The sequence below is a fragment of the Actinomadura rugatobispora genome, from assembly GCF_042656285.1.
GTDB classification, from domain to species: Bacteria; Actinomycetota; Actinomycetes; order Streptosporangiales; family Streptosporangiaceae; genus Spirillospora; species Spirillospora rugatobispora.
This window is the reverse complement of record NZ_JBHSON010000026.1, coordinates 1-56,610: the sequence shown is the minus strand read 5'-3', so window position 1 is coordinate 56,610 and position 56,610 is coordinate 1. Positions and strand designations below refer to the sequence as shown.

The 56,610-nt window shown below is 72.4% G+C and carries 49 protein-coding genes (1 of these 49 only partly in view); 14 read left to right on the top strand and 35 right to left on the bottom strand.

What is annotated here, in order from left to right; genetic code table 11:
* Positions 1–2,211: the 3' portion of an ABC transporter permease subunit gene (locus tag ACFPZN_RS19905; RefSeq protein ID WP_378283527.1), read on the top strand. It extends 507 nt beyond the left edge of the window; only the last 2,211 of its 2,718 coding nucleotides appear in the window; its start codon lies beyond the left edge, outside the window; its stop codon occupies positions 2,209–2,211.
* A complete protein-coding gene (locus ACFPZN_RS19900; RefSeq protein ID WP_378283526.1) occupies positions 2,208–2,960 on the top strand; it encodes an ABC transporter ATP-binding protein in 753 nt (250 codons plus the stop codon). The genes ACFPZN_RS19905 and ACFPZN_RS19900 overlap by 4 nt, the downstream gene beginning before the upstream one ends.
* Before the next feature lie 77 nt (positions 2,961–3,037).
* On the opposite strand, the gene ACFPZN_RS19895 is transcribed toward ACFPZN_RS19900, so the two are convergent.
* Genes ACFPZN_RS19895 through ACFPZN_RS19870 form a run of 6 tightly spaced genes read right to left on the bottom strand, consistent with a single transcriptional unit; the run spans position 3,038 to position 9,469 of the window.
* Entirely contained in the window at positions 3,038–4,501 is a 1,464-nt protein-coding gene (locus ACFPZN_RS19895) for a class I adenylate-forming enzyme family protein (protein ID WP_378283525.1), read from the bottom strand.
* A 33-nt stretch (positions 4,502–4,534) separates the two neighbouring features.
* Positions 4,535–5,389, bottom strand: coding sequence for an acyl-CoA thioesterase (locus tag ACFPZN_RS19890; protein ID WP_378283524.1), 855 nt, complete (start codon positions 5,387–5,389; stop codon positions 4,535–4,537).
* Positions 5,390–5,415: 26 nt separating this feature from the next.
* A complete protein-coding gene (locus ACFPZN_RS19885) occupies positions 5,416–6,273 on the bottom strand; it encodes an enoyl-CoA hydratase-related protein (protein WP_378283523.1) in 858 nt (285 codons plus the stop codon).
* Between the two features lie 19 nt (positions 6,274–6,292).
* Entirely contained in the window at positions 6,293–6,778 is a 486-nt protein-coding gene (locus ACFPZN_RS19880; RefSeq protein WP_378283522.1) for a PaaI family thioesterase, read from the bottom strand.
* Positions 6,779–6,809: 31 nt separating this feature from the next.
* Complete coding sequence (locus ACFPZN_RS19875) at positions 6,810–8,018, bottom strand: acetyl-CoA acetyltransferase (protein WP_378283521.1); 1,209 nt, start codon at positions 8,016–8,018, stop codon at positions 6,810–6,812.
* Between the two features lie 11 nt (positions 8,019–8,029).
* Positions 8,030–9,469 carry an OB-fold domain-containing protein gene (locus tag ACFPZN_RS19870; RefSeq protein WP_378283520.1) on the bottom strand — a complete coding sequence of 480 codons (1,440 nt, stop codon included), beginning with the start codon at positions 9,467–9,469 and terminating at the stop codon, positions 8,030–8,032.
* A 152-nt stretch (positions 9,470–9,621) separates the two neighbouring features.
* Between ACFPZN_RS19870 and ACFPZN_RS19865 the strand changes: the two genes are divergently transcribed.
* A complete protein-coding gene (locus ACFPZN_RS19865) occupies positions 9,622–10,701 on the top strand; it encodes an amidohydrolase family protein (protein ID WP_378283519.1) in 1,080 nt (359 codons plus the stop codon).
* A 74-nt stretch (positions 10,702–10,775) separates the two neighbouring features.
* Here ACFPZN_RS19865 and ACFPZN_RS19860 read toward each other — a convergent pair whose 3' ends face one another.
* Complete coding sequence (locus ACFPZN_RS19860; protein ID WP_378283518.1) at positions 10,776–11,525, bottom strand: SDR family NAD(P)-dependent oxidoreductase; 750 nt, start codon at positions 11,523–11,525, stop codon at positions 10,776–10,778.
* Positions 11,526–11,541: 16 nt separating this feature from the next.
* Entirely contained in the window at positions 11,542–12,318 is a 777-nt protein-coding gene (locus ACFPZN_RS19855) for an SDR family NAD(P)-dependent oxidoreductase (protein WP_378283516.1), read from the bottom strand.
* 171 nt (positions 12,319–12,489) lie between these two features.
* Between ACFPZN_RS19855 and ACFPZN_RS19850 the strand changes: the two genes are divergently transcribed.
* On the top strand, positions 12,490–13,023 hold the full coding sequence (locus ACFPZN_RS19850) for a PaaI family thioesterase (RefSeq protein WP_378283515.1): 534 nt from the start codon (positions 12,490–12,492) through the stop codon (positions 13,021–13,023).
* Positions 13,024–13,054: 31 nt separating this feature from the next.
* Here the strand turns inward: ACFPZN_RS19850 and ACFPZN_RS19845 are convergent, their stop codons facing one another.
* The 4 genes from ACFPZN_RS19845 to ACFPZN_RS19830 all read right to left on the bottom strand — a co-directional run bounded on the left by ACFPZN_RS19845 (position 13,055) and on the right by ACFPZN_RS19830 (position 17,947).
* Positions 13,055–14,455, bottom strand: coding sequence for a family 1 glycosylhydrolase (locus ACFPZN_RS19845; protein WP_378283514.1), 1,401 nt, complete (start codon positions 14,453–14,455; stop codon positions 13,055–13,057).
* A gap of 187 nt (positions 14,456–14,642) precedes the next feature.
* Complete coding sequence (locus ACFPZN_RS19840; protein ID WP_378283513.1) at positions 14,643–16,136, bottom strand: aldehyde dehydrogenase family protein; 1,494 nt, start codon at positions 16,134–16,136, stop codon at positions 14,643–14,645.
* A gap of 42 nt (positions 16,137–16,178) precedes the next feature.
* Positions 16,179–16,973, bottom strand: a complete 795-nt coding sequence (locus tag ACFPZN_RS19835) for an SDR family NAD(P)-dependent oxidoreductase (RefSeq protein WP_378283512.1) — start codon at positions 16,971–16,973, stop codon at positions 16,179–16,181.
* Positions 16,970–17,947, bottom strand: coding sequence for an LLM class flavin-dependent oxidoreductase (locus tag ACFPZN_RS19830; RefSeq protein WP_378283511.1), 978 nt, complete (start codon positions 17,945–17,947; stop codon positions 16,970–16,972). The genes ACFPZN_RS19835 and ACFPZN_RS19830 overlap by 4 nt, the downstream gene beginning before the upstream one ends.
* 135 nt (positions 17,948–18,082) lie before the next feature.
* Here ACFPZN_RS19830 and ACFPZN_RS19825 point away from each other — a divergent pair, with 135 nt between their 5' ends.
* Complete coding sequence (locus ACFPZN_RS19825; RefSeq protein WP_378283510.1) at positions 18,083–19,000, top strand: SDR family NAD(P)-dependent oxidoreductase; 918 nt, start codon at positions 18,083–18,085, stop codon at positions 18,998–19,000.
* A gap of 518 nt (positions 19,001–19,518) precedes the next feature.
* On the opposite strand, the gene ACFPZN_RS19820 is transcribed toward ACFPZN_RS19825, so the two are convergent.
* The 7 genes from ACFPZN_RS19820 to ACFPZN_RS19790 are packed head-to-tail and all read right to left on the bottom strand — an operon-like array spanning position 19,519 to position 27,621.
* A complete protein-coding gene (locus ACFPZN_RS19820; RefSeq protein WP_378283509.1) occupies positions 19,519–19,791 on the bottom strand; it encodes a hypothetical protein in 273 nt (90 codons plus the stop codon).
* Positions 19,788–21,158 carry an MmgE/PrpD family protein gene (locus tag ACFPZN_RS19815; RefSeq protein ID WP_378283508.1) on the bottom strand — a complete coding sequence of 457 codons (1,371 nt, stop codon included), beginning with the start codon at positions 21,156–21,158 and terminating at the stop codon, positions 19,788–19,790. Before ACFPZN_RS19815 ends, ACFPZN_RS19820 begins: the two co-directional genes overlap by 4 nt.
* A 4-nt stretch (positions 21,159–21,162) precedes the next feature.
* The gene (locus ACFPZN_RS19810; protein ID WP_378283507.1) at positions 21,163–23,241 is read right to left on the bottom strand and encodes an acetate--CoA ligase family protein; all 2,079 of its coding nucleotides are present in this window, start codon (positions 23,239–23,241) and stop codon (positions 21,163–21,165) included.
* Entirely contained in the window at positions 23,238–24,395 is a 1,158-nt protein-coding gene (locus tag ACFPZN_RS19805) for an acyl-CoA dehydrogenase family protein (RefSeq protein ID WP_378283506.1), read from the bottom strand. The genes ACFPZN_RS19810 and ACFPZN_RS19805 overlap by 4 nt, the downstream gene beginning before the upstream one ends.
* A gap of 16 nt (positions 24,396–24,411) precedes the next feature.
* Positions 24,412–25,248 carry an N-acyl homoserine lactonase family protein gene (locus ACFPZN_RS19800; protein WP_378283505.1) on the bottom strand — a complete coding sequence of 279 codons (837 nt, stop codon included), beginning with the start codon at positions 25,246–25,248 and terminating at the stop codon, positions 24,412–24,414.
* Positions 25,241–26,146: an NAD(P)-dependent oxidoreductase gene (locus tag ACFPZN_RS19795; RefSeq protein WP_378283503.1), complete on the bottom strand. Its 906-nt coding sequence runs from the start codon at positions 26,144–26,146 to the stop codon at positions 25,241–25,243. The genes ACFPZN_RS19800 and ACFPZN_RS19795 overlap by 8 nt, the downstream gene beginning before the upstream one ends.
* Positions 26,143–27,621, bottom strand: coding sequence for an aldehyde dehydrogenase family protein (locus ACFPZN_RS19790; protein WP_378283502.1), 1,479 nt, complete (start codon positions 27,619–27,621; stop codon positions 26,143–26,145). The genes ACFPZN_RS19795 and ACFPZN_RS19790 overlap by 4 nt, the downstream gene beginning before the upstream one ends.
* A 182-nt stretch (positions 27,622–27,803) precedes the next feature.
* Between ACFPZN_RS19790 and ACFPZN_RS19785 the strand changes: the two genes are divergently transcribed.
* Positions 27,804–29,417: an MFS transporter gene (locus ACFPZN_RS19785; protein ID WP_378283501.1), complete on the top strand. Its 1,614-nt coding sequence runs from the start codon at positions 27,804–27,806 to the stop codon at positions 29,415–29,417.
* Positions 29,418–29,461: 44 nt separating this feature from the next.
* The gene (locus ACFPZN_RS19780; protein ID WP_378283500.1) at positions 29,462–30,637 is read left to right on the top strand and encodes a CaiB/BaiF CoA transferase family protein; all 1,176 of its coding nucleotides are present in this window, start codon (positions 29,462–29,464) and stop codon (positions 30,635–30,637) included.
* A 239-nt stretch (positions 30,638–30,876) separates the two neighbouring features.
* On the opposite strand, the gene ACFPZN_RS19775 is transcribed toward ACFPZN_RS19780, so the two are convergent.
* From ACFPZN_RS19775 to ACFPZN_RS19730, 10 genes are all read right to left on the bottom strand, one after another.
* On the bottom strand, positions 30,877–31,605 hold the full coding sequence (locus ACFPZN_RS19775) for a GntR family transcriptional regulator (RefSeq protein ID WP_378283499.1): 729 nt from the start codon (positions 31,603–31,605) through the stop codon (positions 30,877–30,879).
* Entirely contained in the window at positions 31,602–32,699 is a 1,098-nt protein-coding gene (locus ACFPZN_RS19770) for a hypothetical protein (protein ID WP_378283498.1), read from the bottom strand. Before ACFPZN_RS19770 ends, ACFPZN_RS19775 begins: the two co-directional genes overlap by 4 nt.
* The gene (locus ACFPZN_RS19765) at positions 32,696–33,508 is read right to left on the bottom strand and encodes a UGSC family (seleno)protein (protein WP_378283497.1); all 813 of its coding nucleotides are present in this window, start codon (positions 33,506–33,508) and stop codon (positions 32,696–32,698) included. The genes ACFPZN_RS19770 and ACFPZN_RS19765 overlap by 4 nt, the downstream gene beginning before the upstream one ends.
* A 52-nt stretch (positions 33,509–33,560) precedes the next feature.
* On the bottom strand, positions 33,561–34,739 hold the full coding sequence (locus ACFPZN_RS19760; protein ID WP_378283496.1) for a CaiB/BaiF CoA transferase family protein: 1,179 nt from the start codon (positions 34,737–34,739) through the stop codon (positions 33,561–33,563).
* 80 nt (positions 34,740–34,819) lie between these two features.
* A complete protein-coding gene (locus ACFPZN_RS19755; protein WP_378283494.1) occupies positions 34,820–35,686 on the bottom strand; it encodes a sugar phosphate isomerase/epimerase family protein in 867 nt (288 codons plus the stop codon).
* A gap of 106 nt (positions 35,687–35,792) precedes the next feature.
* The gene (locus ACFPZN_RS19750; protein WP_378283493.1) at positions 35,793–38,201 is read right to left on the bottom strand and encodes a xanthine dehydrogenase family protein molybdopterin-binding subunit; all 2,409 of its coding nucleotides are present in this window, start codon (positions 38,199–38,201) and stop codon (positions 35,793–35,795) included.
* On the bottom strand, positions 38,198–38,707 hold the full coding sequence (locus ACFPZN_RS19745) for a (2Fe-2S)-binding protein (protein WP_464042556.1): 510 nt from the start codon (positions 38,705–38,707) through the stop codon (positions 38,198–38,200). The genes ACFPZN_RS19750 and ACFPZN_RS19745 overlap by 4 nt, the downstream gene beginning before the upstream one ends.
* Entirely contained in the window at positions 38,700–39,569 is an 870-nt protein-coding gene (locus ACFPZN_RS19740) for an FAD binding domain-containing protein (protein ID WP_378283492.1), read from the bottom strand. The genes ACFPZN_RS19745 and ACFPZN_RS19740 overlap by 8 nt, the downstream gene beginning before the upstream one ends.
* 22 nt (positions 39,570–39,591) lie before the next feature.
* Complete coding sequence (locus tag ACFPZN_RS19735; protein ID WP_378283491.1) at positions 39,592–40,251, bottom strand: SRPBCC family protein; 660 nt, start codon at positions 40,249–40,251, stop codon at positions 39,592–39,594.
* 22 nt (positions 40,252–40,273) lie between these two features.
* The gene (locus ACFPZN_RS19730; protein ID WP_378283490.1) at positions 40,274–40,762 is read right to left on the bottom strand and encodes a MaoC family dehydratase; all 489 of its coding nucleotides are present in this window, start codon (positions 40,760–40,762) and stop codon (positions 40,274–40,276) included.
* Positions 40,763–40,891: 129 nt separating this feature from the next.
* On the opposite strand from ACFPZN_RS19730, the gene ACFPZN_RS19725 reads away from it, so the two are divergent.
* Positions 40,892–42,112 (top strand): CaiB/BaiF CoA transferase family protein, encoded by a 1,221-nt coding sequence (locus ACFPZN_RS19725; protein ID WP_378283489.1) that lies wholly within the window; start codon positions 40,892–40,894, stop codon positions 42,110–42,112.
* 55 nt (positions 42,113–42,167) lie between these two features.
* On the opposite strand, the gene ACFPZN_RS19720 is transcribed toward ACFPZN_RS19725, so the two are convergent.
* Positions 42,168–43,343: an acetyl-CoA C-acyltransferase gene (locus ACFPZN_RS19720; RefSeq protein WP_378283487.1), complete on the bottom strand. Its 1,176-nt coding sequence runs from the start codon at positions 43,341–43,343 to the stop codon at positions 42,168–42,170.
* A 65-nt stretch (positions 43,344–43,408) separates the two neighbouring features.
* Here ACFPZN_RS19720 and ACFPZN_RS19715 point away from each other — a divergent pair, with 65 nt between their 5' ends.
* Positions 43,409–44,437: an LLM class F420-dependent oxidoreductase gene (locus ACFPZN_RS19715; RefSeq protein ID WP_378283486.1), complete on the top strand. Its 1,029-nt coding sequence runs from the start codon at positions 43,409–43,411 to the stop codon at positions 44,435–44,437.
* Between the two features lie 20 nt (positions 44,438–44,457).
* Here ACFPZN_RS19715 and ACFPZN_RS19710 read toward each other — a convergent pair whose 3' ends face one another.
* Positions 44,458–46,149, bottom strand: coding sequence for an AMP-binding protein (locus ACFPZN_RS19710; protein ID WP_378283485.1), 1,692 nt, complete (start codon positions 46,147–46,149; stop codon positions 44,458–44,460).
* A gap of 52 nt (positions 46,150–46,201) precedes the next feature.
* Between ACFPZN_RS19710 and ACFPZN_RS19705 the strand changes: the two genes are divergently transcribed.
* Positions 46,202–47,008, top strand: a complete 807-nt coding sequence (locus tag ACFPZN_RS19705) for an enoyl-CoA hydratase-related protein (protein ID WP_378283484.1) — start codon at positions 46,202–46,204, stop codon at positions 47,006–47,008.
* Between the two features lie 105 nt (positions 47,009–47,113).
* On the opposite strand, the gene ACFPZN_RS19700 is transcribed toward ACFPZN_RS19705, so the two are convergent.
* The 3 genes from ACFPZN_RS19700 to ACFPZN_RS19690 are packed head-to-tail and all read right to left on the bottom strand — an operon-like array spanning position 47,114 to position 50,726.
* A complete protein-coding gene (locus tag ACFPZN_RS19700) occupies positions 47,114–47,971 on the bottom strand; it encodes an oxidoreductase (RefSeq protein ID WP_378283483.1) in 858 nt (285 codons plus the stop codon).
* Entirely contained in the window at positions 47,968–49,386 is a 1,419-nt protein-coding gene (locus ACFPZN_RS19695; protein WP_378283482.1) for an acyl-CoA reductase, read from the bottom strand. The genes ACFPZN_RS19700 and ACFPZN_RS19695 overlap by 4 nt, the downstream gene beginning before the upstream one ends.
* A complete protein-coding gene (locus ACFPZN_RS19690) occupies positions 49,383–50,726 on the bottom strand; it encodes a hypothetical protein (RefSeq protein WP_378283481.1) in 1,344 nt (447 codons plus the stop codon). Before ACFPZN_RS19690 ends, ACFPZN_RS19695 begins: the two co-directional genes overlap by 4 nt.
* 266 nt (positions 50,727–50,992) lie before the next feature.
* Here ACFPZN_RS19690 and ACFPZN_RS19685 point away from each other — a divergent pair, with 266 nt between their 5' ends.
* The 3 genes from ACFPZN_RS19685 to ACFPZN_RS19675 all read left to right on the top strand — a co-directional run bounded on the left by ACFPZN_RS19685 (position 50,993) and on the right by ACFPZN_RS19675 (position 53,641).
* Positions 50,993–51,808 carry a crotonase/enoyl-CoA hydratase family protein gene (locus tag ACFPZN_RS19685; RefSeq protein WP_378283480.1) on the top strand — a complete coding sequence of 272 codons (816 nt, stop codon included), beginning with the start codon at positions 50,993–50,995 and terminating at the stop codon, positions 51,806–51,808.
* Positions 51,805–52,590 carry a 3-oxoacyl-ACP reductase FabG gene (fabG, locus tag ACFPZN_RS19680; protein ID WP_378283479.1) on the top strand — a complete coding sequence of 262 codons (786 nt, stop codon included), beginning with the start codon at positions 51,805–51,807 and terminating at the stop codon, positions 52,588–52,590. Before ACFPZN_RS19685 ends, fabG begins: the two co-directional genes overlap by 4 nt.
* 115 nt (positions 52,591–52,705) lie before the next feature.
* Entirely contained in the window at positions 52,706–53,641 is a 936-nt protein-coding gene (locus ACFPZN_RS19675) for an LLM class flavin-dependent oxidoreductase (protein WP_378283478.1), read from the top strand.
* 311 nt (positions 53,642–53,952) lie between these two features.
* Here ACFPZN_RS19675 and ACFPZN_RS19670 read toward each other — a convergent pair whose 3' ends face one another.
* Entirely contained in the window at positions 53,953–54,738 is a 786-nt protein-coding gene (locus ACFPZN_RS19670) for a FadR/GntR family transcriptional regulator (protein ID WP_378283477.1), read from the bottom strand.
* 397 nt (positions 54,739–55,135) lie between these two features.
* On the opposite strand from ACFPZN_RS19670, the gene ACFPZN_RS19665 reads away from it, so the two are divergent.
* Positions 55,136–56,290 carry an acyl-CoA dehydrogenase family protein gene (locus tag ACFPZN_RS19665; RefSeq protein WP_378283475.1) on the top strand — a complete coding sequence of 385 codons (1,155 nt, stop codon included), beginning with the start codon at positions 55,136–55,138 and terminating at the stop codon, positions 56,288–56,290.
* The last annotated feature ends 320 nt before the right edge of the window (positions 56,291–56,610 follow it).

Here is a 56,610-nt window from a genome sequence, read left to right as displayed (position 1 = left end):
ATGCGCGCCGTGGTGGACGACCCCGACCTCCTGGACGTCAAGGGCATCGACCCGGTGCGGGTCCGGCGGATCGCCTGGCTCATCGGCTCGACCTTCGCCGCGCTGTCGGGCGTGCTGCTGCTGCCCCTGGTGGGGCTGGAGCCGATCGCCCTGACGTTCCTGGTGGTCACCGCGTTCGGCGCCGCCGCCATCGGCGCGTTCACCAACATCCCGCTGACGCTGCTGGGCGGGCTCGCGCTCGGCGTGGCCAGTGACATCACCAAGAACTACCTGCTCGACGTGACCTGGCTGTCGGGCGTCCCCTCCAGCCTGCCCTTCCTCATCCTGGTCGCGGTGCTGCTGCTCACCCCCAAGCGCAGGCTCAGGCCGCCGTCCATCGTCGAGCACCGCCCGCCGCCGCAGTGGCAGGCGCCCGGCCGGGTGCGGCTGGCCACGGCGGTCGTGGTGGTGGCCCTGCTGGCGACGGTCCCCCTCTTCGCCGGCACGAAGCTGACCTTCTACATCGTCGGGCTCACCCAGGTCGTGATGTTCCTGTCGCTCGGCCTGCTGGTGCGCACCTCGGGCCAGGTCTCGCTGTGCCACGCGGCCTTCGGCGCGATCGGCGCGGTCGCCTTCTCCCAGTTGGCCGTGGACCACGGCCTGCCATGGCTGGTGGCACTGCTGCTGGGCGCGCTGATCGTGGTCCCGGTCGGGGCGCTCGTCGCGCTGCCCGCGATCCGGCTGTCGGGCCTGTTCCTGGCGCTGGCGACGCTGGGGTTCGGGATCATGGTGGAGCGGCTGTTCTACCCGCTGAACTGGATGTTCACCCCGCTGAGCAACGGCCGGGAGATGCCCCGGCCGTCGTTCGCCGAGGACGACCGGGCGTTCTACTACTTCGTCCTCGCGCTGGTGGTGGTGATCGCCGCCGCCGCCGTCGCCGTGGAGCGCGCTCGGCTGGGCCGCATGCTGCGCGGCATGGCCGAGGCACCGGTGGCGGTGTCCACGGCGGGCCTGAGCACCAACGTCACCAAGCTGCTCGTCTTCTGCCTCTCCGCCTTCGTCGCGGGGATCTCCGGCATCCTCTACGGGGCGACGCTGCACTCGGCGGGGACGACCGACGTGCACTACACCTCGTTCCACTCGATCATCCTGCTGGCGATGCTGGCGCTGGCGCCGTTCGGCGGGCCGTGGTACGCGATCTTCGTCGGGATGACCGCGATCCTCCCCGGCTACTTCCCCGGCGCGGACACCGGCTACTGGCTCAACGCCGCGTTCGGGCTGTTCGCCGTCCAGGTCGCGATGGCGGGCGGCACACCGCCCGCCCCCGAGCGGCTTCGCGACGCCCTGGAACGCCTGGGCGGGAGACGTCGCACCGCCGCCGAGGCCCCCGGCGACGGCGCCCCCGTCCGGGAGACCGCGCCGGCCGCCGCCCGGCCGGGCGAGGGGTTCCGGGTCCGCGGGCTGACGGTGCGCTTCGGCGGCGTCACCGCGGTCGACGGGGTCGGCCTGCACGCGCCCACCGGGCGGATCACCGGCCTGATCGGCCCGAACGGCGCGGGCAAGACCACCCTGTTCAACGCCGGCACCGGCCTCATCAGACCGGACTCGGGGAAGATCACCATGCACGGCCGGGACGTCACCCGGATGCCGCCGGCCGCCCGCGGGCGCGCCGGGATCGGCCGCACCTTCCAGATCATGAACCTGTGCGACTCGCTCACCGTCGCCGACAACGTCGCGCTCGGCCACGAGAGCGCCCTGGCCGGCGCCCGCCCGTGGTCGCAGCTGGCGGCGCCGCGCGCCCAGCGGCGGCGGACCCGCGCCGCCGCCGGCGAGGCGATGCGGCTGTGCGGCATCGCCCGCCTGGCCGACCGCCAGGCCGGGGAGCTGTCCACCGGCGAGCGCCGCCTCGTCGAACTCGCGCGCTGCCTGGCGGGCCGGTTCGACGTGCTGCTGCTGGACGAGCCGTCCTCCGGCCTCGACCAGGAGGAGACGGCCCGTTTCGCCGAGGTGCTCCAGAAGGTCGTCCGCGAACGCGGTGTCGGGATCCTCCTGGTCGAACATGACATGTCCCTCGTGATGCGCGTGTGCTCCCACATCCATGTCCTGGACTTCGGACAGATGCTGTTCGAAGGCGACCCGGACGCGGTCCGGTCCTCGGAGCTGGTGCGCTCGGCGTACCTGGGCGAGGGCGAGATCGGGAGCGTCGACAACGTTCAGGAGGCCCAGCGATGAGCGGCACCGCGACCGGCGGCACGACCGGCGACGCCACGGGCGGCGCGACCGCGCCCGCGGCGCTCTCGCTGCACGACGTGCGCGCGGGCTACGAGGAGACCATGGTGCTGCACGGAGTCTCGCTGACCGTGCCGAAAGGGGCGGTGGTCGCCCTGCTCGGAGCCAACGGCGCCGGCAAGTCGACCCTGCTGCGGACCGCCGCCGGGCTGAACCGCGTCCAGGCGGGCGGGATCGAGCTGCTCGGCGAGGACATCAGCAGGCTGCCCGCCCACCGGCGCACCGAACGGGGGCTGTGCTTCGTCCCCGAAGGGCGCGGCATCTTCCGCAGCCTCACGGTGCGGGAGAACCTCGCGCTCCAGGCCGCGCCCCGCGACAGGGCCACCGCGATCGAGCGGGCGGTCGAGGCGTTCCCCGCGCTGTCGGGCCGCCTCGACCAGACCGCGGGAACCCTCAGCGGAGGCCAGCAGCAGATGCTGGCCATGTCCCAGGCGCTCCTGCGCGACCCCGCGGTGGTGCTGGTGGACGAGGCGTCGCTCGGCCTGGCCCCCGTGATCGTCGACGAGGTGTTCGCGTTCCTGGAGGGCCTCGCGGCACGGGGGGTGGCCCTGCTGATCGTGGACCAGTTCGCCCAGCGGGTGCTGCACATCGCGACACACGCCTACGTGCTGCGGCGCGGCCGGATCGGCTACGACGGCGAGCCCGGCGAGCTCCTCCAGGGCGACATCTTCGCCAGCTACATCGGCGCCTAGAACCACGGCGGGGCCGTGCCCGGGACACCCGGGCACGGCCCCGCCTCATGCCCTCGAAGGACCTCGGCGACCGCGTCCTAGGGGACGGTGTCGCGCAGGACGCGGCGGAGGACCTTGCCGTTGGCGTTGCGCGGCAGGTCGGTGACGACGTGCCAGTACGCGGGCACCTTGAACCCGGACAGTTCGGCGCGGACGAAGGTCCTCAGCCGCTCGGGGTCCGGCGGCGCGCCCGGATCGGCCGGCACGACGAAGGCGGCGACCGTCTGGCCGAGCCGCGGGTCCGGCACGCCGACGACCGCGACGTCGGCGACCTCCGGGTGCGCCGCGAGTACGGTCTCCACCTCCAGCGGATGCACGTTCTCACCGCCTCGGATGATCATGTCGCTGCGCCGGCCGGAGAGGTACAGGTAGCCGTCCGGGGCGACCCGGCCCAGGTCCCCGCTGTGCAGCCAGCCCTCGCCGTCCAGCACGAACAGGTGGTCGCCCCGCGCGTGCACCTCGCCGATGCCGTCGGCCCCGGGCCTGTCGATGCGCAGTTCGACGCCGGGAGCGGCCCGGCCGACCGACAGCAGCAGTTCCTCGCGCCCCGCCACCGCCGCACGATGGTCGTCGGGCGTCAGCACCGACATCGGCGAGCCCTCGGTCTGCCCGAACATGTTGAGCATGCGGACCCCGGGCACCGCGGCGTACGTCGCCCTCAGCGTGTCCGGGCGGATGGGGGCGCCGCCGTACTGCAGGACCCGCCAGCGCGCGGGGCCGAGCTCCCCGGCGGCCAGGAGCATCTCCAGCATGGAGGGCACCATGCTGGTGTGCGTGGCGCCTCTCTCGCACAGGAGGCGCCAGCCCTCGACGGTGAACCGCGGAATCCCGGTCATGCGGGCCCCCGCGCCCAGCGCGACCACGACGTTCCCCAGTCCGGAGAGATGGTGGAAGGGCGCGCTCCCCCCGTAGAGGCTGTCGGGGCCCAGTTCGCACAGCGCCCCGTTCACCCTCGCGCGGGCCGCCAGGCGCCATTGGGGCATGGGCACGGCCTTGGGCGCGCCCGTGGTGCCGGAGGTGTGCAGGACGATCGCGATGTCCTCCGGCCGGGCGGCCAGCGGGCGCTCCCCCGGTTCGAACGGCGGCAGCGGCACGAGGCGGCGCCCGGTCCGTTCCGCCACCTCGCGTCCCAGCTCCGCGTACTCCGGCTGGGCGAGCACCACCGGTGCGTCGAGGCCCGCGACCACGGTCGCGACCTCGCTCGCCGTCATCCGCGTCCCCAGGGGGGCGATCGGGTGGCCGGCGCCCGCGCCCGCGATGACCAGGGCGAGGGCCTCGGGCGAGGACGCGACGAGCGCGGGCACCGGGGCGCCCTCCGGCAGGTCGAGCGAGTCCAGCCAGCCGGCCGCCCCGGCGGCGCGGTCCAGAAGCTCGCGGCCGCTCCAGGTCGCGTCGCCGTACACGGCGGCGGGCCGGCCGTGGTCGTAGGCCGCGGCCACCATCTCCGACCAGGTGACCTCGCGCGGTCTGGCCGCGGCCGCCGCGCGCTCAGCATCGATCAACGCTTCCTCCATGTCGCCGTCGCGGGGGACGGATCAGTGGGCACGGCGGTGGAGCCCCTCCTGGAGCACCGTCGCGACGAGGCGTCCGGCCCGGTCGCTGATGCGGGCGTGGGCGAGGGAACGGCCGCCGCTGCTGCTCAGCGGGTCGCACTCCATCAGCAGCCACTCCTCCACCCGCGCCGGCCTGTGAAACCAGACCGTGTGGTCGAGGCTGATGCCGATGACGTCGTGGGGCAGCGACGAACCGGGCGGGCGGGCGTCCATGACGACCCCGAGATCGGAGATGTAGGCCAGCGCGGCGATCTGCCACAGCGGGTCGTCCGGGACGGCGGCGCGGTGGCGCAGCCAGAGGGGATGCAGCGGGACGAACCCGTCCGCCCGGGGAGCGGCGAAATGCCGGATCTCGAAGGGGTGCCCCACATCGCTCAAACGCTGTGTCGGCAGAGTCCGGACCACCGCGCCGGGATCGGCGGCCGGCACCTCCGCGTGCCAGTCGTCCCCCGCCTCGGGGGTGTGCAGGGAGGCGGTCATGACGAAGAGGGTCCGTCCTCCCTGGGCCACCTCCACCTCACGGACGGCGAAGGCGCGACCGTCGCGTACGCGGCGCACACTGATGTCCAGAAAGGGGTGATCAGTCCCCCGCCTCAGAAAGTGGGCGTGCAGCGAGTGCGGGATCTGCCCGGGAGCGGCGGTGCGCCCGGCGGCGAGCACGGCCACGGCGGCGACGAGACCGCCGAAGACCGTCCTGCGGCTGGTCAGGGTCGCCGGCGCCCGGAAGGCGTCCGGCCCGGTGGGCTCCACGCTCAGCAGCGACCGCAGATCCCGCCATGCCCCTTCCCGCCCGGGTATGGCCACGGCGCTCCCGGGCGGGCCGGAAGGACTGTTCACAGTGGTCACCTTCGTCCTCTCGGCGTTCAACCGGGCAGGAAGGGGTCTCGGGTGGCCTCCTCCGGATCGAAGTCCGGGGGCAGTCCTTCGAACTTCGGGGGACGCTTCTGGGTGAAGCTCTCCACGCCCTCCCGGAAGTCCGGGGAGCCCGCGAAGTACTCCATCGCCGAGTAGCTGCGCCCCAGCGCACCGGTGAAGTCGCGGTCGAGGTCGCCGTACACCTGGTGCCGGACGACGGCCATCGCGCGCGGAGAGCAGTTGCGGGCGATGTCGCGGGCGTAGGCGCGGGCGGCGTCCAGGAGCTCGCCGGGCTCCACGACCCGGCTGACCAGTCCCAGGGCCTTGGCCTCGTCGGCGTCGAACGTTCGTCCCGACAGCAGCAGGTCGAGCGCGTTCTCCAACCCGACGAGCCTGGGCAGCACGTAGGGCAGGTTGTACTCGCCCGCCAGCCCGCGCCGCGTGAAGGCGGTGGTGAACCGGGCTCCGCGGGCCGCGAACCGCACGTCGCAGATCAGCGCCTGGATCAGGCCGATGCCCGCGCATCCGCCGTTGATGGCGGCGATCATGGGTTTGGGCAGCAGCCGCCGGCTGTACATGGGACTGCGGCCCTCCAGGTGCAGGCCCTCGCCCGGTCGGGAGTTCTGCTCCAGCCGCTGCATGTCCATGCCGGGGCAGAACGCCCTGCCCGCACCCGTGACGATCACGACGCGCACCCGCGGGTCCGCCGCCGCCCGGTCCAGCAACTCGAAGAACCGCGCCTCCATGGGCACATTCCAGGCGTTCTTGCGCTCCGGCCTGTTGAAGGTGAGGGTGGCCACCCCCTCCTCGTCCACGTCGTACAGGACCAGGTCCGTGTCGGGCCGGTCGACGGCTTGCTCGGACATCACACGCTCCTCATGTCGTTCAACTCGGGATCCGCCGGCCCAGGCCGGGCCGCTCGCCGGACACGCTCAGCACGACCTGGCCGCGGGCGCACACGACCCCGTCGGCGCGGCGGACCTCGACCTCGCTGAAGTGGATGCGCCCTCCGCGCCGCACGCAGCGGGCGTGGGCGACCACCTCGGGTCCGGGCGCCGGGGCGAGGTACTGGATCGACAGTGAGACGGTGCTGAGCCGGCTGCCCCTGGCGAAGTCGTGCCCGGCCATGACGGCGCCGCCCCCGGCGGTGTCGATCAAGGCGGAGAGCAGGCCGCCGTGGAAGACGCCGTCGTGCGCGCTCAGGCGCTCGGCGAAGGGGAGCGCCATCTCGACCCCGTCGGGGTCCCATCGCCGCACGCTCATGCCGCAGTCCCGGTTGAACTCGACTCCGCGTTCCCAGTGCTCGCGGAACCACGCGCGCATGTCCTGCTGCTCCCGCTCGCCGAGCGGGTCGGGCCTGGTGACGGTCATCCGTCGTCCTTCCATGTTCGTGGCGGGGAGGTCACGCGCCGGGCTCGGCACCGACCAGGGAGACGAAGGAGACGCATTCGCCCGGGGCGCCGCCCAGGTTGTGGGTGAGGGCGAGCCGGCGCCCTTCGGCGAGGGACGCGATCCGGCGGTCGGCCGGGGCCTCGCCGCGCAGCTGCAGCCACGCCTCGAACATCATCCGCAGCCCGGACGCGCCGATCGGGTGCCCGAACGCCTTGAGCCCCCCGTCGGGATTGACCGGGAGGTCGCCGTCGAGGTCGAAGGCGCCGGACAGCACGTCCTTCCAGCCCTGGCCGCGCTCGGAGAACCCGAGGTCCTCCATCAGCACCAGCTCGGTGGGCGTGAAACAGTCGTGCACCTCGGCCATCGCGATCTGCGCCCGCGGGTCGGTCACGCCCGCCTGCCGGTACGCGTCCCGCGCCGAGGCCACCACCTCGGGGAACGTGGTGAAGTCGTAGCCGGGGTCGCTGCTGCCGGTGGCCGCCCCCGCCACGAAGGACAGGGCCTTCACGTAGATCGGCCTGTCGGTGTAGCGGTGGGCGTCCTCGGCGCGCACCACGATCGCCGCCGCCGACCCGTCCGAGACTCCGGAGCAGTCGAACACTCCCAGCATGCCCGCCAAGGCAGGGGCCGACTTGATGCGCTCGATCGGCACTTCCTTGCGGAACTGGGCCCTTTCGTTGCGCGCGCCGTTCACATGGTTCTTCCACGCGATCCGCGCCAGCACGTCCTTCAGTTCGGCGATGTCGACGCCGTACCGCTGCGCGTACGCGGGCGCCAGGAGGCTGAAGGAGGCCGGGGCCGTCATGTCGTTCATGCCGACGGTGCCGTCGTCGGGCACGGGAGCCCCGCTCAGGCCGGAGAAGCCGGAGTCCTTGAGCTTCTCCACGCCCACCGCCATCGCCATGTCATAGGCGCCCGACGCCACCGCGTAGCACGCCTGGCGCAGCGCCTCCGAGCCCGTGGCGCAGAAGTTCTCGACGCGGGTCACCGGCTTGTCGCCGATGCGCAGAGCCCGGCTGAGCGTCAGTCCCGAGGAGCCCGACCCCTGCGTGCCGAGCCAGAACGCGTCGACCTCGGCCAGGGTGACGCCCGCCGATTCCGCCGCCGCGGTGGTGGACTCCACCAGCATGGTGTCCACCGACCTGTCCCAGTGCTCACCGAAGGCGGTGCAGCCCATGCCGACGATCGCGACGCGATCCCGGATGCCGTTCGATCCCACCGGTGTCCTCCTCAGCCTCGTGCGGCGCCGCGGCGCACGGGCCGGGCCTTCCAGAAGTAGTTGTGCACGCCCCGCGCCGTCCGGGTGCGCCGGAACGACATCTCCACCCGGTCCCCGATCCGGAGCGAGCCGGGATCGGCGTCGGCCAGCTCGCACCGCATCCGGCCGCCGCCGTCGAAGTCCACGACGGCCATGACCGTCGGAGGGCTGAGCGAGTACGCCAGATGGTCGATGGTGAAGGTCGCGACCGTCCCGGCCGTGTCGGCCATGGGCTCGGGATCCATCGGCCCCACATGCCGGCATTCGCGGCAGACGTCGGCGGGCGGGAGGTGGCGCGTGCCGCAGACCTGGCACCGGCCCGCCACGAAGGCGTACTTCCACTCGGCCGAGCGCAGCATGGGCGGCGCGTAGGGCGGTTCGGGGTCGGGCCGGCGGGGCGGTTCCCGGTCGAGGAGGCCCCGCCAGGTCAGGAACGTCGTGTAGGTGAGCGAGTCGTCCCCGGCGGCGATCTGCTCGGCGACCGCGGGCTCCGTCCTGCGTCCGGCCAGTGCCCCGGTGGCGCGCAGCACGAGCACCGAGACGCCGTCGGCCAGCAGCATGACGGCGATGGTCTCGCCGGGCGCGGCCCGGTCGAGCACGTCGCACAGCACGACGCCGAACTGGGCCGTTCCCGGGTTGCCGATGGCCTCGGCCAGATCGTCCGCCCAGGCCCGGCGCGGCACGCCCGTCCGGGCGGCGGCGCCGCGGACCGCCCGGCCGTGGGTGCCCGCGACGATCAGGTGGTCGACGCCCTCAGGGGTCAGGCCCGCCTGCTTGAGCGCGTCGGCGAACGCCGCCCCGGCGAGCGGGGCGTAGGCCTGCTCGCCGAAGCGCTCCTCCCATGTCCGCGACGACGCCTCCCCCTGGATCCGCCAGCGGTCCAGGAACTCCGAGGTGGACCAGGCGCGGGCCAGCACGTCCGCGATCACCGGGGCGGTCGAGGCGGTGTCCCCCGAGCCGGCGAACAGGAACGCCGCCGCGGCGTCGCCGCCCTCGCGTTCGTCCGCTCCGCCGGGGAGCCCGCCGCGCAGATCCGACAGGACGGCCAGGGTCGGCACCGGGGAGTCCTGGGCCGCCGTGAGCGCGGCGAAGCCGGAGCGGACGGCCCCGCACATGTCCGCCGCGGGAGCCGTCCTGTCGAGCCGCAGCGCGGCGTGCACGGCGGTCGCGTTCGTCTTGTCGGTGTAGGCCGGGGCCGAGGAGGCGAAGAGCAACTGGCGTGGGGCGTGGGCCCCGGGGAGGCCGCGCAGCGCGGCGCGCGCCGCCTCCACCCCCATCGACGTGCTGTCCTCGTCGTGCGCGGCGACCGACCGCGAGCCGGGTGCGGCCGCCGCTCCCAGCACCGCGGCGATCTCGCCCCGCCGCAGCCTGCGGTGCGGGACGTAGGCGCCGTAGGCGACCAGTCCACCCATCGGACCTCCCTCATGATATAGCTATATAATTAGACTACTTTAGCAAACGATGGGGCGGTCGCCACACCCCGGGGCGGCACCCGGCTCGCTTGCCAGATATAGATAGATATATAGAATAGTTGGACTATACCGGCGCAGGTTCAGGAGGACGGATGACCAAGATCTGGGCCAACTCGGCCGACTCCCACGTGCTCGAGCCCGACGACCTCTGGCTCCAGGCACTGCCCAAGAGGCTGGCCGAGCGCGCCCCGCGCAGCGAGCGCGGCGACCGGTTCGAGGTGCTCTACATCGACGGCGACCAGGTCAACCGCCAGCTCAACGACCTGATGGACGCCATCCGGCCGCCGGGCGCGCGCGACCTGGACGTCCGCCTCAAAGATCTCGACCAGGAGGGCGTCTGGGGCCAGGTGGCCTTCCCCTCGATGGGCTTCTGGTCGGCCCTGATCCGCGACCGGGAACTGGCCCGCGAGGTCGTCCGCGCCTGGAACGACTGGGCGCACGCGGAGATCATGCGGCGCACCGAGCGGATCTTCACGCCCGCCTGCGTGTCCATGGCCGACATGGACGACGCCGTCGCCGAACTCGAACGCGCCGCCGAGCTGGGCTTCCAGGCGGTGTCCCTGCCCACCCAGACCGCCCCCGGCGAGGAGTACGGCCTCGACCGCTGGGAGCCGCTCTGGACGGTCGCCGAACGGGCCGGCATGGCCGTGGCCTTCCACATCGGCACCGGCGGCGACACGGTCGTCTACCGCGGGCCCGGCGGCGCCGTGGTCAACTTCATGGAGACCACCTATCCCGGCATGCGCGTGGTGTCGCACATGGTCGCCGGCGGCGCGCTGGACCGCCACCCCGATCTGAAGATCTTCATCGCCGAGGGCGGGGCCTCCTGGCTGCCGGCCATCGCCGACCGGATGGACGAGGCCTACCGCCAGCACGGCATGTTCGTCCGGCCCAAGCTCAGCCGGCTGCCCAGCGAGATCATGAAGCGGCAGGTGTACGCCTCGTTCCAGCACGACGCCAGCGCCGTGGACACCGTCCGCCACTCCGACTTCCAGAACGTCATGTGGGGTGACGACTACCCCCACCTGGAGGGCACGTACGGGCACACGCAGGAGACGCTCCGCGGCCTGTTCGACGGCGTGCCGGACCAGGTCCGCGAACGCATCACCCGCGGCGCCTTCAACGAGCTCTTCAGCGTCCCGGACCAGACGCCCCGGCAGGCGGCGGTCTGAGAGCCGCTCTCCGAACGCCCAGGGCGGCGGAGCCGGTACCGGCGCGCTCCGCCGCCCTGTCGCCTTCCCGCCGCTCAGCCCGCGCTGCGGCCGCCGTCGATCACGTAGCACTGGCCGGTGATGTAGGACGCCTCGTCGGAGGCCAGGAAGAGCGCGAGGTTCGCCACTTCCTCGGCGGTGCCGAGCCGCCCCATCGGGATCCTGTCCGACAGCATCCGCAGCGTCTCCGGGGGGCTGCCGTCCAGGATCGCGGTCTCCGTCGTGCCGGGGCACACCGCGTTCACCCGGATCCCGTCCCTGACGTACTCCAGGGCCGCCGCCCTGGTCATCATCACCTGCGCCCCCTTGGAGGTGATGTAGGGCGACGAGCCCGGTGTCGCCCGGAACCCTCCGATCGAGGCCGTGTTGACCACGGAGGCCCCACTGGGCGCTTCCAGCAGGAGTGGCAGGGCGTGCTTGAGGACCATGTAGGAACCGCGCACGTTCACGGCCATCACCCGGTCGAAGGCGTCCATGCCGGTCTCGTGGATGCGGGCGCCCCCGCCCGCGATGCCGGCGTTGTTGGCCAAGATCTCCAATCGGCCATGGCGCTCCCGGCAGTGCGCCATCAGCGCCCGGACCGCCGCCTCGTCACTGACATCGCACGTGAAGGGCTCCACCTCGCCCCGGGCCTCGGCCGCCACCTTCTCCTGCGCTCCCGAGATGTCCGCGGCCACCACGCGCGCGCCTTCGGCCGCGAACCGCAGGGTGATCGCCCTGCCGATGCCCGAACCCGCGCCGGTCACCACCGCGATCTTGCCCTGGAGCCGTCCTGCTTCTGCCATGGTCTTCCCTTCGTTCCTAGGCCGGTACGCCGCCGTCGACGACGAGGACGGACCCGGTGGTGTAGCTGGAGGCCGCCGAGGCGAAGTACAGCGCCGTGCCGACGATCTCGCGGGGCTCCCCGCCCCGGCCGAGCGCGAAGGTCCGGGCCGCGTGCCGGTCGAACGCCTCGCGGTCCCAGTGCGCGGCCACGTCCGTGAAGAACCCGCCCGGCATGATCCCGTTCACCCGTACGGCGGGGCCGAGGGCGTGGGCGAACGAGGCGGTCATGCTGTTCAGCCCCGCCTTGGCCGCGGCGTAGGGGATCACGTCCTTGCCGGTCCGGACGGCGCCGATGCTGCTGATGTTGATGATCGAGCCGCCCGCGCCGGCCGCCATCCGCGTGCCGACCTGGGCCATCAGGCGGAAGGGCCCCTTGAGGTTCACTCCGAGGACCTTGTCGTACAGCTCCTCGGTGACGTCCAGGACGCTGTCGTACAGCGGCGACATCCCGGCGTTGTTGACCAGGACGTCGACACGCCCGAAGCGGTCGTAGACCGCGTCGACCATGCGGTCGATCTCCTCCCATCTGCCGACGTGGCACGCGATCGGGAGGGCCTCCCGGCCGGTGGTCCCGCGGACGGTCTCGGCGAGTTCCTCGCAGGCGGCGAGCTTGCGGCTGGCGATCACCACATCGGCGCCGGCCGCGGCGAAGGCCAGGACCATCTCGCGGCCGAGGCCGCGGCTGCCGCCGGTGACCAGCGCGATCTTGCCGGTCAGATCGAACAGGCGCGTGCGGTCGTAGGGGTCGGTCACGGGGCACTCTCCAATTCGGGACGCCGGCGCGGCACGCGGCCGCGCGGTGCCCTCGGGGCCGGTGTTGAGCGTCGGCCGAGATGTAGCATAATCATAGAATATAGATAACTGATTCACGAGCCTGTGCGAGGTTCGATCATCCGCGAAGCCCCGTCTACCCGAGGATCGTGCATGCGCACTGACGACGACCGGCCCAGGACGCCCGACCGGCGCTGGGCGGGCTCCGATTTCCAGGATCCGCCGCGGACCGGGGGCGGCGTCGCGCTGTGCGGCGCGTGCCACGCCGCCGGGCGGTGCCGGCTCGGCGTCCAGCGCGAGCGCCTCGACGACACGGGGAACGCCTGGTTCCACGTGACCTGCCCCCGGGACCAGGAGGGCGGTCCCAACGTCGCGCACGGCGGCTGGACGGCGGCGGTCATGGACGAATGCCTGGGTCACGTACCGTTGCTGAACCGGACGCTCTCGGTCACCGCCGAACTGTCGGTGAGCTTCGTCAAGCCCGTCCCCGTCGATAGGCCCGTCCAGGTCAGGGCCTGGGTGGACCGGCGGGAGGGGTCGCGCTGGTACATCGCGGGCGAGATGTCACTGCTGCCGGGCGGCGCGGTCCTGGCGCGCGCCTCCGGCATCTGGGTGGCCCGGGACCCTGGGCACTTCGACCGCCACGAGAAGTGGCTGGCCCAGCAGGACTCAGCGGGCAGTCCCTGACGCTCGACGAGGCCCGGGGCGGGCTCGCGGCCTAGACCGAGTGGAGGGGTCGGCGTCCGGACTTGGTGGACGTCCTGACCGGGGGCAGGGGCCCGCCGAAGGCCTCCTGGTGGGGCCAGTCACGCGGGATCGCGGGCTGCGGCGGGTGCTGCCGGCCGTCGACCGCCATCGCGTAGTGCCGCGTGTAGCGCAGCTTCCACGCGGCGTTGTCCATCAGGGACCAGTACTCGTATCCGCTGATCTTGACGCCCTCCGCCATCACCTGGGCGAGCCAGCGCAGCTGGGCGGTGAGTCCGGCCCGGCGGCGCGCCCGCTCCTCGTCGGTGTCGGTGCCGGTGGCGGGTTCCAGGTCGCACATGCCGTTGTCGATGATGCGCAGCGGCGGCAGGGCGTCACCGTAGATGTCGTCCAGAGCGGCGACGGCGTCGGCCAGCGCCTCGGGAACGACCGGCCAGCCGTAGCGGGTCGTCTGGACGGCCTCCATCGGCGCGAGCACGAAGCCGAGACGGGCGAGCACGCGGTTGGCGTCGTTGAGCGCGCTGAAGCACTCCCGCACCGGCAGCAGCCTGGCCAGGTTCTCCGGTGCCGCCACCCGTGTGGGCACGTGCCAGACGACCCCGAGCACGTCGGCGGGCTCGGCGATCGCCTCCATGTCCCCGGGCCGGACGCACCCGGCGTCCTCCACGGGCGAGCGGTCGTTCCCGGCGACCATGTGCCGGCCGAGCAGCATCGGATCGAGCAGGAGGCGGTGCGCCCAGCTCTCGAGCCGGTCCAGCGCGACGCGGTCCCTGATGTCGTCGGAGGCGGCGTAGCCGCCTATCAGCGTCAGGGAGCCGCCCACCTCGGCGCCGCCCGTGTTCTGCCGCAGCGCCCGGACGGCGAGTCCGGCGCCGAGCAGCACGTGGTGCAGGGCCACCAGGCCCCGCATTCCCACGCCGCGGCCGGTCGGGAGCATTCCGGCGACGTAGTCGGCCACCGAGTGGACCAGCACGTCGCTGACGGTGGTCCAGCGGGCCACCCGGTCGCCGAACCGCTCCCCCATCCCCGCCGCGAAGTCGGCGAAGCGCGCCGCGGTGTCACGGTCGAGCCAGCCTCCGGACAGGTCCGCCCAGCGCGGCATGTCGATGTGCAGGAGTGTGATGCCCGGCTTGATCCCGCGGTCCAGCAACTGGTCGAGCCTGCGATCACAGCGGTCCAGGGCCGCCCTGTCCCAGCTTCCCGGGCCGGCCGGCTGGAGGTACGGCCAGCCGGCGACCATCTGGCAGGAGGTCGGCGCGCCGCCCACGACCGCCTCCAGGTCCGCCGACCAGCGCCGCGAGGGCCCGGCCGGGGCGATGCCGAAGGAGCCGCGGGACGGCGCGGCGAGCCCCTCGGACGTCGAGATGCCCCAGTCGACGCCGTCGAAGGCCTTCCGAAGGCTTGAATCGATCATCACGCACCATCCGCGAGCCGAGTTGACGCGATGGTCGGCCCGAAGACGGCCGGAATACGGCTCGACGCTAACACCAGAATCGGATGGTGACAATGTTGCATGCACATTACATGTCAAGCCACATCGCTGCGATCTCGGTTACACCCGTCCCCCGGGTCCGAGACCGTGGCCCGGACCCGGGGCAGGCTCAGGAGCGGCCGACGCCGACCCCCTTGACGTGGATGAACTCGTCCAGGCCGGCCTTGCCGCCCTCACGGCCGAAGCCGCTGATCCCGACACCGCCGAAGGGCGTGCCGGCGCAGGTGATGGGGTTGGGGCCGGGGTTGACGAAGACGGTGCCGGCCTTCAGGCGCGGGACGAGGCGGTTGATCCGGTCGACGTTCGGGGACTGGATGTAGGCCGACAGCCCGTACTCGCTGTCATTGGCCAGGGCGACCCCCTCGTCCTCGGTGTCGAACGGCGTGATGGCCAGAACCGGGCCGAACACCTCCTTCTGGGCCAGATCGCTTCTGTTGTCGACGTCCGCGAAGACCGTCGGAGCGACGAAGTAGCCGTCGGCCTCGATGCGCTCGCCGCCGTGGACGAGGCGTCCGGCCTTGTCGGCGACCGCCTTCTCGATCATGTCCTGGACACGGTCCCGGGCGGTCGCGTCGATCAGCGGCCCGATGTAGGTGGCCGGGTCCAGCGGGTCGCCGACCGGCAGCGCCTTGACGGTGCCGACCACCCGCTCGATGACCTCGTCGTAGATGGGGCGCTGCACCAGCAGCCGGGTCGGCAGCGCGCAGCCCTGGCCGGAGTTGCTCATCGCGAACGCGGCGCAGTAGGGGCCGACGGCGTCGAGGTCGGCGTCCGCGAACAGCAGGTTGGCCGACTTCCCGCCCAGCTCGAACAGCACCGGCTTGAGGGAGGCCGCCGCGGCGGCCATGATGTGGCGCGCGGTGACCGGGCCGCCGGTGAAGGAGATCTTGTCGATCCCGGGATGGGTCACCAGCGCCTGCCCCGCCTCGCCGAGGCCGGTGACGACGTTGATCACCCCGTCGGGGATGCCCGCCTGACGCGCCAGCTCGGTGAACAGCAGCGCGGAGAAGGGCGTGCTCTCCGCCGGCTTGATCACCACGGTGTTGCCCGCGGCCAGCGACGGCGGCACCTTCATCGCCAGCGACAGCGCCGGCGAGTTCCAGGTGATGATGTGGCCGATCACCCCGTACGGCTCGGCGACCGTGTACTCGACGAACTCGTTCGGGCTGTAGGCGGCGGAGACACCGCCCTCGATCTTGTCCGCCCAGCCCGCGTAGTACTCGGTCCACTCGGCGACGTGCGGGCCGACGTTCTCGGCCCATCCGCCGATGCAGACCCCGTTCTCCAGCGGGCAGATCGCGGCGAACTCCTCGATGTGCTCGCGGATCAGGCCGGCGAAGCGGGTCAGCAGGCGGCGCCGCTCCGCGGGGCGCATCGGCCCCCACACCTCCTCGAACGCGCGGCGGGCGGCCGCCACCGCCCGGTCGACCTCCCCGGCCCCGGCGAGCGGCACGGCGGCCTGAACTTCGCCGGTGGCGGGATTGACGTGCTCGTGGACGCCCCCGCTCGCGTCGAGGACGTCCTCACCCCCGATGATCAGCCGCGGTCGCGGCAGATCGGAGGCCGCCTTGCGCCGGTGCAGCTCGACGTCCACGTTCACCATGTGGGTACTCCTCGGATCGGGTTCTCATCGGATGCGGCGCGGCTATCCCTGCCGCATGTCCGCGACGTAGGGCTGGTGGGCGAGCAGGCCGCCGTCGACGCCGAGGGTCTGCCCGGTGATGAAGGCCGCCTCGTCCGAGGCGAGGAAGACCACCGCCGCGGCGACGTCCTCGGGCGACCCGAGCCTGGGCGTCAGGTGGTGGCGCAGCATCGTCTCCTGCATCGCGCCGTGGGCGGAGTGCCTGCTCGCACCGGTCACGATGAACCCGGGCGTGATCGCGTTGCACCGGACGCCCTGCTTGCCGTACTGGGTGGCGACGTACCAGGTGAGGTTGATCAGGGCGGCCTTGGACGCGCCGTAGGCGGGATTGCGCAGATCCCCCGCCAGACCGGACCCGGACGAGGTGTTGATCACCGCGCCGCCGCCACGGGCGATCATGTGCGGCAGGGCGGCCTGGATCGCGACCATCGCGCCGCGCACGTTGATGCGCATGGTGTCGTCCCACACCGCCGGGTCGGCCTCCGCGACGGCCAGGTCCCGCCTGGCCGCCAGGTGCGTGGCGGCGGCGTTGTTGTGCAGGACGTCGACGCCGCCGTACGCGCCGACCGTGCTCTCGATCATGGCGCGCACCGAGTCCGTGTCGCCCAGGTCCACTCCCACCGCGGTCGCGGTCCCGCCGGACGAAGTGATCTCCTCGGCGACCGCGGCGGCGCCGTCCTTGTTCAGATCGGCCACGACCGTGCTCGCCCCTTCGGCGGCGACCCGCCGGGCGGTCGCGGCGCCGATGCCGGACGCGGCTCCGGTGATGACCGCGATCTTGCCCTGAAGCCTGCTCACGCGGCACCCTCCTGAAGCAGCGGACGCAGCCGCTCGCAGATCACGCCGATATGCCGGGCCACCGCCTCCTCGGGCAACCCGGCGACCGAGGCGCCGAACCACACCGTCTCCACCGGCGCCTCGCCCGCGTACTTCCGCACGTGGGCGGCCATGTTCTCGGGAGTGTCGACCGGGAACGACGTCAGCGGGCCCCGGGGCGGGCGCGACCGCAGCACGTCGGGGTCCACCGGTCGCGGGACGAGCCGCCCGGTCCCCTCCACCATGTAGCGGCGGTAGCTGTCGAAGTGGTACGCGACGTGCGGTGCCAGCAGGGCCCAGTCCCGTTCGGGATCCTCGCTGACGAACCCCTCGATGCCCCCCGCCATGCGCGCGGCGCCGGGATCGTGCCCGCCCTCGGCGAGGCCCGCCCGGTACTCCGGCCACGACTCGGCATTGGCCGTGAGCAGACCCTCGCCCATCCGGCCCGCCCGCCGAGCGCCTTTCGGCCCCAGGTAGCCGAGCCAGATCGGCAGGCGTTCCTGGACGGGGGCCGGGGTGAGTCCGCCGTCGCCCCAGAGCCGCCGGAGTTCGCCGACCTGCGCGTCCAGGGTCCGGTAGCGCTCGCCGATGTCGGCTCCGAACAGGTCGAACTCGGGCACCCGGTAGCCGGCGCCGAGCCCGAGGTCGACCCTTCCCCCGCTGACGAGGTCCACGACCGCCGCCTCCTCGGCCAGCTGCGGGGTCTTGCGGAGCGGGGCGATCAGGATCCCGGTGCCCAGCCGCACCCGGCGGGTCCGGGCGGCCGCGGCGGCGGCGAACGTCAGCGGCTGGGGCAGGTAGCCGTCCTCGAACAGGTGGTGCTCGGTGAACCAGATCGAGTCCGCGCCGAGGTGCTCGGCCTCCTGGCACATCTCGAGCACGAAGGCGTACAGGCGCGCCGGATCCCGCCGCCAGCGCGGCGGGTTGCGCAGATCGAACCAGACACCGACCTTCATCCCTCACCCCTCAGTTCGCTTAAACATCTACCCTATTCAGCCGATCCCGCCAAGGATAGGGTCCAACCCGAGATACAGTAAGATAATTAAAGTATTTGCCGACGTCGGCTCGGCCATCGCATGAGGAGGCAAGTCGTGGGGCTTCTGGACGGGAAGGTAGCCATCGTCACCGGAGGCGGCCGCGGCCTGGGCCGGGCGCACTGCCTGGCCCTGGCCGAGGCGGGCGCCACCGTGGTCGTGAACGATCTCGGCGCCGGCCTGCACGGCGAGCAGGCCGCGGAGTCCCCGGCCGACGAGGTGGTCGCCGAGATCACCAAGCTCGGCGGGCGGGCCGTCGCCAACGGGAGCTCGGTCGCGGACTGGCAGGCGACGCAGGCCCTGGTCGCCGACACGGTCGCCGGGTTCGGCCGGCTCGACATCGTGGTGAACAACGCGGGCATCCTGCGCGACCGGATGATCTTCTCGATGACCGAGGCCGACTTCGACGCCGTGATCGCGGTGCACCTCAAGGGGACCTTCGGGCTCACCCGGCACGCCTGCGCCTACTGGCGCGAGTCGTACAAGCGCGGCGAGCCGGTCGCCGGCCGCGTCATCAACACCACCTCGGGCACCGGCCTGTTCGGCCAGGTGGGGCAGTCCAACTACGGCGCGGCCAAGGCCGGCATCGCCAACCTGACCACGATCGCGGCCATGGAGATGCGCCGCTACGGCGTCACCGTCAACGCCATCTCCCCCATCGCGGCCACCCGCATGACGGCCGAGATGCTGAAGGGCGGCGCGCCCGGCGAGAACGGCTTCGACCCCTTGGACCCCGCCAACGCCTCGGGCGTGGTCGTCTACCTCGCCTCCGACGCGGCCGGCTGGCTCACCGGCCAGGTCCTGAGGGTCGACGGCGACAAGGTCAACCGGATGCAGTCCTGGACCATCTCCGCCACGCACCACGCCCGCTCGGGCGCGTCGGTCACCGCCGACGAGCTGGTCGAGTCCCTGCCGCAACTGTACGGCGCCGCGCCCGCGGGCCGTCCCATCGGCCTACTCCCCGACAAGTCCTGACCGCGACCGGCTGAGGACCCCGCTGCCGCAGGTCGTCATGCGTTGAACGACCTTCCCACACCCACGAACACCTGGGCCCCGGAGCTGCGTCGCACGCTCCGGGGCCAAGTGAGCCGAAGCGCTCACGGGCGAGCGCCAGCACGCCCACAGACCTCGGCGCCCTACGCCGGAAGGCGTCAGGCGGGCGGTGTCAACGAGGTGCGATGACCGGCAGCCAGTCGGCGAAGCGCCGCCACAGCCGCTCGCGGGTGTCGGCGAAGTTGTGCATGTGCGCCATCCCACAGGTCGTCGGGGACGTCTTCCACATGGAAGACGCCTCGGAAGTTGTCCCGCGGCGCCCCGTGGTACATGGGCAGCTCGGGGAGGCCGGACGTCCTGGCGTTGTCCTCCATGATCAGCCGCCTGCGCTCCTCCTGAGGGATCGCACCGAACCGTCGGTGTTCCGGAATGTTGGCGATGACGATGGGTGACGCGCCGCATCAGGCAACGGCGGCAGGGCCTCGGCGAACGCGCCCCTCTCAAGGCCGTCGCGCACGAACCGGCTGACGGCGTGAGCCGCGCCGGGCAAGCCACTCCGCCTTGCTGTAGCCCTCCCGGCCCGGAGGCTGGAGATCCCAGTAACGGCGGTGGTAGGTCCCGCCCGGGATCGCCAGCACCACCAGCGGACGGTCCGGTACGGCCCCAGGATCGGCGACGACCGTCGCGGTGACCTCGACAGGGCCCGTGGCTGGGCCGTCCCCGGGCATCGCGGCCGTCACGTCGACGGCGAAGTCATGACGGACGGTGGTCATGGCGCTCCCAGCGATCGTGAGACTTGAGCGAATTCGAGATCGACGACCTCGCCCCCAGCGCGGAGGCGGCCGACCTGGGCCAGCAGTCGGGGGCCGCGGGTTCCGATCACCGCCGCCGCGGTGTCGAGGAACTTCTGTTTCACGCGCTCGTACGGCAGTGGGTTCTGCGGGCTGCCCGAACGGTCCGGCACCTCGGCGGTCATCCGCTTCCCCGAGCGGGTCACCGCCGTCACGCGGGCCCCGCGACGACTGGGGAACCGCTCCTCGAAGACCGGGTCGGCTTCCAGCCGCACCGCCTCCGCGAGTGCCCGGAGGTCTGCGGCCTTCCTGTCCGACTCGATGGCCGCGGCGGTCACGGCTCCGTCGAGCAGGGCGAGCGACGCGAGGTGGGGAATGCTGAACCTGCGCTCGGCGGCCGTGCGCGGACGGGCGATGCCGGCGACCGCCAGTGCGGTGGAGTAGGTGGCGACGTCGAGACGGTCGACATCGTCCGCGGTCAGCCCCTTCGCACGCAGTTCCAGGACGGCGTCGATGACCGCGAAGGTGTGCCCGCAGCATGGATAGGGCTTGACGGTGACGGCATTGATGGCCGGCGGCGAGCCGAGCGGGGCGCGGCACGTCTCCCAACGGGACGGCGCTCCCGAGGCCGCTCCGAGTCCCGCCTCCCCCTCCAGGGCGTCGGCGGCCCCGGTCACGCCTCCGGCGGCCAGGGCCACCGCGACCACGCCCGCGTGCGCGGCGTTCCCCGCGTGCAGGGGTTTGCCCATCGCGTCGCTGCGGAAGGTCTGCTGGAGCCCGGAGGCCATCGTCGCGGCCAGGGCGAGGGCGTGGGCGAAAACGTCCTCGTCCGCGCCGAGCACCTCCGCCGCCGCGGCCGCGGCACCGACGCTGCCGGCGGTGCCGGTCGTGTGCCAGTGCTTGTAGTGCGCGGGCCCCAGGTCGGTGGCCACGCGGCAGCCGACCTCGTATCCGGTGACCACCGCGCGCAGCAGCGTCTCTCCCGAGGCGCGCACCTGGTCCGCCACTGCCAACGCGGCGGCGATGATCGGTGCCCCGGGGTGGAAGAGCCCCGGCGCGTAGATGTCGTCGAGTTCCAGGGTGTGCGCGGCGGTGCCGTTCACCAGCGCGGCCAGCGGGGGCGGCGCCGTCCCGCCGCCCGCCAGGCGGCTGGCCCCCGAGAGCGGACCGAGTCCAGTGAGGAGGGCTCGGGCGGGCACGCCGGTGCTGCCGCCGAGCGTGACGCCGAGCCAGTCCACCAGGGCCAGCTCCGCCGCGTCGGCCGCCGCGGACGGCATCGGCGCGGCGCGCAGCTCCATCGCGCGTTCGGTGAGTGCGCCGATGACCGTCCCGTTCGTTGTCCCGGCCATCTCCTCAGACCTCTCTCTCGCGGCGTACGAGCGCGTCCACCGCGACGACGCCCTGGCCCTCGGGGAGCACGAGCAGCGGGTTCACTTCGGCTTCGAGGATCGCCGCGCCGTCGGCGTCGGCGAGCCGGGACACCGCGGCGACGGCGCGGGCCAGGGCGTCCAGATCGCCCACGGGTGCGCCTCGATAGCCGGCGAGCGCCCGGAAGGCGATGACCTCGCCGATCATCTCGCGGGCCGTGCCCGGATCGACCGGGGCGGGCCTGACGCTGCGGTCCTGGTAGAGCTCCGCCAGCACCCCTCCCGCGGCCAGGACCACGACCGGGCCGGCGTCGGGGTCGTGCCGGAAGCCGACCAGCGCCTCGCCGAGCCCCCGCGCCATCGTCTGCACCAGGAAGCGTTCGGGCTTCACGGCGGGGAGCCGCTCCGTGACCGACCGCGCGATGCGGTCCGCGGCCGCCCGCAGGCCGTCGCCGTCGGTGACGCCGAGAACGACGCCGCCCGCATCGGACTTGTGCGGCACCTCCGCTGAAAGGATCTTGACTGCCACCGGGCCCGGCACCGGAAGGCCGGGAGGAAGCTCACCGGCCGTCACCACGGCGTGCGGGGCACAGGAGAGACCGGCTCCGCCCAGCACCTCGTACGACTCGGCCTCGTCCAGGATCTCCGAGTCCGCGGACGGCGGCCTGGGACCCGGCCGGTCTCCCGCGGCGGGCTTCCGGCGGCCGAAGACCGCGAACAGGGCGTCGGCGCAGGCCTCCGCCGTCCGGAAGGCCGCCACCCCGCTGCTCCTCAGCAGGCGCAACGCCTCGGGCGCCGCGGGCATCACGAACGCCGCGAGAGGCTTGCCGTTCGCCGCGCAGTCGACGATCGGCTTGACCGCCAGTTCGGGGTGGAACCGTGCGGAACTGCCGGGCACGGCCACGACGGCGTCGAACTCCGGTGCCGCCAGGACCACGTCGAGCGCGCTCTTCATCACGTCGTAGCGGGTGCCGGCGAGCGTGAGGTCGATCAGGGCGCCATGGCCCGCGGCGATCCCGGCCTCGGCGAGCCGCCCGATGGTCTCCGGCGACGGCCCCGGCAGGTCGGCCCCGGCGGCGGCAAGGCAGTCGACGGCCATCGCACCCCCGCCGCCGGTGGTGGACAGCACGCACACCCGGGGCCGCGCGGCCCCGGCAGGCCGGAGCGGCAGGCCGCGTGCCAGGTTCTGCCCTTCGAGCAGTGCCTCGAAGGTGCGCACCCTGGCGATCCCCAGATCCTTGAGCAGCGCGTCGGCGACGGCGTCGTCCCCGGCCAGGGCACCGGTGTGCGAGACGGCCAGGCGGGCGCCCGCGTCGGTCCGGCCGAGCTTGTAGGCCAGGACCGGCTTGCCCCGTTCCGCGGCGGCCCGCGCGAAGGCGCGCAGGTCGTCGGCGCCCGTGATGTTCTCCAGGAAGAGGGCGTAACTCTCGATCCGCGGGTCGTCGACCGAGGCGAGGCAGATCTCGCCGAGCGTCAGGTCGAGTTCGTTCCCGGTAGAGACCATGCCGCGGAAGCCCACGCCCATCTCCATGCCGCGCGAGAGCAGGGCGCCCATGGCGCTGCCGGATTGCGAGGCGACGAACACGCCGCCGTCACCGGGTTCCGCCTCGGCGAAGGCGGCGTTCGCGGTGAGGGCGAGGCCGTCCCCGGGAGCGGTGACGCCCAGGCTGCTGGGTCCGAGCAGCCGGAGACCGGACGCTCTGACGATCTCCAGCAGTTCGGCGCGCCGGGCGGCGCCGCGCCCGCCGTCGTCCAGGAAGTCGTCGGCCATGACCGTGGCCACCGTCACGCCGAGATCGGCGCACTCGCGCACCGCCTCGACCGCGAGGTCGGGCCCGGTGAGGATGAAAACGTGGTCGGGCACCACCGGAAGCGCGCCGAGCGAGGGCCAGGCCCGTTCGCCGAGCACGGTCTCGCGCGCGGGATTGACCGGGAACAGCTCGCCCTTCCACCCGTGCCTGCGCAGGTATTCCAGCGGCCGGGCCGTGGTCTTGCCGGGAGTGTCCGACGCGCCCACGATCGCCACGGAGGAAGGGCTGAGCAGTGCGTCGTACAGTCGCGTCATGAGGCGGCGCCCCGCTGGCTGAAGCGGCGGCCGAAAACGTGCTCGGCGATGCGGTTCTTGAGGACCTCGGTCGAGCCCCCGGCGATCATCCATCCCCGCGTGCGGCGGAAGCAGTACTCGACCAGGGACTCGGTGCTGAACCCGGTGGCGCCCATGGCCTGCATCGCGACGTCGGCGGCGCCGTATCCGGCCTGGTTGGCCGCGAACTTGGCGACGGCCGTGTCGAACGCCGAGGGGATGCCGTCCCGGTCACCCGCCACGGCCGCCCTGTGCAGGAGCATCTGGGCCGACTCCAGCTTCACCGCTGCCTCGGCGAACATCCACTGCAGCCCCTGGAACTCCGCCAGTGGGCGGCCGAACTGGTGGCGCGTGGTGAGATGCCCGGTGGCCTGGTCGAACGCGTAGCGTCCCAGGGCGATGGAGCGGGACGCGTTCCCGAGCCGCTCGACGTTGAAGCCGCTGATCTGCCTCTTGAAACCGCCCTCGCCCAGCAGCACCTGATCGGCCGGCACGTAGCAGTCGTCGAAGTAGAGCTGGCACCAGCGCTCGCCGTTCATGAACGTCGAGGGCTCTCCGATGGTGAGCCCCTCGCTGTCGCGGTCCACGAGCACCGAGCCGATGCCGCCCACGCCGGGGCCGAACCGCACGTACACCAGGAAGACGGTCGCCTCGGCGCTGTGCGTCGAAAAGATCTTGGTGCCGTTCACCAGGTAGCCGTCGCCCTTCGGCACCGCGCTCGTGGTCAGGTCGGTGACGGCCGACCCGGCCTCCGGCTCGGTCATGCCGAGCCCTATGAGGGTCTCCCCCGCCAGGAGCCCGGGCAGGTAGCGCTCACACTGGGCGGGCGTGGCGTACTCGGCGAAGGTCCGGATCGGGCCGAAGTTGCCCGCCTGGACGACGTCGGCGCTGCGCGGGCATCCCTTGGCCACGGCCTGGATGGCAGTCACCGCCGCGAGCAGGCCGGCGCCCTGGCCGCCCTTGTCCTCGGGGATGGTCAGGCCGAGCAGGCCCTGGGCGGCCATCGCCCGCGCCACGTCCCACGGGTAGTCGGCGGAGTGCGCCCGCTCACGGGCCTGGGGGGCGAGCCGTTCCAGCGAGAACGCCTCCACCGAGCGGCGGAACTCGTCCACCTCGGGCGGCAGGGAGAAATCCATGGAGAACCAGCTTTCGTCAGGGAGCGGGAGCCCGCCGGGGAGCGCGGTGCAAGGCCACCGTCCCGTCGGGCAGATCGTCATGGGAATCGGCGTAGCGGTCGAACACCGCGGGATCGTGGCCTGGGACGATGTGGTCCTGGCTCGCCGCGAGGCGTCCGATCCGGTCGTACCCGTCGAGCATCTGCCCCAGGTCGAGGATCGCGGGGAACGGGTTCCGCTCGTGGAAGTTGGCGTAGTAGTGCAGCGCGTCCGAGGCGAGGACGACCCACCCCCGGGCGGTGTGCACGCGGACGACCTGGAGGCCCTTGGTGTGGCCGCCGATGAGGCAGAGCTCCAGGCCCGGGGCCAGTTCGAGATCGCCCTCGACCACCCGCACCCCGCCGTCGTGCACGCGGCGGACGACCTCCACGACGTCATCGGCCTCGAAGAAGTGGTTGAGGGCCGGATGCGTCATGGCCTTGCCGGTGGTGTACTCCAGCTCGCCCGCCTGGACCGAGACCTGGGCCTGCGGGAAGTCCCCGAGGTTGCCCGCGTGGTCGAAGTGCAGGTGCGTGAGGACGACCTCGCTGACCCGGCCGGGCTCGATCCCGAGCCGCCGGACCGCCTCGGCAGGGCGGAGGTCGAGCCGCCGGCCGCGCTTCTCTCCGGCGCGTTCGCTGAAGCCGGTGTCGACGACGACGACCCGGTCCCCCGCGCGCGCGACCCACATCGTGAAGTCCAGGCGCATCGCGCCGGAGCGGGCGCAGGGCATCAGGAAGTTGTCGCGTGCGGGACGGTCCACCGAACCGAGGCGCAGCGCCCACACGTCCCAGTCCGGAAGGTCCGGGCCCGGTCGTCCGGGGCGCTCAGCCACGGCCGTCCACCAGCTTGATCATCGAGGGGTAGTAGTTCTCTCCGTAGCCGGCGTCGCGGGTGCGTTCGAGCAGGGCCATGGTCTGGCCCGCCGCGGGCAGCTCGATCCCCTGGTCGTGCGCCAGTTGCAGGGCCAGGGCCAGGTCCTTGATCGCGTAGTTCGTCGGGAAGGCGCGCTCGGGGAACTCGTCGGGGATCATCGTCGCGGTCGCCGTCCGGCGCAGCGCGAAGCTGTCGGCCGACCCCAGGGCCAGGGTCCGGAACAGCAGGGCGCCGTCCACCCCGGCGGCCCGGCCGATGGTGAGCGCCTCGGCGAGCGCGTTCATGTTGAGGAACAGCACCATGTTGTTGAGGATCTTCATCACCTGGCCGTTGCCGGTGCCGCCCGCGTGCACGATGTCGCTGCCCATGCAGGACAGGAACGGCTCCAGTTCGGCGAACCGCGCCTCGGTGGCGCCCACGGTGATGAGGAGCGTGCCGTCCTCGGCCGCCTGGCGGAGCCGCGCGACCGGCGCGTCCACGAGAGCGACGCCCGACTTCTCCAGGCGCGCCGCCAGCTCCCGGGTGCGCTGCACATCGCTGGTGCTCATGTCGACGACGATCCGGGGACGTCCCGCCGCGGCCGACAGCTCCTCGCAGACGGACTCGACCTCGGCGATGCTCGGCAGCGACAGGAAGACGATGTCGGCGTCCCGGGCCAGTTCGCCGATGCCCGCGCAGCGCCGCGCGCCCAGGGCCACCGCCGCGTCGACGGCGTCCTCGACCGGATCGAAGACGACCACGGTCGCCCCCGAGCGGCGGACGAGGTTCGCGCACATCCGCGAGCCCATCACGCCGAGGCCGATGAATCCGAGAACCGGTGTGCCTGCCATGTCCGATCCTTCCCTAGTGACGCTCATGAGGTGGCGACGATGACGCTCTTGAGCTGGGTGTAGTGGGTGATCGCCTCGGTGCCCTTCTCCCGCCCCAGGCCGCTGCTCTTGTAGCCGCCGAAGGGCACCTCGACGCCCGCGCCGGAGTAGCGGTTCACCTGCACCTGGCCCGCCTGGAGCTCGGCCGCGATCCGGTGCGCCGTCCCGACGTGCGCGGTGAACACGCCGGCGGAGAGCCCGTACTCGGTGTCGTTGGCGATCTCGACCGCCTCCTCCAGGGAGTCGAAGGCGATGACCGACTGGACCGGTCCGAAGATCTCCTCCCTGGCGACGGCCATGTCGTTGGTGACCCCGCTGAGCAGGGTCGGCGAGACGAAGTAGCCGCGCTCGGCGCCCTCGGCCGCGCCGCCGCCGACCACCGCCTCGGCGCCGTCGCGCACGGCGCGGTCGATGTGGTCGAGCACGCGGGAGCGCTGTTGCGCCGAGATCAGCGGTCCGAGGTCGGGATCGTCCAGGCCGTGGCCGACCGACAGGCCCGCGACGTGCCCGGCGAGCCGCTCGACGAAGTCCCCGTGCACCCGGCGGTCCACCAGCAGCCGGGTCGTCGCGAAGCACGACTGGCCGGAGTTGCGGATCACCGCCAGCGCGCCGGCCTTCGCGGCCGCGCCGAGGTCCGCGTCGGCGCACACGATGGTGGGCGACTTCCCGCCCAGTTCGAGGTTGACGTCGATGATCCGCTCGGCCGCCACCGCCCCGACGCGGCGCCCGGCGGCGACGGAACCGGTGAAGGTGATGTGCCGCACGAGGGGATGCCGGGTGAGGGCCGCCCCGGTCGTGTCCCCGGCGCCGAGCACGACGTTGCAGACGCCCGGGGGCAGCCCCGCCTCCACCATCAGGCGCGCGGCCAGCACCGACGTCAGGGGCGTCAGCTCGGAGGGCTTGACGACGACGGTGTTGCCCGCCGCCAGGCACGGGGCGACTCCGCGCATCATCTGGGTCAGCGGGGCGTTCCAGGGGGTGATGTGGGCCACGACGCCGTACGGCTCGCGCACGGTGTAGGTGAACGTCCCCCTGGGCTGCGGGATCGTCTCCCCGTGGATCTTGTCGGCCAGGCCGGCGTAGTACTCGAAGTAGCGTGCGCTTCCGGCGATGTCGGTGCGGGCCTGGGACAGCGGCTTGCCCGAGTCCAGCGACTCCAGCCGGGCGAGCCGGTCGGCGTTCTCGCGCAGGGCCCGCGCCACCCGGTTGAGGAGGCGGCCCCGTTCGACGGGGTCGAGCCGCGCCCAGCCCCGCCACGCGGCCTGGGCGTTCTCGACGGCCCCGGCGACGCCGTCGGCCGTCGTCTCCTCGAATCTCGCGACCGTGCTCTCGGTGGCCGGATCCTCGACGTCGAGCATCGGGCCGGAACCGCGGGGGGCGTGCTCCCCGGCGGTCACGGCCGTCAGCACCTCGGGTAGGCGCGCATCCTCCAGGAGAGGGTGCGTGCGGGCGACCTCTGTCATGATCGGCTCTCTTCCGTCGTACGCGCTGCGCCGGGCGGCGCCGCCGGGCTCGGCCGCCACCCCAGGTCAATAGTTATATAGTTTAACTTAATCTCTCCCAAGGGACGCACACGCCGGGGCACCCCGGCGTCGAAGCCCATCGGGGAGTGGCATAATTATCTGACATATTTACTGATATCGCCATGGGCGCCGGCCACCGGGTGCACGTGTTCCCGGGCACGGCGCCGGAACGGAGCGAGGTCACGAGCGCGGCAGCGAGCGGCGGGGGCGCGCGTCCACCGCTGACAACGATCACCGGCCTGGCGTCCGGCCAGTTCGTCGCCACCCTGTCCACCACCGTCATCGCGACGGCGCTGCCGACCGTCGCCGGCGACCTCGGCGGCGGCCAGTCCCATGTCTCCTGGATCGCCTCGACGACATTGCTGGCCGCCACGATCGCCGGCCCCATCATGGGCAAGCTGGCCGACGTCCTGGGCCGCCGCCGGGTCTTCCTCGCGACCGCGCTGCTCTACGTCACCGGCGCCGCGATCGCCGGAAGCGCCACGACGACGGTCCAGCTCATCGCCGGACTGGCGGTCCAGGGCATCGGGATCGGCGGCCTGCTGGTGATGACCCAGGTCCTGCTCGGCGACCTGACCACGCCGCGCGAACGGGGAAGGTACATCGGCTACGTCGTCATGGGCTACGGCACGGCGGCCGTGTCCGGACCGCTCATCGGCGGCCACCTGGTCGGGCTGGGCCCGTCCGGATGGCGCCTGTGCTTCCTCGGCGCCGTCCCGCTGGCCGTCCTGGTCTGCGCACTCGTCCTGCGGGGACTTCCGCCGGAGGGGCGCGGCACCGGGCGCTCGGTGGACTTCGCCGGGATGGTCTGCCTGGTCGGCACGACGGTCTGCATGCTGCTGATCGTCACCTTCTGCGGCCGGACGATCCCCTGGTCATCGCCGGGGACGGCCGCGCTGGCGGCGGCGGCCGTCCTCTTCGCCGCCCTCCTGGTACGGGCCGAAAGGACCGCGGCCGACCCGGTCCTCCCCCCGCGGCTGCTCCGCAGCCGCCCGTTCCTGATCTGCGCGGCGGCGAGCATGGTCACCAGCGGGGTGATGTACGTGGCCCTCTTCCTGCTGCCGCAGTACATGCAGATCGCGCAGGGCGTCACGCCCGCCCGCTCCGGAACGCTGATGCTGCCGCTGCTGCTCAGCCAGATCGTGACCACGCCGCTGGTCGGCGCCCCCCTGTCCCGCTTCGGCGTCTGGAAGCCGTTCGCGCTGGCCGGCACGTCGCTGATCCTCGCCGGCGCGCTGCTGCTCGCGTCGATCCGCGGCGCCGGCGCCACGGCCGCCCTCCCCGCCGCGATGATCCTCATCGGCCTCGGGCTGGGGTCGACCGTGCAGATCCTCATGATGGTCGCCCAGACGCACGCCGCGGCCTCCGATCTCGGGATCACCACCTCGCTGATCACCTTCGCCCGCTCGTTCGGGGCGGCCACCGGCGTCGCCCTGGTCGGCGCCATCGTGACGGCGCGCGTCACCGACCTGCTGCCGGGGCGGCTGGCGGAGGCGGGGATCGGGGCTCCGGACCGGGCGGGAGCCGGAGACCTGATCGGCGCGCCCGAGACCGTCTCGGCACTGCCCGAGCCCTTCCGGCAGGCCATCGCCGAGGTGTACGCCGCCGCCTTCCACGACGCCTTCTCCTGGTCTCTCGTGGTCGTCCTGTGCGGCCCCGCGCTGATCGCGATGCTGCGCGGGCCGCGCCTGCTCGGCGGGACGGGCTCAGCCGAGGCCGCACCGGGAGACCGGTGAACCGCCGGGCAAGCAGGTCATCGCCGAACTCACAGGAGGAGCACGTGGACGAGACAACCGCCGACCGCCCTGGCACGGCGTCCGAAGGACCACTGGCAGGAGTCCGTGTCGTGGAGATGGCCGGCCTGGGCGCGGCCCCGTACACGGCGATGCTCCTGTCCGACCTCGGCGCCGAGGTCATCAGGGTGGACCGCCCCGGCACCCGCTCCGTCAAGCCCGAGAAGTACGCCCTCAGCCGCGGCCGCCGCTCGATCACGATCGACCTCAAGCAGACCGAGGGCCTGGACGCCCTCATGCGCCTGGTCGAGCGGGCCAACGTGCTCATCGAGGGCTTCCGGCCCGGGGTGGCCGAGCGGCTGGGCTTCGGACCGGATGTGTGCCTGAAGCACAACCCCATGCTGGTGTACGGGCGGATGACCGGCTGGGGCCAGAACGGGCCGATGGCGCAGATGGCGGGGCACGACCTCAACTACCAGGCGCTGACCGGCGCCCTGACCCTCCTCCAGCGCCCGGGATCGCCTCCGGCGACCCCGCCCGGTTTCATCGCCGACTTCGGCGGGGGCGGCCTGATGCTGGCCTTCGGCCTCGTGTGCGGCCTGCTGAACAGCCGCGCGACCGGCCGGGGTCAGGTGATCGACGCGGCCATGGTCGACGGCGTGGCGTCGCTGACCACCCTGGTCCACTCGATGCTGGCACAGGGCCGGTGGGCGGACAGGCCGGGCACCAACTTCTGCGACGGCGGAGCGCCCTACTACGACACCTACGAGACCAGCGACGGCCGCTACATGGCGGTGGCCCCGCTCGAACCCCGGTTCTACGCGATCATGGTGGCGCGGCTGGGACTGCGCGCCGACGACCTGCCCGACCGCGACGACCCCGCCAACTGGCCGCGCCTCAAGACCCTGTTCGCCGACATCTTCCGCGGCCGCACCCGTGCCGAATGGACCGAGGTCTTCGACGGCACCGACGCCTGCGTCACTCCGGTGCTCGGCATCACCGAGGCGCCCGGCCACCCGCACAACGCCGCCCGCGGCACCTATCCCCGCGCGTTCGATGTGACGCAGCCGGCCCCGGCTCCCCGCTTCAGCCGCACACCGGGCCGGATCAGCGGTCCGCCCCCGCTCCCGGGCGCGGATTCGCGCTCCGTCCTGCTCGCTTGGGGGTTCCCCGCCGAGGAGGTGGACCGGCTCCTCTCCGCCGGCATCGTCCAGCAGAAATGACCACTACGAGCGCGGCCCCCGGCCGGCCGCGGCACTGATCGTCGCCGCCGTACGCCAGACGTTCGAGGAGACGGGCATCCTGTTCGCCGGCCGCGTCGAGGACGATGCCGCCGGCGATGTCCCGAAGCCGACGCTACCGGACCTCCCCGGACGGCGAAGCGTGAGCCGACGGCGACGACGACGGCGACCGGCGGCAGGGGGGCGCGATCGGGCATCGTGCCGCGATCGGACGGGCCGGTTCAGCCCCGCTGGTCGGCCGTCGCTCCCTCGCTCGCCGCGAAGCCGACGTCGAGGACGAACCGCAGCACGGCCCTGACATGCCGGCGCGCCTCGCGTTCGGCTTCGTCGGGCTCCGAACGGCAGACGGCGTCCGCGATCGCGTTGTGGTCGTGCAGCACCCCCGGCCCCATGCCTCCCGGCTCGGCGGCGGCGGCACGGACCACGACCATGATCTGATCATGGACGTCGCGCAGGCTCGCCGACAGGCGGGCGTTGCCGACGCTCTCGTTGACGAGCCGGTGGAACTCGGCGTCGAGCTCCAGGTGCCGTTGGAGATCGCTCTCGTGGACGGCGCGTTCATGGTGCGCCATGACCTCGCGGAGGCGCCGGCGGTCGTCGGGCGCCATGCGCTCGGCGGCCAGCCGCGCGGCCATCCCCTCGAGCGCCTCGCGGAGCTCGAAGAGATCGCCGAGATCCGCGCGCCCGCCGCGGAGCACCACGGCTCCGAGCCTGGGACGCAGTTCGGCCAGACCGGAACGCTCGAGGGCGTAGATCGCGTCACGCACGGGGCTGCGGCTGACCCCCAGCCGCCTCGCCAGTTCGGGCACGCTCAGCCGGGCGCCGGCCTCGAGCTCTCCGGACAGGATCGCCCGTCGCAGACGCCCCTCGACCACGCTCGTGAGCGAGTCGGAATCGGCGATCGGCGAGAGGCTCGAAAGCTCGGAATCGCCCAGGTCGGCAGCCCTCATCCTGGCGATTCTACCGACGAGGGAGTGACGACCGGACGCGTTGTCGTGAGCGTCGCCCCCCAGCTGTGGATCACCGTGGCGTGCAGCGCCCCCTCGCCGCCGGCGACCGCGATCAGCACCTGATCCGGGTCCTGGACAAGGTGGACGCGGCCGTTCCTGACCCGCCCGCGCTGCTCGATGGGCTCGTGATAGCGCCTCGGCCAGTCCGAGAGCGGAAGGCTGGCGAGCTCCCAGAGCCGGCGCTGAAGATCGGCGATGTCGGGATGGTCGCGCCCGATCACCTCCGCCCACGTCGGGTTGATGAGCACGAGCACCTCGGAGAACGCGGTGCCGGAGAGGAAGCCGTTCGCTCCCGGAACCGCCATCGACCGCCCGATGATGGACACGAGTTCCTCGCCGGTCTGGGCGAGCACATCGCACACGTTGAGCGTGCCCATGGCGCCGTAGGCCGTCACCGCGCTCCCCGTGTGTCCGCGACGTTCGGCCAGCGGTGCCCACGGCGAACGCTCCTCCCATTCCCCGAAGACGATGCCGGCGACCCGTCCCGGCTGGCCGAAGGTGCTCTGTGAGGTGACCCCGACCTTCTGCCCGCCGACGTTGCGCATGACCAGGCGCAGGGCTCGGCCGATCGCGGGTGCGGAGCCCGCGACGCCGCCGAGGCAGCCGGCGCCGTGGGGCAGGTCGAGCTGGGCGCGGACCGGGCCGTTGACCAGGAGCAGCGGCACCACCGACCCGGTGGTGGCGTTGAGCGAGTGCAGCTCGAAGTCGGGGGCGTCCATGGCCCGCATCGCCGCCACGAGAAGCGGCATCGAGTCCGCCGGCGCGCCCGCCATGATGGCGTTGATCGCCAGCTTCTCCATCGTGCAGGGTGCTCCCAGCGGGGGGACGCCGTCGACGACCACCTGGTCGGGGTCGGCGTGCGCGGTCCGCAGGAATCGCGCGACACGATCGGGCGTCGGCGGCACCAGCGGCAGGCCGTCGCCCCAGCCCGCGACGGTCGCGTAGTCCTGGAAGGCGACCGGGTCCGCGCTCACCTCGCGCATCGCGCTCTGGAACCCCGAGGGCGGCGCAGCGGGCCGTGCCTCCGCGCTCATGCCCGGGCCCCCAGGAGATCGAGCAGGGCCGGGAAGGTCCGCACGGCGATGTCGCGGACCTCGTCGTCGGGCCGTGTCTGCAAGGGGAACGGCAGGACCTGCAGCCGCAGCCCCGGCTCCCCGTAGCTCCTGGCCAGCGTGGCGCCGAGGGCGGCGAAGTGCTCGGTGACCACGGCCGCGGTCGGGACACCCGCGTGGGAGGCGCGCACCGCGTCCTTGACGGTCCACGACGTGCACGATCCGCAGTTGCCGAGCCCCACCACGGCCGCGTCGGCTCCGGTGAGGATGTCGTCCCACTCGCGATCGGCCGTGTCGCCGTCGCCGCCCGCCAGGCCCTGCGTTCGGCGGAAGACCCGCACGTTCGCGCCCGCAGCCTCGAACATGCTCTTCCACTGCTCGGAGGCGACGTCCCAGGACGTCCAGAGGACGTCGACCCGGAGGCACACCGTCTTGCCCTCCAGCGGGCCCACGTCGGGCAGCGCGGTCGGCGCGGCGCCTCCGACGGTCGCCGTGGGGTCGAGCACGATGACCCGCTCATGCTCCGGTCCGCTCCCGGTCCGCGGGTCGCGCACCACCAGCCGGTGGGATGCCACCCCCAGGTCGAGCAGGCGCATCGCGAGCACGTCCCGCAGTCGCGCCGGGGGCAGCACGCAGTCGCCGCATCCGGCGTCGTCGAGTTCGAGTGCGATCTCGACGACGCCGACGGCGTCGTCGATCCGCACCAGCCGGAGGTCGGCTCCGTCGCCCTGGATCAGGGGTCGCAGTCGCTGGACGGCGTCCTCGACCGAGACCGTGGCTGAGGTGCTCATCGGTGTCCCTTCCGTGGTTCCGCGGGGTTCGATGACGAGGGGCGTCGCCGGCCTAGACGACGCCGCTTTCGCGCAGCCGCTGAATCGCTGCTTCGTCGAGATGGAGGAGGTCGCGCAGTACGGCGACCGTGTGCTCGCCCAAGCCGGGGCACTCGTCCGACGTGCCGTTCCCACTCGCGGCGTCCGCGTCGGGCTCCGCGACGAACCTCGGCGCCGCGGCCGGGACCCACCGCTCGCCGGCCTCGGCGGCGGCCACCTGCCGGAGGGCGCGGCGCGCCCGGACGTGGTCGTCTTCATGGAGCGTGCGCGCGTCGTGCACGGGCACCACCGGGAGACGGCGCTCGCCGAGTCGCGCGATGACCGACGTCCGGTCGTGCCGGCCGACCCAGGCCGCCACCGCGGCGTCGTAGGCGTCGCCGTCGCCGAGCCTGGCGCCGGTGTACCCGACCGAGTCGAGCAGCTGATCGAGGTGGCGCGGGGTGCTGCAACTGATCGCCACCCAGGTGCCGTCACGGCAGCGGAAGGTGTTGCGCACCGCGGGGGCGGCCAGGCGTCCGTCCAGGCGGCCGGGCACTGGAGCGCCCTCCGTCCACTCGGCCAGGGCGGGCGCCGGCAGATGGAGCAGGGAGTCGACGGGGTTGACGTCGACCAGCCGGCCGCGACCCGTGCGGGCGCGCTCGTAGCACGCGGCCAGCACTCCGAACGCGCCCACGTAGCCCGTGACGGCGTCGCCGACCGGCGCGGAGGCGAGCATCGGCTTTCCGTCGGGGTGCCCCGTGAGGTGCGTGAGACCGGAGAACGCCTCGCCCAGCGTGCCCGAACCCGGAGCGTTGGCGCGCGGGCCGTCGAGTCCGAAGCTGGTGACGCAGACCTGGATCAGCCCGGGATTGAGGGCCGACAGCGTCTCCCAGTCGAGCCCCCGCCGCCGCAGCGCGTCCGGCAGCAGGTTGACGATGACGACGTCCACGTGCTCGGCCAGCCGCCGGAGGATCGCGAGCCCCCGCTCCTGGCGCAGGTCCAGCGTCATCGAGCGCTTCCCGCGCCCCAGCAGGGCCCACAGCGCGCTGCCGCCGGTCCGGTAGGGGTCACCGCCGGGCGGTTCGATCTTGATCACGTCGGCGCCGTGGTCGGCGAGGACGGTCGAGATGAAGGGACCCGCGTAGAGGGTCGCCGCGTCGATGACGCGCAGGCCCGCCAGCACTCCCCCGGTTTCGGCCTCGATCTCCGTCACGCCGCCCCTTCCATTCAAGCTGCATTCTTCATGTTACATGTAATGTGCAGACCCTCAACCGCTCCGCCACCGCCACGGATCTACACAGCTGGACGGGTCTTCACTTCGGCCGCCGCGAGCACGCTCCGGGTCGCCGCGGCGACCTCGGCGATCAGTGCTTCGAGCGGCCGGGCGTGCGTCGGCAGCGCCAGCTCCGGGCCCACGGCGGCGCGCACGCCGCGCTCCCGCAGGATCCTCAGCAGCCGGGCAAGGCCCATCTGCCCCGCGCCCGGCGGCAGCCGTCCGCTCCTCGCCTCCTCCTCCAGATCGGGTCCGGGCGGTTCGAGCGGACCGTCCGCCAGCTGCACCGTGAAGATGCGCGCGGCCGGCACGGTGTCCGGCAGGCCGTCGTGAGCGCCACTGCGGACGTGGTGCCAGACGTCGAACACCATTCCCCCGTTCGGCCGGCCCGCCGCGTCGATGAGCGACCAGGCGGTCGCCACGTCCGGCACCGGGGTGAAGGGGATGAACTCCAGCGCGACTCGCAGACCGTGCTCCGCGGCGTCGTCGCAGAGCGCCGCGAACGCCGCGGCATCGCGATCCAGCACGAGCCCGCCGGATCCGTGGTGCACCGCCACGACGGTGCCGGCGCCGAGGGCGGCGCAGACCTCGAAGATCTCGCGACGGTCCGCCGCCGGCCCCGGCAGCGCGAGTGCCGCACCGTCGGGCCCCGGTATCCAGTCGCGACAGGAGTCGCAGTCGGCCACTCCCAGCCCGTGGTCATCGAGCATCGATCTCATCGCGGCCAAGGTGAGCCCGTCCCGGCGCAGGGCGTGCCGCCAGACGTTCGGCCACAGTGAGATCGCGTCGAACCCGGCCGCCGCCACGGCGGGCAGCAGCGCACGGAACGGGACGCGCGCCGCGCAGCCGTTCATGAAGGTCAGATGCTCGACGAGACCGCCGGTCACGTCGGACCCCGATCCACCGGCTCCGTGGCGGGCTCGGTCAGAGGCACGGGCGGCGTCGTCGGGAGTGAGCGCCGTCCCGTGAAACCGGCTAGTTCGGAGCGCCCGCTCATGCCGTCCCCGCCGGCCTCCCGGCGCCGTCGATCAAGTCGAGGATCCGGTCGGGCGAGAGCGCCTGCCGGTTCACCTTCACGCCGAGCGGGGCGAGCGCGTCGCGGACGGCGTTGACCAGCGCGGCCGGGGACGCGATGGCCCCGCCCTCGCCCAGGCCCTTGTACCCGCCCGGAGTGCCGGACGGGGTGACGACATGCCCGTATTCGAGGTCGGGCACCTCCGCGGCGGTGGGCAGCAGGTAGTCCATGAACGTCGTGGTGGTGGGGTTGCCCTCGGCGTCGTAGATCATGTGCTCGTAGAAGACGCCGCCGATCCCCTGGACGACACCGCCCGCGATCTGCCCCTCCACCACCATGGGATTGATCATGTTCCCGCAGTCCTCCGACACCACGTAGCGGAGGATCTCCACCGTGCCGGTCTCGCGGTCGATCTCCACGGTCACCGCGTGGCAGGCGTTGGAGAACATGAAGGCCGGCGACTTGTACCGCTTGGAGACCTCCAGGCCCGGCTCGCCGCCGGACGGCAGCGCGTCGCTGTCGATGTAGGCGACCGCGGCGATCTCCGCGAGCGTCACGGCGGGCCCTCCTGGGACACCCCGCACCCGGGCGACGGCGTCGACCATCTCGACGTCGTCCGGGCTCGCCTCCAGCAGATGCGCGGCGATCCCCAGAACGCGCTCGCGCATGGCCGCGGCTGCGGCGTGCGCCGCGCCCCCGGCGATCGCGCCGGTCCGGCTGCCGCCGGTGCCCGGCCCGTAGGGCGTCGCGGCCGAGTCGCCCTGGACGACGCGCACGTCGTCGATCGGCACGCCCAGTTCGTCGGCGACGATCTGCGCCATGGTCGTCTCGACGCTCTGCCCGTGGCTTCCGGTGCCCATGTAGACGTTGACCTTGCCGCTGGGCTCGATCCGGATCGTCGCGGCCTCGGTGCCGAGGTGGCCGAACCCGAACTGCGGCTCGACGTACAGCGACAGCCCGATGCCGAGCAGGCGGCCCTGCCCACGGGCCTCCTCCTGCTCCCGGCGGAACCGTTCATAGCCGATCAGCTCCGCCGCCTGCTCCAGGGTCTCGGCCGGGCTGACGGTCTCGTACACGAGGGTGGACGGTGTGGTGAACGGCAGTTCGTCCCGGGAGATGACGTTGCGCCGGCGGATCTCCAGCGGATCGATGCCGAGATCACGCGCGATCACGTCCATCATCTGCTCGCGCCCGGTCGTCTCCATCATCCAGGGGCCGCGGTAGGCGCAGTGCCCGCAGGTGTTGGTGTACACGGCGCGTCCGGTGTAGCGCACCGATCCGGGTCCCGCCCACCGGTACGGGCCGGGGAACATCACGGCACCGGTCCCGGCGGTCATGCCGTTGCCGGGGACGGGGTAGGCGCCCACGTCCTCCAGGTGGTCGGCCTCGGCGGCCAGCAGCACTCCGCGCTCGTCGGTGGCCACCCTGAGCTCGATCCGCTCTTCGCGCGCGTGCCCGCCGCCGATCAGGTTCTCGGCCCGGTCCTCGATCCACTTGAGCGGACGGCCGCCGATCAGCCGGGAGGCGATGACGACGGCGTGCTCCTCGCGCATCGGGAACATCTTCTGGCCGAACGAGCCGCCCACGTCGCCCATGGTCACGTGGATGGCGTCCTCGGGGATGCCCAGCATCCGGGAGTAGAACAGGCGCGGCTCGTGCACTCCCTGGCCCGAGATGGCCAGTTCGAGCTGCCGGGTCCAGGGGTCCCATTGCGAGACGATGCCGCGGGTCTCCATGGGCACGCACAGGTACCGGTGCTGGTCGAAGGTCTCGGTGAACACGTGCGGGGCGGAGCCGAACCGCTCGTCCAGTCCCGGGATCTCCGGGGTCGGCACCTCCTCGGCCACATTGCTCGCCAGTTCCGGGTGCACCCGGGGAGCGTCTTCGGCGAGCGCGGCGGCGAAGCCGAGCACGGGGTCCTCCGCGTCGATGTCGACCTCGACGAGTTCGGCGGCGTCCTCCGCCTGGTAGCGCGACTCGGCGACGACGAGCACGATGGGCTCGCCGACGTACCGGACATCGGAGTCGGCCAGGACCCGCCCTGGCGTGCCGACCGACTCAGGGCCGGTCATCGTCTGCCAGAACTGGTGCGAGGGCGAGTTCACCTCGGCCGCGGTGAGGACCGCGACCACACCGGGCGCCTCCCGGGCCGCGGTGGTGTCGACCGCCGTGATGGCGCCGCGGGCGACGGTGCTGCGTACGAAGGCGGCGTGCACGGTGCCCGGCCGGTTCAGGTCGTCGATGTACCGGCCCCGGCCGGTGATCAGGCGGATGTCCTCACGGCGGTGCATGCGCCGGCCGATCCAGCGCGCGGCGGTGGCGCCGAAGGGCGCGGTCTGCGTCGCGGGAGAACCGGCCGGGGCGGTCCTCAACGGGTCCGTGCTCACTGGTGCCCCGCCTCCTCGGCCGCGGTCTTCACCGCGCGGATGATGCCCTGGTAGCCGGTGCACCGGCACAGGTTGCCCGACAGCCCCTCCCGGATCTCCTCCTCGTCCGGGTCGGGGTCGTCCCGGAGCAGGGCGGTCGCCGACATGATGAAACCGGGGGTGCAGAAGCCGCACTGCAGCCCGTGGTGTTCGCGGAAGGCCCGTTGCACCGGCGTGAGGGAGTCGGCGTCGGCCGCGAGCCCCTCGATGGTCGTGACCTCGGACCCCTCGGTCTGGACGGTGAAGATCAGGCAGGCCCGCACGGCCTCGCCGTCGAGCAGGACGGTGCAGGCTCCGCAGACGCCGTGCTCGCAGCCGAGATGGGTCCCGGTCAAGCCGAGATCCTCGCGCAGGGTGTCGGCGAGCGTCTTGCGCGGCTCGACCCGCACGCGCCGCGCGACGCCGTTCACCGACATCGCGACCTCGGTCTCGGTGCCGGACTCCTGTGCCGTCGTGATCTCAGCCACGGTTCGCCTCCTCGAGCGCTGTGGACAGGGCGCGGGCGACGAGCGTGGCGCCGACCTTCGCGCGGTAGCGCGCGCCGGCGTGCACGTCCGCGGGCGGGTCCGCGTCGGCCACCGCCTGCGCGCCGACGTCGGCGAGGTCGAGCCCCGCCGCCTCGGTGCCGATGAGGGTGCGTTCGACGGCCTCGGCGCGCACCGGGACGCTGCCCATTCCGATCAGGCCGATCGCGACCCTGGTGATACGGCCGGAGCGCACCCGGACCCCGCACACGGCCCCGGCCAGGGCGAAGTCGCCGTGCCTGCGCGCCACCTCCGCGACCGCGAACCCGCTACCCGGCTCCCACACCGGGAACCGCACGGCGACGAGCAGTTCGTCCGGCTCCAGCGCCGTGGTGAACAGGGTCTGGAAGAAGTCGGCGGCGGCGACACGGCGGGCGCCGCCGGGCCCGGCCACCTCGAACTCGGCGTCCAGGGCGCGGGCCACCGCGGGCAGTTCGGCGGCGGCGTCCGCGTGCGCGAGCGAGCCGCCGAGCGTTCCGCGATTGCGGATCTGGAAGTGCCCGATGAAAGGCGCCACCCTGGCCAGCAGCGGCACCGCCGAGGCGATCTCAGGATCACGCTGCAGGGTGGCGTGGCGCGTGGCCGCGCCGACCACGAGGGAGCCGTTCTCCCGGCTCACGCCGGTCAGCCCGGCGACACGGTTGACGTCCACCAGGTGCTCGGGCCGGGCGAGCCGCAGCGCCATCATGGGCACCAGGCTCTGGCCACCCGCCAGGATCTTGGCGTCGTCGCCGAGCTCGGCCAGCATGCCGACCGTCTCGGCCACCGTCGATGGGACGTGGTACTCGAACGCAGCGGGCTTCATCGCCGCGGACTCCTTCGTTCGGTTACGCGGTCCGTTCGGGCCGCCTGTTACGGCGGTGCGCCATCCAGGCAAGGACAAGGAGCATGGCGGCGAGGGGCGGCAAGGCCCGCCTCACGATCGGCCAGGCCGCCGCCTTCATCAGGTTCACCTCCGCTGGGCCCGTCGTCGCCGCGGGTGCGTGCGCCGCGGGTCCGGCGTCGACCGGGCCGGCCTCGCCGGGGGCCGGCGTGCTCTGCGGGGAGGCGGACACCTCGGCGGCCAGCGCGTCGGCGAACTGGCCGATCAAGGAGCCGGCGACCTCCTCCAGGATGCCGCGGCCGAACTGCGCCGGACGTCCGGTGATGGCCAGATCGGTCCGCACGCGGACCAGCGTCTCGGCACCACGCTCCTCAAGGGCCGCGGTGATGGTGGCCTTGGCGGTTCCCGCGCCCTTCGCCTCCCTCCCCGAGGCCGCGATGACCGCGCGGTGCGCTCGCTCGTCCTTCTCGGTGAAGGACGCCTTCCCCCGGTAGGTCAGGGACATGGGGCCGAGCCGGACCTTGACCTTGCCGGCGAAGCCGTCCCCGTCGACCGACTCGAGGACGGCGCCCGGCATGCAGGGCGCGATCCGTTCGACATCGAGCAGCACCTTCCACGCCTCGTCGACGCCCACCGGCACGGTGAACCGGTTCTCCAACTCCATGACGACTCCTCCCGGCTCCGCTCTAACTCGCCTCGAAGTCACGCCCGCGGATGAGCCGCACGGGCGTGAAGACCGCGACCTCCTCGCCACGCTGGTTGATCACACCGCAGCGGGTGCTCACCACCCCGCGCCCGGGCTTGCTGGACGGGCGCGACCCGGTCGTCTCCACGACCACGTGCAGGGTGTCCCCCACATAGGTGGGCCGCTCGACCGTGAACTCCATGTGCATGAACGCCAGCCCGGTGCCGTGCAGGACGTTGGTCTGCAGGATGAGGCCCTCGGCGAACACGTAGACCAGCGCACCGGGGATGAGCCTCCCGGTGTAGCCGCCCTCGGAGGCGTGCCGGGCGTCGTAGAAGAGCGGCTCGTTGAAGCCGCCGAGGTGGACGAAGCTCATCAGGTCGGTCTCGGTCACGGTCCTCGAAGCCGTGCGGAAGGCCGCGCCCTCCTCCATGTCCTCCCATGTCATGCCCCGCACGAGCGGCTCGGCCGCACTCGCCGTCCCGGTCATCTCGCATCCCTCCACGACCCGACAATAATGTAATAATCTATCTGATTCACCCGCCCTGACCACAGGGCGCCATCAAAAAAGTTTAATCTATTGAACTATATTCAGTGAACCCGAACGAGGAGATGAGCGGTGAGCGACGGCGCGCTTCACGGGGTCCGCGTCCTGGACCTCAGCCGGATCCTGGCGGCCCCCCTGGCGAGTCAGATGCTGGGCGACCTCGGCGCGGAGGTCGTCAAGGTCGAGCGCCCGGCGACCGGGGACGACGCCCGGCAGTACGGCCCGCCCTTCCTGGACGGCGACACCGCGGGCATGTCGGCCTTCTACCTCAGCTGCAATCGGAACAAGCGGTCGATCACCCTCGACTTCACCACCGACCGGGGCAGGGAGGTGCTCCTCGGCCTGATCGGCCGCTCCGACATCCTCCTGGAGAACTTCCGCCCCGGCGTCCTCGCCAAGTACGGGCTCGGGTACGAGGACCTGCGCGAGCGCTTCCCCCGGCTGATCTACTGCTCGGTCACGGGGTTCGGCCAGAGCGGTCCGTACGAGCGCAGGGCCGGGTACGACGGGATCTTCCAGGCGCTCAGCGGCATGATGAGCGTCTCCGGGCACCCGGACGGGACCCCCGGCGCCGGCCCGATGAAGTCCGGGCTCTCCCTGATCGACATCCTGACCGGCCTGTACACCGGCACCGCCCTCCTGGCGGCGCTCCGGCACCGGGACCTGCACGGCGCGGGGCAGCACCTCGACGTCTCCCTGCTGGACTGCGGGATCGCGTCGATGTCGCACTACGTCCAGAACTACCTGGTCTCCGGTGACGTGCCCGAACGGCGGGGCAACGGGGGATTCGGCGGGATCCCCTCCCAGGCGTTCGAGTGCGCGGACGGCCGCCGGTTCTTCATCGTCGCGACCACCAACCCGCAGTTCGGGCGGGCGTGCCGCGCGATCGGCCACCCCGGGCTGATCGAGGATCCCCGGTTCTCCAGCATCTCCGCGCGGATCGAGCACCGGCTGGAACTGCTGGAGGTACTGGAGGCGATCTTCGTCCAGCGCGAGGCGCGACACTGGATCGAGGTGCTCGACGCGGCCGACGTGCCGGTGAGCCCGGTCAACGACATCCGCTCGGCCCTCGGCGACGAGCACGTCCGGCACCGCGCGCTGCCGATCGAGATGGCGCACGAGACGGCGGGGCCGATCCCCGGCCTGCGCTACCCGATCAGGATGTCCGGCACTCCCGTCGAGGACTACGCGGCACCGCCGGTGCTGGGGGAGCACACCCGCGACGTCCTGAGCGGCCTGCTGGACCTGGACGAGGACACGATCGCCGATCTCGCGGCGAAGCGGGTGATCTGAGGCGGTGTCCGGGGGCGTCACCGTCCCCGGACACCGCCTCGCCGGCGGTCCCGGTTCAGAGCCGTTCGATGATCGTCCCCGTGCCCATGCCGCCGCCCTGGCACATCGTGACCAGGCCGTAGCGGCCCCGCGTCCGCTCCAGCTCGTTGAGGGCCTTGGTCAGCAGCACGCCGCCCGTCGCTCCGAGCGGGTGCCCGAGCGCGATCGCGCCGCCGTTGACGTTGACCCTGGCGAAGTCGGCCTTGAGCTCGTGCCCCCAGGCGAGCACGACCGAGGAGAACGCCTCGTTGATCTCCACGACGTCGATGTCGTCCAGGGTGAGGCCGTTGCGCTCCAGGATCGCCCGCGTCGCCGGGATCGGGCCGGTCAGCAGCATCACCGGATCACTGCCGACCATCAGGGAGTCGACGATCCGGGCGCGGGGCGTCAGCCCCAGCCGCCCGGCCCGCTCCTCGGTCATGAGGAGCAGGGCCGAGGCGCCGTTCGAGATCTGCGAGGACGTCCCGGCCGTGTGCAGCGCCCCGGGCCGGTCCTTCTGGTTCACCCGCAGGCCGGCCAGCCCCTCCGGCGTCGTCGGGCGGGGCCCCTCGTCGGTGTCGACGATCCCGGTACCGACGATCGTCCCGTCCTCGCCGGCGACGGGCGCCTCCACGGGCACGATCTGGCTCGCGAAGCGGCCCTCGGCGATGGCCGCGGCGGCCCGCGCCTGCGAGAGGACGGCGAACTCCTCCAGCTGGGGGCGGGTGAGGCCCCATGCCTCGGCGATGCGGTCGGCCGCCTCGAACTGCGACGTTATCTCGTAGAGCCGCTCGTAGCGGGGCGTCCTGGCCGGTCCCAGCTCGGGCAGGGTGCTCGACCCCATGGGGACCTGGCTCATCGACTCCACGCCGCCCGCGACGGCCGCCTCGGCGACCCCGCCCGCGACCATGCCGTACGCCAGGGTGAACGCCTGCTGGGACGAGCCGCACTGGGCGTGGATCGTCGACGCGGCGGTCCTCTGGTCGAGCCCCGCCGTGAGCCAGGCGGTGCGGGTGATGTTGCCGGACTGCTGGCCGACCTGGCTCACGCACCCGCCGGTCACCTGCTCGACGACGCCCGAGTCGATGCCCGCGCGGGCGACCAGGCCGCCGAGGACGTCGGCGAACAGGTCGGGGGCCAGATGGTGGGAGAGACCGCCCCGCCGCTTGCCGACGGCCGAGCGCACGGCCTCCACGATGACGACGTTCGACATGTGCCTCCTCCGATCGGAACGATGAATTATTTAACTATATCAGCGGAATCATTTAAGCTGCCTCCATGCAGGCAGACGGAAAGCTGACCACTGGGTCACTTCAGCAGATGGCGGCCACGGCGCGCGAGCACGAGGAGCGGGGCTACGCGGGCCTGTGGTCGTCGGAGTCCAAGCACGACCCCTTCCTCCCGCACGTCGCCGCGGCGCAGTCCACCCGGCGGCTGGAGCTGGGAACGGCCATCGCCGTCGCGTTCGCGCGATCACCGATGACCCTGGCCCACACCGCGTGGGACTTGCAGCGCTACACCGAGGGCCGCTTCATCCTGGGCCTCGGCAGCCAGGTCAAGCCGCACATCGAGCGGCGCTTCTCGATGCCCTGGAGCAGGCCCGCCGCACGCATGCGGGAAATGGTGAGCGCGATCCGCGCCATCTGGGACAGCTGGCAGAACGGCTCGAAGCTGAGCTTCGAGGGCGACTTCTACCGCCACACTCTGATGACGCCCTTCTTCTCCCCCGGCCCCCTCCCCACCCCGGCCCCCAAGATCGTCATCGCCGCCGTGGGCGAGGCCATGTGCGAGGTGGCCGGCGAGGTCTGCGACGGGATCCTCCTGCACGGCTTCACCACCGAGCGCTACATCCGCGAGGTCACCCTGCCGACCGTGCGCCGGGGTCGAGAGAAGGCCGGCCGGTCCGGGGACGGATTCGAGGTGGTCGGTCTGCCGCTGACCGCGACCGGGACGACCGAGGAGTCGCTGGCCGCCGCCGTCCGCGCCGTCCGGGAACAGATCGCCTTCTACGCCAGCACCCCGGCCTACCGCGGCGTCCTCGACCTGCACGGCTGGGGCGCGCTGGGCGACGAGCTGCACGCCCTGTCGCGCGGCGACGACCCGGAGAAGTGGACCACGATGGGCGACGCGATCGACGACGAGGTGCTCAACGCCTTCGCCGTCGTCGGTCCCCCCGAGCGGATCGCCTCCGTCCTCACCGAGCGCTTCGGCGACCTGGTGACCCGTTTCCAGTTCTACGCCCCCTACGAGCACGAGATCGACCTGTGGACGCCCGTCATGGCCGATCTCAAGGCGGACTCCCGGTAGGCGGCCGCCGGCAGTGCGGGTCAGGGACTCCCCTGCCCGGTCCCTGACCCGCGCTGGACGAGGTCGCGAGCGCGCTCACGCAGCTCGTTCTTCAGGACCTTCATGCCGGCGTTGCGCGGCAGCGCCTCGACGACCGCCACATGGCGCGGTGCCTTGAACCCCGCGATGAGCCCTGCCGCCCAGGTCCTGAACTCCTCCGCGTCCAGGGCGGCGCTCGGCCGGGGCACCACGAAGGCGGCCGTGACCTCGCCCATCCGCTCGTCGGGGACGCCGACCACGGCGATGGACTCCACGTCCGGGTGCTCCCCGAGGATGCGCTCGACCTCGGCCGGGTACACGTTGAACCCGCCGACGATGACGACGTCCTTGATGCGGTCGACGATCCGGATGAACCCGCGGTCGTCCATCACCGCGACGTCTCCCGTACGGAGCCAGCCGTCCTCGGTGATCGCCTCCGCCGTGGCGGCGGGCTCGTCCCAGTACCCCGACATCACGGTGTAGCCCCGGCACCACAGCTCGCCGGCGGTGCCGCGCGGCACGTCGCGCCCCTCGGGATCGACGATGCGCACCTCCACCTCCCACGCCGCCCGGCCGACCGTGGTGGTGATGTCGGCGAAGTCGTCCTGCCGGGGCCGGGTCGCGGTGACCAGGGAGGTCGCCTCGGTCAGCCCGTAGCCGCTGTGCAGGATCTCCGGACGGAGCACCTCGCGGATCCGGCGGTTGAGCTCCGGCGGGACCTGGGCCGCCGACGCCATCACCACCCGCAGGGCGGACAGGTCGGCCTCCGGAAGGCGCGGCGAGGCGAGAAGGTCCTGGAAGAGGGTCGGCGGGCCGCACAGGATCGACACGCGCTCCCGTTCCATGGTCTCCAGCACCGTGCCGGCGGAGAACACCGTCTGGGGCAGGATGGTCGCCCCGTGGACGATGCACGCCATCCATCCGGCCTTGTACCCGAAGGTGTGGAAGAACGGCGGGATGATCAGGTACCGGTCGCCGGCGCGGAAGTCCATGACCCGCGCCAGCCAGCCGTGCGCGCGCAGCGACTGGCCGTGGGTCAGCACCACGCCCTTCGGTCGCCCGGTCGTTCCGGAGGTGAACATGATGTCCGAGACGGTCTCGCCGGCGACGGCGTCGACCGCGGCGCGGGCCCGGTCCTCGCCGACCGGGGCCCCAGCCGCCATGAACTCCTCCCAGGACAGGTCACCGGTCGCCGCCTCGCCGGAGAGCACGACGACCCGGCCGGGGGCCAGCGCCGCGAGGTCGGGGGCCGCCCGCCGGGCCATGCCCGGGTAGTCGCTGCCGAGGAAGCCGGTGACGGTGAACAGGGCCGTCGCGCCGCTCTTGCGCAGGATGTAGGCGGCCTCCTCGCCCTTGAAGCGGGTGTTGAGCGGGACGAGGATCCCGCCGGCGCCCTGGACGGCCAGCGCGGCCAGGATCCACCGGGCGGAGTTCGGCGCCCAGACCGCGACCCGGTCCCCCGGCCGGACGCCGAGCGCCATCGCCGCCCGGACGGCGTCGATCATGACCTCTTCCAGCCGGGCGAAGGTCAGCCGCAGGTCCCCCTCGATGATCGCCTCGCGGCCGGGGTGGCGCGCGGCCGCGACCCGCACGGCGTCGGGGATGCTGAGGAAACGCTCGTCGTCACGGATCCGGAACTCCGGCGGGATGTACTCCCACCGGTCCTCCCGGCTGGGCAGGGCCTCGGCCGCCATGCCTTCCACCTTCCCGCTGGACTTGAATAATTCAACCTATTAAGTTGATTCTATGACCGCATCTCTCACCGACGGGGGGCCGGTGGCGGGCGGCGGGGAGCTGCTCGTCACCGGCCACGGCCCCGTCCGCGTCCTCACGCTCAACCGGCCGCGGTCGATGAACGCGATCACCACCGGGCTGGCCCGCCGTTTCAAGCGGGCGCTGGCGGCCGCGGACGCCGACCCGGCCGTGCGGGCGATCGTCATCACCGGATCCGGCGAGCGCGCCTTCTGCGCGGGAGGCGATCTGCACGAGCTGGCCGGGCGCGCGGACCCCTCCGTCCCGGGGCCGCGCGTCGTCTCGGAGCTGGTCCGGGACCGGATCGCGACGCCGGTGATCGCGGCGGTCAACGGCCTGGCCTACGGCGGCGGGCTGGAGCTGGCGCTGGCGTGCGATCTGGTGGTGTCCGGCGAGCACGCGCGCTTCGCGCTGCCCGAGGTCAAGCGGGGCGTTCTCGCCAGCGGCGGCGGGCTGGTACGGCTGCCCGGGATCGTCGGCACCCGGCGCGCCCTCCAGCTCCTGCTGACGGGCGAGCCGATCGACGCGGCGACCGCACTGGAGTGGGGCCTGGTCAACCAGGTGGTGCGTCCCGCGGAAACGCTCACGACCGCCGTGGAGCTCGGCTCGTCCATCGCCGCCAACGCCCCGCTCGCGGTGCGCGCCAGCAAGGCCGTGGCGCACGTGTCCGCACGCCTTCCCGAGCCGGAGGCCTGGGCACTGAACGACACCTCGCACGACGAGATCGCCAAGAGTCACGACGCGCTCGAAGGACCGCGCGCGTTCAGCGAGAAGCGGCCCCCGAGGTGGAGCGGGCGATGACCGGCGTGCATCTGATCGGCCTCCTCGACGGATGCCCGCGGGGCGGATTCCACCGCGCCCGCGGGCACCCATAGACGCTGCCCGTCCGGCCGGGCCCGCGCCGGGTCAGGGACCGGCGGGCTCGAACGCCGTCGAGACGGCCACGTCCTCCCAGGCGTCCAGTTCACCGCCGACACCGGCCAGCTTGCCCCGGACCGCCTTCACGGCATCGGCTCCCAACGGCAGCCGGCCGGGCGGTTCGGCCGCCTCGACGGCCCTGATGATCGCCGCCGCGGCGCGCCGGGGGTCGCCCTGCTGCGCTCCGTCCAGCCGCTCCAGCCCTCCCTGTATGGCCGTGACCACCTCGTACTCGGGAAGGCGCCGCCCGGCCTGCCGCAGCCCCGGCCCCGCCCATCGGGTGCGGAACGCGCCCGGCTCGACGATGGTGACGCCGATGCCGAACGGCGCGAGCTCCAGCCGCAGCGCCTCCGACAGCCCCTCGAGCGCGAACTTGGAGGCGTTGTAGATCCCCAGCCCCGGCTGGCCGGTGAACCCCGCGACCGAGCTGATGTTCACGACATGGCCCCGGCGGCGCTCACGGAAGTGCGGGAGGAGCGCCCGGACGAGCCGCAGCGGACCGGTGAAGTTGGTGTCCATCTGGTGCCGGATCTCCTCCTCGCTCACCTCCTCGACCGCGCCCAGCAGGCCGTAGCCCGCGTTGTTGACCAGGACGTCGATGTGGCCGGCCAGGCGCAGTCCCTGGGCGGCGCGCTCCGCCAGCACCTCGGGCGGGTCGGTGGCGTCGAGCAGGATCGCGAACGCGCGCCCCGGGGCGAGCGCCTCGAAGTCGGCCGCCCGCTCCTTGTCGCGCAGGGATCCGACCACGACCCCGCCGCGTTCGAGCACGGCCTCGGCGAGCGCCCTGCCCAGCCCGCTCGACACACCGGTGATCATCCAGTGCGTCGCCGGCGTCCGGTCGCTCATTCGTCGTTCACCCATCGCATGAGGCGCTGCAGCGGGTAGAAGCCGTCGTGCGCGAGCCCCGGCGGCATGCCGCCCGCACCGCCGAGCGGCACCACGCGCTGCACGCCCGCGGACGCCAGGGCGTCGCGCAGCTCCACCTTGCGCGCGGCCGGGTACACGCCGACGGTCTGCGTCGCGACGCCCGCGTGGCGGACGGCGTCGGCCAGCGAGGGCACGGGCACGACGTTCACGATCTTGCCGTCGGGGTGGAACTCCACGGGCTCGGGCGAGCGGATGACCAGCCCGCGGCCGTCGTATCCGCCCCAGACCCGGTAGTCCTCCTCCAGCTCGCGCAGCACCTCGATCTCCTCGCGCAGCTCGCCGCCGACCTTCGGGCCGCCGGCGGAGGAGAACTCGCGCGCCACCCCCAGCCGCTCGCACAGGACCGCCGCGAAGCGGTCGGCGTTCTCCACCGGCCCCTCCACGAACTGGAAGCGGCTGGCCACGCACGCGGCCTGGTTGAAGAAGGTGGCGTCGGCGGCGGCGGCCTCGGCGGCCTCCCCCAGAGCCTCCTCGGAGGCCAGCGCCTCCCGTCCGATGAACGAGATCGACGACTTGGGGTCGAAGGACACCAGCTCGAACCCCGGGCCGACGTACTTCAGGGCGCCCCGGATGGTGGCCTCGCCGCCCCAGGCGACCAGCTTGTCGAAGAACTGCGCGCGGAAGATCGTGCTCTCCACGGTCTCGTCCCCGCCCCGCCAGTACGCCGCCGAGAAGGAGCGCACCACCGGGTGCCCGGGAGCGAGCGCGATCATCGTGCGGAGGATCGCGGTGGCGGTGAACAGGTCGTTGGAGGGCAGCTTCAGCAGGTTCACGCCCTTGGTCACCGCGCCCCGCACGATGGACATGGCCGCCACACCGGGAGCGTTGCCGGCCAGGATGTGCACCAGGCGCGGCGGGAAGGCGCGGATCGAACCGACGCGCCCGCCCGGCAGCGCCACCTCCCGCCAGCCGTCGAGCACGTCGGAGCCGCCGAGCTCGTTGTCGATCTGCGCCTGGATCTGCGCGCGGTCGAAGCTGCGCCACAGCCGGGCGTACGCCCGCTCCAGGACCTCCCGCGGCAGCGGGTTGACCTCGACCATGTGCTCCAGCGCCTCGGCGAGCAGGCCGTCGGCATCGGCCTTGAGCCGCTCGCCGGTCTCCACCAGCAGATCGACGATCTCGGCGACGGGCACCTCGAAGGCCGGTCCCGGCTCCGTCCTGGACCACACCAGGTGGTCCAGGTCGAGAGCGGGCGTGGCGAACTCCGCCCCCGTGCGGCCGTGGACGATGTCGGTGCCCTGCTGGACGGCGCCCTGGACGACGTGGACCACGGGAACCGGCCCTCGGGTCGTCACCGCGTCACCGCCGGTGCCGGACAGTACCGTGCCGCTCATGCCTGGATCATCCCCCTCACGTAGGAGTCGAGTGTCGCCGCGCAGGTGATCTTGTCGTCGCCGCCGAGGTCGCCGTACCGGGACACGTCGGGCAGCACCGTGGGACCGGTCCTGCCGCACGCGCACGCGGAGAAGTCGACCTTCACCCGGTCGCCGCTGATCAGCCCGCCCCAGCGGCCCTCCAGGGAGAGGTCGAGGAAGGCGAAGCGCCCCTCCACCACTCCCTCGTCCTCGTTGAGCAGCCGTTCGCCCGGCTCGTCGAGGACCAGCGGGAGGACCCACGGTGGTATGTGGTAGTTGCCCTTCTCGCAGGACGGGCAGGAGCCCTGCAACTCGGTCATGCCGTAGCTGCGGACCCTGCGGACGCCGCCGAAGAAGTCGCCGAACTGCTTCATGTAGTCCGCGGGCAGGACCTGGTTCTTGTTGCCGCCTCCGGCGAGCACCAGCGAGTCGGGGTGGAACTCCCCGTCGGGGACGCCGCGCGCCCGGAGGCCCTGGATGAGGGCCCACTGCTGGTTGTTCATCCCGGCGATGAAGAGCGGCTCGCGCCGGTGCTCGGCGATGTCGTCGAGCAGCCCGTCCAGCGCGGCCTGCATCACCCCCTCGCGTTCGCCGGAGGCGTTCTCGAACTCCTTGACCTCCTGCGGGGTGGCGGTGCCGTCGACCATCTTCTTGCGGAGCAGCCCGCTGTGCATCAGCTCGGAGACGCGCAGCGAGTCCTCCGTCAGGAGCCGCAGTTCGCCCTCCTTCACGAACAGGTCGGCGTGCATCCGGAAACCGTCGATGGAGCGCATCGGCCCGCTGGCGGGCGCCAGGATGTAGCCCCGGCGGACGCGCTCGGGCGGCAGCGGGTCAGGCCAGCAGGTGAGGTTGGCCATGATCCGGCCCAGCAGGTCCCGGTCCGCCGCGGTGCTGTTGAGGAACGAGACCTTTCCCGACGTCCCGCTGGTGATGTAGAGCCGGTGGCCGGCCGCGTCCAGCCGCCCGATCCAGTCGTCGATGTCGGTCACGCCGTCGACGTCGACCTCGCCCGTCTCGACCACCGAGACCGTCGAGTACCAGCGCAGGAGGCGGTCCCAGTGTCCCGAGGTGATGTAGGAGAGGGGGTAGGACTTGTAACTGGTGTGGGAGAACAGCAGCGGGACGATGTCGCCCTCCGCGCGGATCTCCTTGACGCCCGTCTCGTCCGCTCGGCGGCGCAGCAATGGGATGCGCTCCCGGTGCTCGCCGAAGCACTCACGGGCGGCCTCCAGTTGGAGGGCGCGCACCTCTTCCGATGGTCTGTCGAACGGGTCACCGGAGCCGACGAAGCTCCTGATGGTCTCCCGAGCGCTGGTCACGGCCTCTCCTCCTCGACCCCATCCGGCCCCCGGACGGACGGAGGTAGCGTCAGATTCACATACCGAATCTGAAAGATTTAACTATATCGAGCGTACGTACGCGCCCCGAACCGTGTCAATGGCCCCTCCCGGCCGTCCGGGAGCGCCACCAGGATGTTCTCGACCACCTCGACCCCGCGCCCGAGATTCCGCGTTGACGCCCGAGGCGGCGGAATTTAAGTTATATGAACTAACTGATTACGACGCGTTGTGCGAGGAGACGGGCCATGGACCGGGTGCTCTGCCGGCTGGAGGGCGGTGTGGCCGATGTGCGCCTCAACCGTCCGGACAAGCTCAACGCGCTCGACGACGCGATGTTCGCCGAGCTCATCGGGGTCGGCGAACGGCTCCGGCACGAGGCGGGCCTGCGCGCGATCGTCCTGTCCGGCGAGGGCCGCGCGTTCTCCGCCGGACTGGACTTCGCCGCCTTCCAGGCCCAGGCGGACGCCCGCCCCTGGCGGCCCGCCGCGGTCGAGGACGCCGGGGATCCGCCGGACGAGTTCGGCGTCCCCGGCCTGGTCCTGGGCCGGGGACAGAAAGCCGTCTGGGTGTGGCAGGTGCACGAGGTCCCGGTCATCGCCGCCGTTCACGGCTTCGCGCTCGGTGGCGGGCTGCAACTGGCCCTCGGCGCCGACATCCGGCTGGTGGCACCGGACGCGCGCATGGGCGTCCTGGAGATGGACTGGGGGCTGACGCCCGACATGTGCGGCACGCAGATCCTGCCGCGCCTGGTCGGGGTGGACGTCGCCAAGGAACTCACCCTCACCGCCAGGAAGGTCACCGGGGAAGAGGCCGTCCGCATCGGGCTGGCGACACGCGTGTGCGCCGACCCGCGGGAGGAGGCGCTGGCGATCGCCGCGCAGATCGCCGGCCGCAACCCGGCGGCGGTGCGCGCCGCCAAGAGCATGCTGAACCGCGCCTGGGACGAGGAGGCCATGAAGGCGGGATTCCGCGCCGAGCGCGCGTTCATGGAGCGCAATGTGGGCAGTCCCCTCCAGCGCGAGGCCGTGCGCGCCAGGCTGGACGGGGCGGCGCGCCGGTGACCGCCTCCCCCAACGGGCACGACGCGGACGCGGCCTGCGAGCCGAGCCGGGTCGCCGTGGTGACCGGCGGCACCCGAGGGCTCGGAGCCGCGATCACGCGCGTCCTGACGGCCGAGGGCGTGCACGTCGCCGCGGTCTTCGCCCGAGACGACGAGGCCGCCCGCCGACTCGCGGACGAGGTGGCGGCGGACGGCGGCTCCCTGTCCCTGCACCGGGGCGACGTGGGAGACCGCGCCTTCTGCCGGCGGCTGGTGCAGGACGTCCTGGCAACGCACGGCCGGCTGGACCACCTGGTGAACAACGCCGGCCTCCTGATCGAGAACAAGGTCCGCGCGATGACCCAGGAGGAGTGGGACGACGCCCTGCGGGCCAACCTCAGCGGCCCGTTCCACCTCGCGCAGGCGGTTCTGGAGCCCATGACCGACCGGCGGTTCGGCCGCATCGTCAACATCGGCAGCGTGACGGCCGCGATGGGCAGCCCCGTCGAGGCGGGCTACGCCGCCGCCAAGGCGGGGCTGCTGGGACTGACCCGTTCGCTGGCGCGGTCGGTGGCGCGCAAGGGCGTGACGGTGAACCTGGTCGTGCCCGGGGTCTTCGAGACCGACATGACCAACGTGATGCCCGCTCCGGCACAGGAGGCGATCCGGGCGATGATCCCGCTGGGCCGCCGCGGCGACCCTGGAGAACTCGCGCACGCGGTGAGGTTCCTGCTGGACGAGCGCGCCGGCTACATCACAGGATCGGTGGTCACCGTGGACGGCGGCCTCAGCATGGGCGCCTAGGGCCTGCTCGAAGTGGCCACAAGTACCGCGGCCAAGGCCCTGACGGGAACCGCGAAACGGCGTCCCCGCCTTGATCAGACCGCGGCGCACCCCCTTTCGACGGTACGGAGGACAGATGGACGATGAGATCACCGTGGGAGTGCGCGTGCCGCACGAGCTCTTCCACGACGCGGCGGCGCTGCGGGATTTCGTGGCGGACGCCGAGGAGGCCGGAATCGACCGGCTGTTCGTCGGCGACCACGTGACCTTCAAGGGAGGCCAGGGCTTCGACGGCCTCCTCCACGCCACGGCGCTGGCGGCGCTGTCGACGCGCGTCACCGTCCAGACGGCGGTCTACCTGCTGCCCCTGCGCCATCCCGTTCCGGTGGCGCGGCAGGTCGCGTCTCTGGCGGGCCTGGCCCCCGGCCGAGTGGTCTTCGGTGTCGGCGTGGGCGGGGAAGACCCCGCCGAGTACCGCGCGTGCGGCGTCGACCCGGCGACGCGCGGGCGGCGGATGGACGAGGCGATCCCACTGGTCCGGGCGCTGCTCGGCGGCGCGGAGGTGAGCGCGTCGGGCGAGTTCTTCACGCTCGACGACGTGTCCGTCCGGCCGGCGCCGGAGGTCGCCGTGCCCATCATGGTCGGAGGCCGGTCCGACGCGGCGCTGCGCCGTACGGCGGAGCACGGCGACGGATGGCTCGGGCTGTGGACCACGCCCGAGCGGTACGCCGCGTCCTGCGCCCGGATCGCCGAGCTCGCCTCGGCACGCGGCCGCCAGGTCAAGCGGTGGGGCCACGGCATGCACGTCTGGTGCGGTTTCGGCGACTCCCCCGGCGAGGCCCGTCCGGGATTGGCCACCATGATGGAGCGCCTCTACCGGACCCCCTTCGAGAAGTTCGAGCGTTACAGCCCGTACGGGACTCCCGAGGACGTGGCGGCGGCGTTGCTGCCGTACGTGCGAGCGGGATGCCGCTCCTTCAACCTGATCACGGGCGACGCCGGCGCCCAGGCCACCATCGAGGGCGCCGTCGCCGTGCGCACCCTCCTGCGGAAAGCACCGTCCGACTCCTGACGAGCGCGACTCCGCGCCGCTCGAAGGTGCCCCTCAGAGGCAAGTCCGCCCTGGGCGGCGCGGATTCCCTGCAGGGATGAAGAGAGCCAAGGGACGCTTCGCACAGATCCTCCCGGCCGTCGCCGCGCCGGAGCACCGGGACGAGTATCCGACCGCGTGAAAGGCGGTTGGTCCAACCTGGCAGCCATAAAGGAGCCCGGATTCGTTCGGGACTCACCATTCCCGGCAAGGAGCACCGCCTCTGAGGCAGGGTTCCCGTTCCGGTTCTCGGGAGGCGCGCCGGGCCCACTCGAGAAGGGACCCGGCTCGCCTCAGCCCAGCAGATCGAGCACCGTGGTCATCGACTGGTTGTTCAACAGGTACTCCCCCGCGGCCTCGAGGTGGGCCCGCCACAGTTCCTCGGCGGCTTCGGACTGCCGGGCGGCCACCAGCTCCACCAGCCGCACGTGGGCCCGGAAGCCCTCCCGGTTCGCCACGATGTTCTCGGGGCTGCCCGCGTCGAGATCCACATGCGACCAGTTCGCCTGGTCGATGATGTGCCGCACCATGCCGTTGAGCACCCGCATGGTCTCGTTCCCCGACATGTCGACCACCAGCGCGTGGAACTGCATGTGCGCGCGGATGAACGCCGGCGGATCATCGATCAGCAGCTCGGCCTCGCGCACCGCGGTGCGCAGCCGGTCGAGGTCGTCATCGGTGGCCCGCTGCGCCAGAAGCCCCGCGCAGGGAGCCTCGATCAGGTTCCGGGCCTGGTAGAGATCCTGGAGCGTGGTGCCGCGGTACTCCAGGACCAGCCCGGCGTACCGGGCCGCGACCTCTCCCTGCGGAACCTGCACCCGCGCGCCGCCCCGGGCACCGCGCCGGATGCTGATCAGCGCCTCGGACTCCAGCACGCGGAAGGCCTCGCGCAACGTCGGCCGCGAGACCGAGAACTCCTCCATCAGCGTGGTCTCGGCGGGCAGGGCCGCCCCGCCGGCCAGCTCACCGCGCACGATCTTGCGGCGCAGTTGCGCGGCCACCAGCTCGGCCATCTTGGGGACGCGGACGCGCCGGCCCAGCGTTCCCGGCCCCGTCGTCGACTCGGTGGACTCGGTCACGCTCCTCCGCCTTCCGCCCCGCACCGGACGGGAGCGGCCGGTGCAGTGTCAGCTCTCATGACGCTAGGGTAGCAGAATTTAATAAGTTATCTCTTTATTCTGTTACGGCTAAATTGGCGAGGGCATGTCGGTCATCCGAGACGGCCGTGCGCCCGAGCACCGGCCCTCTCCAGCATGGAGTCCGGCCGCGGATGCTCGTCGGCGTCGAAGCCACCCGCACACTGCGCCGCCGGCTTGCCGCCCGGGACAGGACGGTTGACCACCGGGGGTCGGCCACGCCCGGCTGCGGTCCGGGCACTTCCACCGGCAGGACCGGCCTGGAACTTGACATATTAACAATATTATCTAACTTATTCGCCATGACGATGCATCGACTGCCGACCCTGGCGGAGGCGTGGTGAGACTTCGCGTAGAGCCGGAGCTGGAGGAGCTGCGCGCCGCCATCGACGGTCAGGCCGCCAAGACGGTCGCCCCGCTGGCCCCGCGGGTCGACCGTGACCAGCGCTTCTCTCCGGAGTTGTGGCGGGCGGTCTGCGAGCTGGGAATGACCCGGCTGCCGTTCGCCGAGCGGTACGGCGGCGATGGCGGCACGGTCCGCGCCTACATGGTGGCGAGCCGCGAGGTGGCACGGCACTGCGCCGTCGCCGCGCTGTACCCCGGCACCACCATCCAGGTGGCGATGACCCTGCTCAAGCACGGCACGCCCACGCAGATCGAGCGCTTCGTCCCGGGACTCGTCTCCGGAGAGTTGATGGCGGCGTGGGCGTTCACCGAGCCGGCGACCGGTTCGGACCCCCGTCAGATCACCACCCAGGCCCGGCGCGACGGCACGGGCTGGACGCTCTCGGGCACCAAGCAGTTCATCTCCTTCTCCGAACAGGCCCAGCTGGCGCTGGTGTTCGCAAGGACCTCCGACAAGGCGCTGGGAGCGTTCCTGGTGGACACCTCTCTCCCGGGCTGGCAGGCCGGCCGGCCGAGCGAGGTGCTGTCGATGGGTGGGACGGAGGCCCGGCCGGTCACCCTGGATAACGTGCGGGTGGACGACGACGGCCTGGTGGGCGGCCTGGACAGCGGGTTCGAGGTCATGCTGGCCGGTGAGGCGTTCGGCAAGGTGCGCGCGTCGATGATCTGCGTGGGGATCGCCACGCGGGCCCTGGAAGAGGCCGCGTCCTACGCTCTGACCCGCGAGTACCGCGGCACGCCGATAGGCAGGCGTTTCCCCACCGTGCAGGCGCTCCTCGGAAAGGCCGCCGCGGATGTCGTCGGCGCCGAGTCCCTGGTCCTGACCTGCGCCGACCTGCTCGACCGGGGGGAAAGAATCGCCGCGGAGGCCGCCGCGGCCCGTCTCGTGTCGGGACGGGCCGCGCGGGAGGCCGCTCAGGCGGCGCTGCATGTGTGCGGCGCGTACGGGCTGACCAAGGACATGGTGGTGGAACGTCTCTACCGCGAGTCGGTGTTCTTCGACGTCGCCCAAGGCGTGGCGGAGATCCAGCAGATCATCATGGCGCGCGAACTGCTCGCCGCCACACCTGGGAGCGGCGCTTCGTCCTGACCCACTCCACCAGGCACGACCGGACAGGCCCTCGTCATGGTCAGCGCGGACAGTGAACCGATCCGCACGGACGCTCCCCGGGCCGACTCGATCGAGCAAGACGCTCTCCCGATTTTTTCACCCGTGTTCCAAGCCCTTGGGCCCAACCACGACCGATGGGCTCAGGGGCCTGTTCGCGTTCGTCCAGGAGGTCATTCGGCGGTGCCTTCGCCCTTGATGGAGCGGATGAGGAGCTGGGAGACGTCCACGACCTCCAGCGATTCCTTGGCCTCGCCGGAGTTCTTCTTCTCGTTGATGGCATCGCCCAGCATCACCAGGCA

What these genes read in the sequence shown, in the direction of transcription:
- ACFPZN_RS19770 (WP_378283498.1), bottom strand. Translation starts at nt 32,699, where the DNA reads ATGAGCGCGGAGGCACGGCCCGCTGCGCCGCCCTCGGGGTTCCAGAGC.
- ACFPZN_RS19720 (WP_378283487.1), bottom strand. Translation starts at nt 43,343, where the DNA reads ATGTCGAACGTCGTCATCGTGGAGGCCGTGCGCTCGGCCGTCGGCAAG.
- ACFPZN_RS19735 (WP_378283491.1), bottom strand. Translation starts at nt 40,251, where the DNA reads ATGGAGTTGGAGAACCGGTTCACCGTGCCGGTGGGCGTCGACGAGGCG.
- ACFPZN_RS19715 (WP_378283486.1), top strand. Translation starts at nt 43,409, where the DNA reads ATGCAGGCAGACGGAAAGCTGACCACTGGGTCACTTCAGCAGATGGCG.
- ACFPZN_RS19860 (WP_378283518.1), bottom strand. Translation starts at nt 11,525, where the DNA reads ATGGCAGAAGCAGGACGGCTCCAGGGCAAGATCGCGGTGGTGACCGGC.
- ACFPZN_RS19880 (WP_378283522.1), bottom strand. Translation starts at nt 6,778, where the DNA reads ATGACCGTCACCAGGCCCGACCCGCTCGGCGAGCGGGAGCAGCAGGAC.
- ACFPZN_RS19810 (WP_378283507.1), bottom strand. Translation starts at nt 23,241, where the DNA reads ATGACGCGACTGTACGACGCACTGCTCAGCCCTTCCTCCGTGGCGATC.
- ACFPZN_RS19685 (WP_378283480.1), top strand. Translation starts at nt 50,993, where the DNA reads ATGGACCGGGTGCTCTGCCGGCTGGAGGGCGGTGTGGCCGATGTGCGC.
- ACFPZN_RS19710 (WP_378283485.1), bottom strand. Translation starts at nt 46,149, where the DNA reads ATGGCGGCCGAGGCCCTGCCCAGCCGGGAGGACCGGTGGGAGTACATC.
- ACFPZN_RS19840 (WP_378283513.1), bottom strand. Translation starts at nt 16,136, where the DNA reads ATGGTGAACGTGGACGTCGAGCTGCACCGGCGCAAGGCGGCCTCCGAT.
- ACFPZN_RS19695 (WP_378283482.1), bottom strand. Translation starts at nt 49,386, where the DNA reads ATGAGCGGCACGGTACTGTCCGGCACCGGCGGTGACGCGGTGACGACC.
- ACFPZN_RS19775 (WP_378283499.1), bottom strand. Translation starts at nt 31,605, where the DNA reads ATGAGGGCTGCCGACCTGGGCGATTCCGAGCTTTCGAGCCTCTCGCCG.
- ACFPZN_RS19885 (WP_378283523.1), bottom strand. Translation starts at nt 6,273, where the DNA reads ATGTCCGAGCAAGCCGTCGACCGGCCCGACACGGACCTGGTCCTGTAC.
- ACFPZN_RS19850 (WP_378283515.1), top strand. Translation starts at nt 12,490, where the DNA reads ATGCGCACTGACGACGACCGGCCCAGGACGCCCGACCGGCGCTGGGCG.
- ACFPZN_RS19765 (WP_378283497.1), bottom strand. Translation starts at nt 33,508, where the DNA reads ATGAGCACCTCAGCCACGGTCTCGGTCGAGGACGCCGTCCAGCGACTG.
- ACFPZN_RS19820 (WP_378283509.1), bottom strand. Translation starts at nt 19,791, where the DNA reads ATGACCACCGTCCGTCATGACTTCGCCGTCGACGTGACGGCCGCGATG.
- ACFPZN_RS19705 (WP_378283484.1), top strand. Translation starts at nt 46,202, where the DNA reads ATGACCGCATCTCTCACCGACGGGGGGCCGGTGGCGGGCGGCGGGGAG.
- ACFPZN_RS19900 (WP_378283526.1), top strand. Translation starts at nt 2,208, where the DNA reads ATGAGCGGCACCGCGACCGGCGGCACGACCGGCGACGCCACGGGCGGC.
- ACFPZN_RS19805 (WP_378283506.1), bottom strand. Translation starts at nt 24,395, where the DNA reads ATGGATTTCTCCCTGCCGCCCGAGGTGGACGAGTTCCGCCGCTCGGTG.
- ACFPZN_RS19815 (WP_378283508.1), bottom strand. Translation starts at nt 21,158, where the DNA reads ATGGCCGGGACAACGAACGGGACGGTCATCGGCGCACTCACCGAACGC.
- ACFPZN_RS19830 (WP_378283511.1), bottom strand. Translation starts at nt 17,947, where the DNA reads ATGAAGGTCGGTGTCTGGTTCGATCTGCGCAACCCGCCGCGCTGGCGG.
- ACFPZN_RS19870 (WP_378283520.1), bottom strand. Translation starts at nt 9,469, where the DNA reads ATGGGTGGACTGGTCGCCTACGGCGCCTACGTCCCGCACCGCAGGCTG.
- ACFPZN_RS19790 (WP_378283502.1), bottom strand. Translation starts at nt 27,621, where the DNA reads ATGACAGAGGTCGCCCGCACGCACCCTCTCCTGGAGGATGCGCGCCTA.
- ACFPZN_RS19700 (WP_378283483.1), bottom strand. Translation starts at nt 47,971, where the DNA reads ATGAGCGACCGGACGCCGGCGACGCACTGGATGATCACCGGTGTGTCG.
- ACFPZN_RS19740 (WP_378283492.1), bottom strand. Translation starts at nt 39,569, where the DNA reads ATGAAGCCCGCTGCGTTCGAGTACCACGTCCCATCGACGGTGGCCGAG.
- ACFPZN_RS19730 (WP_378283490.1), bottom strand. Translation starts at nt 40,762, where the DNA reads ATGACCGGGACGGCGAGTGCGGCCGAGCCGCTCGTGCGGGGCATGACA.
- ACFPZN_RS19845 (WP_378283514.1), bottom strand. Translation starts at nt 14,455, where the DNA reads ATGATCGATTCAAGCCTTCGGAAGGCCTTCGACGGCGTCGACTGGGGC.
- ACFPZN_RS19795 (WP_378283503.1), bottom strand. Translation starts at nt 26,146, where the DNA reads ATGAGCGTCACTAGGGAAGGATCGGACATGGCAGGCACACCGGTTCTC.
- ACFPZN_RS19675 (WP_378283478.1), top strand. Translation starts at nt 52,706, where the DNA reads ATGGACGATGAGATCACCGTGGGAGTGCGCGTGCCGCACGAGCTCTTC.
- ACFPZN_RS19865 (WP_378283519.1), top strand. Translation starts at nt 9,622, where the DNA reads ATGACCAAGATCTGGGCCAACTCGGCCGACTCCCACGTGCTCGAGCCC.
- ACFPZN_RS19785 (WP_378283501.1), top strand. Translation starts at nt 27,804, where the DNA reads ATGGGCGCCGGCCACCGGGTGCACGTGTTCCCGGGCACGGCGCCGGAA.